This window comes from Parapedobacter deserti, from assembly GCF_042646065.1.
Lineage (GTDB): Bacteria > Bacteroidota > Bacteroidia > Sphingobacteriales > Sphingobacteriaceae > Parapedobacter > Parapedobacter deserti.
In genome coordinates this window covers 1-57,671 of the sequence record NZ_JBHRTA010000035.1, presented here as the reverse complement: position 1 = coordinate 57,671, position 57,671 = coordinate 1, and the positions used below count along the sequence as shown (strand labels likewise).

Sequence of the window (57,671 nt, the reverse complement as noted above, 5' to 3'; positions counted from 1 at the left end):
AATTTTCTTCATGTTTTATCGTAAGTTTTGTTGCATTCCGGTTATTCTGATTACCTCCTGGGGAATCAGGAAAACATACCTCGGGTCATTCGGAGGCAACGTATAGGTCGTTTGATTGCTCCCGTCATCGATGACCCTTATTAGGGTCTTTGCAAAACGCGGGTCTTTATTGAGCCGTCTCAGATCGGACCATCGTACACCGCGTGATAGCAGTTCTTTCCGCCGTTCTTCAAGAATCAGCCTAAGGCATTCCTCGCTGCCGGAAACCTGCAGCGGAGCGAAGTGCTCGGCCACCCAGCGGTGCCGGAGCAGGTGGTTCAGGTGCTCCATCGCTTCAGGCGTTCTGCCTGCCCTGGCCTGGCATTCCGCCCGGATCAGGAAGAGTTCGTCTACGGCCAGCCCTACAAAGAAACCGTTGCCGGTATTGCCCATATAGCTTCCTTTGAAGCTATACGTATCATTGCCATTGTCGGTGAAAAACGCCTTTTTGCGCAGGTCAAGTTCGTCATAGCTTTCATACAGTTCCGTATCGACACAGGCGTACCTTGGATTGAGGACGGTGTACCCATTACTGGCCGCGTAGAAAATCGTTTCTCGATGGAAAGGCGCAAAAGTAAGCGCTGCGCCGAGGTCTAATTCATTGAAATCAATCAGTTCGTCATACAGATTCAGTGCTTTCGCAGCGTATTCATCGGCTTGGTCGTATACCTCCATGGCCAGGTAGGCCCGGGCCAGTGCGGCATAAGCCGCAGCCTTATTGGGCCTTGTTGGAAACTCGACAGTAACGGGCAGTAAGTCGGCAGCCGAATTCAAATCGCTGATGATCTGATCATAGGTGCCCTGTACGGAGGACCTGACCGAAGGCTCGTTGAAGTCCGGCGTGAGCCGGAGCGGGAGGCCCAATCCGGAATTGTTTCCCTGTGTGTTATACGGCGCACAATAAACCTGGGCAAGCAGAAAATAACTGAAACCCCTGAAAAACAATGCGGTTCCCTTGATATGTTGCCCCCGAGTGCTCGTGTTGCCATCAATCATGGGCAACCTGTCCAGCACGGTATTGGCGATGGAAACATTCCGGAATGGGTTTGTCCACTCTCCGTTCACATCCTGTTGGAGATACAGTGGTTCGGGTTTCCAGATGTAGCTTTCCTGCTCGAATGCCGTTACCAGGTTATAGATATTGTGGGGCACGAAGTAGTCGTCCGTCGCGATTTCGAGCAAAGCCGGATAGAAACCAAGGTTGATATGCGGCGTTGCATCCAGTAGTGCTTGCAGGTCATCGAGGGAACTGGGGATGACCGTCGATTTTGATGACCGGATATCCAAATATTTCTCGCAGCCGCAGAAACACATAGCGGCTACGATTAGCGATAGAAAAGATAATGCTTTTTTCATAATTGGTGATTGGGTGTTAGAAATTGACATTCAGCCCGAAACTGTAGCCGGTCTGCGGTGGCATGCCGTTGTAGTCGGGGTCGATACCCGAATCCGTGGCAGACCACAATAAACCAACGTTATTGGCGGACAGGTAGCAGCTCAGGCCGATAGGACGCTTTCGGGATGTTCCCACACCAAACGCGTATGCGAGCCGCAGATCTTGCAGCCTGATCAGGTCAGCGCGCTCAATGTTTGCTTCCGAGCGCGCATAAAAGTTCTCCCGGTTGGAGCTGACCGGATATACCATGGACGGAACGGTGGTGTGCTGTTCGTCGCCGGGGTTCTGCCAGCGGAGCGCGTAATCGGCGTGCCCGTTCCACGAGTTGAACAGCGAATAGTAATTGATGGTCTCTTTCTGAAAGTAATGACCGAACTTATAGCTGATGCTGAACGAGAACTCGAAACCCTTCCATGACACATTACCCCGCCAGAATCCATAGTAGGGTGGCAGCGCCGTACCATGATAAACCAAGTTTTGCAACGAGTCGTTAAGCAATCTCGAATAGTCGGTTGACTGTTCTCCTCCATATATCCCCAGCGGATCGCCATTGGCCGGGTCGAGACCGGCAAACCGGTACGAAAACACCGGATACAGCGACCTGTCCAGCACTGGGTTCAAGGCATTCCCGGCGTTGCTCACATACTGACTGTTGGCAGCCGGATTGCCATAAAACTTGGCGACCGTGTTTTTAACAGCCGACAAGGCTACGGTGGTGCGCCATTCCACAGCCCCCGTCTTGAACCGCCCGTCGAGCTGCACATCAAGCCCCTTGTTCCGGATTTCCCCCACATTCCGCTCCGCCGTATTGAACCCCGTCGTCGGATCCAGCGGATCGGCGGTGATAAGATCCGACGCTTTTTTATCAAAACACTCCACACTACCGCTCAAGGCATATCCAAACAGCGAAAAGTCCAAGCCGTAATTGATCGTCCGGATATCCTCCCACCGCAGGTTGGGATTGGGCGGGAAGGTGATCAGCGCATACGGCAGATTAGTCAGCCGCGCACCGGAGCTGGCATACGCTATAATCGGGTGGATATTTGCGCCTGTGCCCACATTTCCACTGTGCCCATACGTGGTGCGCAATTTCAGCAGGTTTATCCAATCCACCTCCTTTATAAACTGTTCTTCGGATATATTCCATGATAGCCCCGTTGACCAGAGCGGCTTCCATTTCTGGTTGGTTTTTACGCCGAATACATTGGAGCCATCGCGGCGTGCCGATACCGACACGATATACCTTCGGTCATACGTGTAGGCCCCGTTTGCATACAGCGAAACAAAGCGCCTCACACCGCCCGAAAAATCGCCGGATTTTGGTATAAACGCATTGCCGGCAAGGCCATCATAGATGGGATAAGCATTTACATAATCCACGTGGGAGAACGTCAGAATATCCCTTTTATACCCATACACCTGAAAACCGTATGCATCCGTTTCCCTATGCGAAAGTTCACCCCCCAGAAAAGCTACCGCGCGGTGCTTGCTGCCGAATGTCCTGTCGAAATTGAGCTGGCCCCTCGCCCGGTGGGTAAACATCGAACCATTCGTGGTGTTTAGGATGTCACCCAACGGGATGATGCGTTTGACGTTTTCCCCGTCAACCTGCGAAAAGCGGTTTATGAGATCACGCGCATAGAAGGATTCTTCCATATAATTGATCTGCTGGAGATCGCTTTGCCGCTCGTGGTTGTAATAGGCTTCCACCTCCAGCCCATCCGCCAGGCGGTAATTGACCGTTAGCCCGGCATTGAAATGCTGCAGCCCTGCATCGATGCGCGTATACCGGAAATCCTCGTAGGGCCGGTACGTCCAATCCAGCAGCTGGCCGTGACCCGCCGTATCTACATATCCGCTATTGTAATTCCTGGGTATGACGAGGGCATTGCCGTCGTCATCCACCAACCGTGCATAGGGATACAGCTGGGTTTTGCCACCACCGGGGTTAATCGGAAAAGTTGCCAAGCCGGGGCTGCTTTCCGACCCTGAGCGCGTATATACGAGCGTGGTTTGCAGGGTGAGCCTATCTGTAGGCCGGATGGTATTTGCGGACCGCAGTGTAAAGCGGTTGAGGCCGCTCCCTTTCCTATTCGCTATGTTGTTGTCGTATCCCAAGGATAGCATGTACGATACGACTCGGTTGCCTCCCGAAGCATTCAGGCTGTATTGCTGGTTTATAGCCGTGCGATAAAAATAGTTGCTTAGGTCATTGCGGTAGTCGATCGTACGTAGATCGTCTATCTGCGCCAAGGCCTCCATTTCAGAAATCGTGCCCTGCTGCGCCCCGTGGAGCAACTCCACCACCGGGGAAAACACAAAACTACGGGCGTTGGCACTGTTCAGGTTTTGGTCATAATGGCCTTTTTCAAAAAGCATCATCTCCACGTCGATGAAATCCGAGGTAGCCATCCGCGGATGGTAGAAAAAATCCGGCTTTGCCGAGACAGTGGTATTGGCTGCGGCTGAAAGGCTGAAAGCCCCCTCACGGGCGGCCTTCTTCATCGTGATGACGATTACCCCATTTCCGGCACGGGAACCCCAGATGGATGCGGCGGCAGCGTCTTTCAATAAGGTTACCGATTCCACATCGTTCGGATTGATGTTGTTGATATCGCCCTCATAAGGAAAATTGTCAACGACGATCAACGGACTCCCCCCGGTACCTGAGAAGGAACTCAGCCCCCTGATGTTTAGCCGCTGGTTTCCTGTTCGGTTGTCTGACTGCAATCCCGGTGCAATAGCATCTAGCCGCTCGATAATGGTTGTCGAGATCCGCCTATTGAGCAGCTTGCTATCAATCTGTACGAAGCTTCCCGTTGCCCGCTCCTTGGGTATTCGCTGGTATCCGGTACTTACCTGAACTTCTTCGATTGCTATGGTATCGCGGTTATTGGAAACCGTGTCAATACCCAGCGGCGCAGGCCCCGAGGGTTCGGGGCGCTGCGCGTGGGCATACAAACACATGATCGTTGCTACAGCCAATAGGCTGAAATATTGTATATAAGTGCGTTTGAGTTTATGTTTGGAAAAGGAATACCCCTCCCTTATGCGTAAAATTCGCTCCATTTAATTTGCTTGATTTTAGGTGTAAGAAAATTCTCTAAAGGTTGTCTTAACCCAATTCAAGCTGGTTTAGCAATAACTGCTTTATAAAGATTGGCAGTAGAAATCTTCCACGCTTTGGAAAAAGCGGCTCTCCCCTTCCCTATTTGAGGTCGGAGGCCATTGCGTAGACGTAAAAATAAAAAACTCGTTTTCATATGGTTAGTTGAAAACGAGCCTCGTAATATATCAGGACGGTGCTACTATAGCGAGCCCTAAGATACCGTCGTGCAGGCTTCCGAGGGCCTTCGGAACAGTACAATAGGGCCCATAATGCTATAGCGCGTACCAAAGGTACGCAAAATATCACTATGGGCATTGATCCTATTGCCTCGTCCGTTAAGCAAACTCGGAATTCGCACGCGAGACTCTATGTCAATACCAATGCTTAAACAATATCGAAATAAGCATCGTAACAAAGATACAAATAAATATGACAATAAAAGTAAATTAATGATAATTTTTAGCGTAAATTGATTTATCCCTTTGCGGGATGAACACCAATAACCAAGAGTATTCTAAAGCGATAGCCTATAGAATACAAACTATTATGAAAATCACAGGTTTAGATGTTGCTGGTTTTGCCGAATTTTTCAAAAAATCCACTTCTCACATCTATGGAATACTAAATAATACGAGAGCACTTAGTGAAGTCTTTGCAAGGGAGATTGGAGACAAACTGGAGTTTGACGGCGCTAAGATTTTTAATCTGAATTCTAAGATACCTCTTTCTATCTCAAAAGCTGAAGCTCTGATAAAATTTAAGATCGATCACAAAGACAACCCAGAATATTTTCTAAGCACGAAGGCAAAAAGGAGTCCAAATTCATTCGTAACGGATGTGCTCCTTAAATCAGATTGTTTTAAGGAAGGTTATAAGTATTTAAACGAAGTTGCGGAGTATTGTAAGATTGAACTAAACAAAGAATTTGTCGATGACCAGTTATCAAAAGCACTCCAGTACGCTGTGAAAACAAGAGTCCTCAAGTCAACTAAAAAGCCGATAATGTTAAAGGGTGGAGGTTTTGGCAAACGCCTGGTTGATGTTTACTATATGAGACAAAAATAAGAATTATCGCACGATATACGAAGGCACAAGACAGAGATGCACAAGACTTGAAACGAATTGTCTTATCTATTGTTTTCGAAATTTTGTACGAAAATAATAACGACCACATACCAGCCGACGAACTCTATAAATTAGCAAATGACAAATTTAACACTTCTATAGAAAAAGATTTTTTTGACAACCTCTTACTCAAATCAAATGGATTTATTTTGGGAAAAACCAACATCTTGTATGCAAAAAGGAAATAGTGGACATAACGATAAATGTGTCTTTTGATCCCCACCCCGAATATCTGTCAGATTCGCTTGAAATAGACGAGATCTCAATACCGGGAGATTTTTATTATATCGATGAAGACGAATGCGATATTGAACTAACGAAACATTGGAACGAAAACTGATTTCGAGGGGCAATGCAAGTTGGATATCTATAGTTTAAGTTTAGTGAATGTTAAGAGTATGTACGATAATCATAATGAACAATGCCAAAAGTTAAACAATATCTTGATGAGATCAATTCCTATGTAACGACTTGGATTACTCAAATAGCAGTAAATAATGCTCTGACTTATTATGATATTAATAAAATTTCAGAGGGAACCTCACTTCACCTGCTGAATTTGCTTTACGGCTATCAGTTGGTTGATCTGAATAATGATAGACAAAATTTTCCGGGGATTGATCTCGGTGATAAATCAGTCGGTAAACTTGCCGTTCAGGTTTCATCAAGAACAGATGCAAGCAAGATTAAAAGCACCTTACAAACTTTCCACGACAACGGTTATTTAAAGGAATATCCAAATGGTATTCGATTTCTATTACTTTCAGATAACAGGCGTCCAATATTGTCTAGTAAAGTTTTAAGTCCTTTCGGAGATTTTTTTGACTCCAAAACAAACATAATTCTTATTCGCGATTTGTTACAGCAAATTAAACAGCTATACTATGACGATCAATTACGATTTGAAAATATAAGGCAATTTCTCGAGCAAGAATTCGGAGAGCATGGATTACTGCGGAAAAATAGTTTGATTGGCTTTCAACACCGAGCGGAAAAAGTAGCTTTCTACAAAGAACTTTTTATAGCAAATCAGCAAAGTGTAGTCAAAAATTTTGTTCCCATTCAATATATTGTAGGTGATCAGTTTTTCTCAACTGATGAACTTTCTCAACAACTCTTAGATCCTAAAGGTCTTATTATTTATGGACCTTCTGGTTGCGGAAAATCCGTGCTGGCAAAGCAACTCGCTGTTGAATTAATCAACAATATTTTTCCTGTAGTTTTAGATGCCAAATACTACGATAATAATTTTGTTAAACTGTTTAATAAGGAGATTAATGCATATGGATTTAATTCAGACACAGATTTTTTAACCCATGTGGTCCGATCAGAGCAGCAAATTTTACTTATCGTAGACGGCCTCAATGAATGTCCGGCAGAGTTACGTTTAAAACTTCTGCTAGAGATAAAAAAGGTGGTTAGTGATTGGAATATCAAACTAATAGTTACCACCCAAGAGTCGGACCCGGCGTTGGAAGAGTTAGCGTTGCCGTCAATTTATATTCAGTATCCATCTGCCGAAATTAAGATGGCAATAGCACTCGCTCATGGTCAACAAACAGCAAGAAAAAAACTTATTCCAATTTTAAATATTGTGTCCACCGGTTTGGAGGCGAAAATGGCAGGTGAAATTGGAACAGCGTTGACTCACACAGATAATCGCTTTTCCCTTTTTGAATCATTTATAAAGAAAAAGCTTGGCGACAACCATTTGGATGGATTCTTTCTATTGTCATCAATCACTAAATTGATGTCAGAAAAGATTACGTTTAGTTTAGCAAATAGGACGGTTGAAACCTTATTGCTAAAGCATGGGCTTTCTTTGGAACTTTATCGACACTGTTTAAAAAGCGGTGTTTTGGAAGAACAATCGGATAAGATAAGTTTCGGACACGAAATGTTCTTTAATTTTTTTGTTGCAGACAGTGTGGCTCGATTTGCTTCTAATGCCCTTGAGATACTCGAGGCATTGAACGCGCCTAAAAATACCGACAAGAAGTTGCTAATTATCGGATCAATTGATGACCAAAAGTTGTTGGACGAGGTATTGACCGGTTTAACTGACTCAAATTTGTTCGATTCATTACTTGAAGGTGAAGGCGGTGAGTATTGTAAGCTCTGGGCGGAGAAGAAGATACAACAGCTGTTGCCCAGAATTGCTGTCGAGATCAGCAATTGCAGATTTGAATTTGCAAAAACACCACATAATTTTCAGTGTGTTGAAGATGGATTTCAAAACTGGTCAGATCAAGAATTGGCTTTATTGTTAGCCATTCCCGGAAGACTGGTTAAGGGTGAGCTTCTCCGTGAAATATTTGATCTGATCGAAGCCATGGACAATGTATGTACAAAAAGTGTCGAGGAATTTTGGGAAGAAGGGAAGGCTCGTGGTATCAGTACACGATCTAGTATATTTTTGGCAGCTTACAGTGGCATTTTTCAACGGCACATGGCAATCACGCGTATTCTCAATTCACTGCAATCAGAATATTTTCATATGCGAGACAAGATTGCTATACATCAAAAACAGCTTGAACAGTTAATTGATGGTAGAGAATTAACGCCAGGACAAATTTATTTGCTGTTGTTATTGCTCCGTTTTGACAATCGCCTGAGAGTACTTTATCCAACTACTTTACGTATTTTGAACAGATGGCGTTATACACCCAGCAATTTGTTAATGGAAATTCTTCAACAAATCGGATTCATTTACGAGAATGAAGAGCAACGAGGCGAACTAATCAAGGTCATCAATACCATACATTCTGAGACTCAGAATATTTGGTTGTCAACAACAATATTTGATGCGCTTTCAGCTCTCGGAGAATTAGAAGAAGATGCGAATAATTATATTTATGTTGTTAACGACGAGATTGCTGGTGTACTTAATAACCCCAACGATCAAAGTGCTTGTGAGTATGCGGCGGGAATTTTTTTCCGCCAATATGACCATCCGTATAGCTCCGCGTATTATACAGCTATTGACAATCTACCAAGCAATGAGAAAGCTCTGTTTTTTAGAATGGCATTGCAAGGAGAACATAGTTCTATGTTCACTATTTCGTTGATTCTGAAAGTGTGTCAAACAATTGGTGCATCAGCAATGAAATATCTTGTTCGATGGACGGATACTCCGTTTATTCAACCTTCATTTCCGGTTGATTCGTTAGCACTTTTCTTCATAGTCCATCTCTTGTTGGGAAGAAATGACTATCCATTGTCTCAGCGTGATAATAATGGACATGATAAAAAAGAGCGATCCGTTAGGGCTTTGGCGGAAATCTTTTATTGGGGGTGCCGAACAGATATTGAGAGTGAATGCAGAAACCAACACTATCAAAAGCTTGGCGAAGTGTTGTTTAAAGCTGAAAACAATTATGTGGTTGAAACGATTTGGCAAGCTAAACGTGCGTTGTATCAACAAAACTACTATGGAGAACTTAATCTGGATATAATTCAGTCGTTTGAGTTACATTTTCGCAACCAGATTACAGAGTCATGTAGGCATACATTAAAGGATCTTGATTGGCAGGAGAGTATCTGGCAACACGGAAGTCAGAAGACAGAAATTAACCTAAACGCTATTTCACTACTGGAAGAACATGGAACTTTGATTGATATTGATGTACTAAGACCATTAGCTGACGATAAAATCTATGGTCGTTATGCTGTTGGGGCAATTAGGAAATTGGGTGGATAGCTGGACATAATTATAGTATAAAATACATAACGTAAGGTATAAAAACTACGTTAATAATCGTAGTTGTTTCTAGGGAGCATTACAGGATGTAATCTCCCCGATAATCAGCTAGAATCAAAAACCGAAAAGCCCCTATCTCTTTATTTTGTTTGTTTCGAATATTTCGTTTAAATTTGCATTTATAAGGAATTAATTCATGGAGCACTTAGCAGACATAGAAAGACCTAACAAGGCAGAACAACTGGCGGCAATGCAATCTTACGGCACGCTTGCTGCTACTTTGGGAAAGCTCCGTACGGAAAATCCCGAGATCGAGATCGAAGAAACTGCCGAAAAAATAAAAGTGCCATTGAAGGCGCTTAAATTGCTGGCCGAGATTCTCAAAGCCACCAGCCAGGGAAAACCGGTCTCCCTAGTACCCATCGCTACCGAAATGACTACACAGGCAGCAGCCGAGTTGCTGGGATGCTCCCGGCCCCACTTGGTCAAATTGCTCGAAGAAGGCAAAATACCCTTCACAATGGTAGGTAGGCACAGGAGAGTGCGGTTTGAAGATGTGATGGAATACAAAAAGGAATCGCAAAGGAAGAGGGAAGATCTGCTGACGGGAATGATGAAGTCTGACGAAGAACTCGGCCTCTATGGTGCATAGTGTACGGTTTACATGCGTGCTGGATACCAATGTGATCTGTAAGCTCCCCTGAAAAAAGACTGTTAGCGAATAGAAAATGATTGATAACTCTAACAGTGTACGATGAAAGGTAAACGATTCAAACCGGAGCAGATCAGTAAGATCCTTAAAGTGTTCGAGGCTGGAATAAGCGTTCAGGAAATCACACGTGAACATGGGGTCACTGCAGCCTCTTTTTACAAATGGCGGCAGCGGTATGGCGCTCTTCTCCCTGTTGACCTTCAGGAACAGTTTATCCGTTATGAAAGGGATGATGTTCACAATTTTTCAAGCGTAGAAGCCATGCCTTCCATCATTCCCATGTTAATAACGGTTTCAAGGTCGTTCATTGTAAATTGTTCATTTTTTCTGTTTTGGAAGCGTAGTATCAGAGCCTACAATTTTTGAGCATTGATAAAATACATAACAAAAAACTGAAAGCAGAAGCAACAGTCCTAATCACATTATATCTGTTCCACGGCGGCTCAAAGAACTTCCTGAATTTATGTATTTCCTCGGTTGACGCACCGTTTATATTGAATCTTTCCAAAGCGTTGTTCAAAGGGACATTGCAAAATATGGTCACGCCAAACACGCCAACAACATAAACAATAGCAGCCGTGAGCAATAAATAAAAACCTGATTGCGTTCCCGAGCTATTGGAAAGCCAGACTGCCACCGGCAATACTAACATACAGCCCATAAAACTTGAGAAGAACCACGGATTTAAAATTACCCTGTTGATGTGCTGAAATGCTGTTAGATAGGCTTTGTCGTCAAGTTTTCCCAATCCGCCGATGACAGAACATTGATAGGCGTAGAAAAGACCTGCAACCAAGCCCGTGAGAAAGGTTGCGAGTATCTGGGTTATCTGGTAAAAAGTCATACGCTTGTATTTTTGTTGTCCCAGACCCCGGTCATTTTAGCTTTGGCCACATATTCGTCAAAGGAGCCAGGCTCACGGCCCAAAGCCTTTTTAATGCCGTCGGCAACGGATTCGTTCCTGCCTTCCAATGCCTTTGACCAACCATCGGGTTTCTCCCAGTCAAAAGGTGGGTTTGCCGTTCTTGAACCCGAACGGACGCGGATTCCCATTTTTTGAAGTCTTTCCGCTACGCGGCTGCCGGTTTTGCCGGTTGCCCACAATACCAAAATTTGATTTTCCATGTTTTTATTTTTTTAAAATAACTATGGGTCAAAAATAGATTGGGTATCAGCTCATAAATAGAATAAATGCGACAAAACGGTGTACCCCTTATTAGCGAAATTTGACGGTGTTTCCCCTGCGAACGTTTTGCTGTGCCCATTTGCCATTTGGGGTATTGTGGAAAAGAAGTCCGGGGAAACCGTCGGCAACAAGGTGTAAAATCGTTTTTTTGCCGGTCTCGCCACCTTCAACAGCTAAAATATCCTTCACAAATAGCGCAGCTGCCTTCCCAGCTGTATATTTTCTAATTTCCATCGCAACATACCGTTCGGCTAAGGGTATTTATTTCAATCACAAATTTACAAATGTCTCAACGTTTTTGTTGTTGCATTCACGTATTTCCGTTGAACTGATTCTCGAATTGCTGTCATCGGGTTGGTCTGAACGGCAGCTGCTTGAGAGCTATATTTGAGGGATTGCATGAAAAACGAGCTGTTTTTTGATATTCGACAGCGATTACGGTGAAATCATTTACCGCTATGGTCTGGATAATCCTCCATCGGTCATTTATTTTCGAGATAAAGGCTGTTGTCGAAGCAAATAACGTCCGGCAAAGACAGTATAAAAATTCGAATGGTTATGCAACCTGAGACTGACCTCCTCCCAAATTCCGAGTCATGCTAAAAGAAATATTGCTCAACGGCTCGGGGCCGGGTCACACAGCTCGTTCTTAAGTTGCGTAAAGAACTTTAGTGAATACTGGAAAATGGGGCTCATGATAAACGTATAGAGAAAGGTAACAAGGAACACCGGGCCTCCCAGCAGGTATCCCACGAACAACACGCGCCGGAAAACATTGCATGAACCTATCTTGTTGTAAACCTGTCAAAGGTTTCAAAATACAAAATAGAAGAGGGCTATGAACAAATTATTCAGGGCATTGATTGCAGGATGGGGAGCAAGAAAACTTGGGTTTGGGTGCATCGGAACCATCATTGTGTTCATTATACTTTACTACCTGTTGGGTTACGTATTCTAAGGGTTTATTTTTCCGCTTCCTCCTGCGGACATAAACGGCACGATTGACCGGTGAATTTTTCAATGAGCCGAAGTCGTTGACGGATGTAGCGAAGCATTTGTATATAGACGGAAAAGACGAGGAGAAGGTTTTAGAAGAGGTACCGGGGGAACTGGTAAGGGAGCTGGACATTAGCGTTTAATGAAAGTGCTTACTTGAAAAACAACTGCCCCCCTTATTTGTCGCATATGCCCCTCAAACGCAAAACATATACGTGATATCTTTGGTATCAGATTAGGACCCTATGAAATCAATATACCTCCATCCGGCGCCCTGTATTGAAGAATACGTGCATGAACTGCTTGTTATTGAAAACTTCCAAGTAACGCCCCCTTTTGCATTGCCTCTTTTTGCAAATGGTATGCCTACCCTTCTTTTCCAAACAGCCAAAGGACGGATAGGGAATTCAACGAACTACCTGACCTTGTTTGGGCAAACGGTATTCCCTGACACGTTAACCATCGATGAGGATTTCACGCTGATTGCTTATTTCTTTAAACCGTATGCCCTGAATTCACTGTTTGGGGTTTCTGCCCAGGAATTGACAGACAACCCCATTGAGATGAACGTATTGCCGGCATCCATCCGGGCCGGCCTGCAGGAACAGTTACTGAACGCATCCTCAAGCACGGAGATTGTCGCCATCCTGGATAAGTATATATACAGCCTTGTTACTAAAATCAAAACGGATACGCGTATCGTGAAATATGCCGTTGAAAAAATTGCCGCCGAACCCTCCAAAAAAAACCTGGCGGCGGTGCAGTCGGAACTTTGTATGACGGGGCGCACCTTCCAACGGTTGTTTGAGAAAACCATCGGCATCATTCCCACCCGCTACCGCAGAATCAGCCAATTCAATGCCGCTTTCCGACAGCTCAACAGCCTACAGTTTACAAGCCTGACCGCACTTTCGTATCGCAACGGCTATTCAGATCAGAGCCATTTCATCCGCGCATTCAAAGAGTTTACTTCCCTAACGCCCGGTGAGTACCTTGCCTATAGCAAAGCAGGGGGAAACTGATTTTGTCAGTTTTGTTCTATTCCGCGGCTTAGGCCTTCTATACTTTTGAACTGTAAACAAAACAATTCAAAAAATGGAAAACAACATTTATCCTTGTCTTTGGTTTGATGGTCAGGCCCAGGCAGCAGCAAAATTCTACTGTTCGATTTTCAAGAATGCCAAGATTCGGGCAGACAACCAGATGGTGGTCGAATTTGAGCTCGATGGCAAGAAATTTATTGGCCTGAATGGCGGGCCAGCGTTCACATTTAACGAGGCGGTCTCATTTGTCATAGACTGCGAAACGCAGGAAGACATCGACTACTATTGGGAAAGACTGACGGCCGATGGCGGCAGTGAAGGCAACTGCGGTTGGCTAAAGGACAAATTTGGCATGTCCTGGCAGGTGGTACCCACCATTTTACCGAAACTGCTCAGTGACCCGGATAAAGCGCAGCGGGTGATGGCGGTTTATATGAAAATGAAAAAGTTCGATATCAAAGCCCTTGAAAGTGCCTAGCAGGATGGGTTTGAGGCTGCTTCCGAAGTTCCCCAAATACGGAAGCGGCCTCTGACGAAGAGTTTCGATGACAGATGGCACCAACGACTCTGGGGGAGGCTCAGCCGTTTCCGATCGCTTCACCCATTGCCTTCAAAACCCGGATGGATGCATCGATCATGATGATCTGCCGATCTGTCAAGTTAATGCCGTAATCGTCTCCCGCTTTTCGTAGCGCACTCTTCATGCTGTCGGCAAATGCAACTTTTGAATTATGCACTTTATAAATAGTAAAAACTCCTTTTATTTTATAAATTTACAAAAACCTAAGGTTACAAACGTGAATATTTCCACGCAAATAAGAAATTTATATAATCCTATTCAGCCAACTGTAAAAGCTTCGGCTGAAAATGTTACTTATATTGAATTTTTACCTGATTTAAGGTTGCAACCCTATATTTATTGCTATTGGCAACTTAAAACTGCCGAACTGCTTGCTGAACCATTTCATTATCGTGTTGTAACCGACAGTTGTATAGATATTATTTTTGACCTTAACAATCCAGAGGAAAATTATGTGATGGGCTTTTTTAAGAATTGACCCAAGTAATCTTCTGAAACTGCTAAGAACTCCTCCGGCAGGCTTTTGCGGTCTGTAAGTCGAACAGCAGGTATGTAGACGGATATAATTCGAACAACAATAAAAGCTCAATTTCTTCTTGCTTTTTAACATAGTTCGTGTCAGGCCTACCTTTACGTTCTCCCGCCCCGGGGCGGGAGAACGTAAAGGTAGAAAAATTTTCACGCCAAATCCAATACCATCCTCCCCGGAAACCAGATCGCAAGTCGCTGGGCCGTCACTCCCCAATTGGCCAACGGCATCGTCCATTTTTTGTTGATGTTCCGCTGGGCCAGATAGATGAGTTTCAACAGGGCCATATCCGAAGTGAAAGCACCTTTCGTCTTAATCACTTTCCGTACCTGACGGTGGAAGCCCCTGATCGTATTGGTGGTATAAATCAGTTTGCGGATTGACTTATCGTAACGGAAGTAGGTCGTCAGGCGCTCCCTGTTCCGACGCCACGACTCGATCACCGCCCGGTATTTGCCTCCCCAAAACCTCGAAGGAAAAGACACACCTGAAGGTGGACGACTGTTGTGGTACTATGCCGATGCAACCAACCTGCGGGGTTTTTATGTGTACCGCACGCTATCCACCACGTCGCCATTGGAACAGGTGAGCGGGCTGTTGCCGCCTGCGGCAGGTCTCCATACGTATGTTGACAGTGCACAACTGGCGGCAGGTAGCCATGCCTACTATATGGTTGCCGTCGTCTCGACCACCCAATCGTTGAGCCCCCCTTCTGCCGTCATTGAAGTGTTACGGACGGGGACTGGCGAAACCGTACGGCTAACCGCGCCCAGTCAGCTGAGGCCGTTATGGCTTACCGATACGACCGTTTCGCTCACATGATTGGATTTGCACCGCATTTCCGAGCAGGTGGCTACCTACCGGATATACCGCAAGGATACCGAAGCAGGCGAATTTGATGAAAAAGCATGGCTGGAAACCGATATGAACGAATTTGTGGATACGCTGTCTTATGAAGAACAGCGGTGGTATGCCATCCGGTCCGTAGGTGTAAGCGGTACACTGAGCGCGCTGAGCCCGGTAGTTGAGGTGGCTTCCCGATACCATAAGCCGCTGCCACCGGGCAGTGTGCGGCTGATGGTGGATGAAGGCGGCGTGACAGTTAACTGGGATACCGATGGCGAATCGGGTAAAATCCGTTCGTATCGGATTTACCGGGCGCTAGCCAGCGGTGGTATGGAAGCGATCGCCGAGGTTGAATCCGTAGGGGAGCAGCTAAGCTACGTGGACAAGGCGGCGAAAGCCGGTAATCGCTATTACTATTATGTGTCAAGTATCGACCGGCGCGGTGTGGAAAGCGAAGCCAGTGAAGAAGTGTCGATTACGATGCCTTAATTTGTCTTGTTTGCCCTTTTCGGTTGTCGCGTTTGTCACCACGCCGTCCGCGGACGTTTTGCTTATTTTGTGTAGTGAACAAAAAATAGGATTAATACTAAAAATCAAAAGTTATGGACACGCCGCAATCCCTACAGTTAGCCGTGATCATCCCTGCTTACCGGATGCATACGCAAACTTTCATCAATGCACTGGACAGCTTATCCGAAGAAGATGCACTAAAACGAGTTGAAGGCAGAACCAATCACGTTGTTTGGATGGCCGGCAACTTCGTCAACATGCGCTACGGTCTGGCGGGTGTCTTGGGTATTGATGAAAACGACCCTTTCGAAGAATTATTCCATGAGGGCAAGGCATTGGATTCTGCGAAAACGTATCCCACGTTAAAGGAGTTGACAGCGAATTTCCATCACATATCTCCTGTGGTATACAATGCACTGCTGAAGCTAACCGATGACCGCTTATCGGAAGAAGTTCCCATGGGCATGAATATCTCCTTTGTGCCGGAAACCCTGCTAAACTTTATCGGAATGTGTATCGGTAGGGCAGATTACCTCTGCGGCCAGATCGGGCTGATGCGCAGGATTCTCAACTACCCGGGCATGAAGTATGATGTAAACAAGCAAGCCAAGTACTGAGCTATTTAGCTTGAAATGAAAGCAGCTTGCTGTTAACCAGTTTGAAGAATTCCTGTTTGTAGGCGTTGCCGATAGGGATAGACCGGTCGTCGTTCCGTACGCGAACCACGTTCCCTTCGACTGCCGTGAGGTAGGTCAACGAAACGATGAACGATTTGTGAACCCGGATAAAGCCCTTATCGGCCAAATGTTCGTATACATATTTGAGGGTAAGGAAAGTGCTGATGGGCGGCTGCCCGTCGCTATGAATGATCACATAGTTGCCCAGCCCTTCAATAAAGGTGATACGCTGTATATCCACTTTGAGCAATTTGCCCTTCTGTTCCGACTTTACAAAAAGAAAAGCGTCGTTCCCGTTCGTTCCCGTTTGCAGGGTGCCAACGGTTGTGGTCAGCCGGCTCACGGCTTTAAGGAACCGCGGGAACCCAATGGGTTTCAGCAGATAGTCCACCACCGCATGCTCGAACCCATCCAGCGCATATTCCTTATAGGCGGTGGTCATGATGACGCGGGTATCCCGTTTGATCAGCTTGAGGAGTTCAACCCCGGTGAGGTTCGGCATCTGCACATCCAGGAATACCACGCCATGCACCAGGTCATCCAGCCGTGCGAGCCCGGTAACGGGATCGGTGGTTGCGGCAATTAAATTGAGGTAAGGAACCTGTTCCACGTAGTGTTCCAATACGTCAACCGCATGCTGCTCGTCGTCGATGATGATACAGTCGATCATGAATTCAGTGGTATTTTCAGTTGCACTGTAAATGCCGATGGCTCGTCTTCCAATACAAAGTTATAATGGCTACCATAGATAAGATCCAGTTGCCGCCTGATGTTTTGCAGACCGATGCCGTTAGAAAGTTCTTTGATGCCGTTGCCTTTCTTGTTTTTTATATAAAACGACAATTCACGGTCGTTGGTATGCAGCTTTATCAAAATAGGGTGACTTTGGTCATGTAAATTGCCATGTTTAAACGCATTTTCGACCAGGGTGATCAGCACTAACGGAACGATGGTTGCGGACGGATTGGTTAGGTCTTCATCGAAACAAATATTCAGTCGGTGATCGTGGCGCCGCTGATTGATTTCGATCACGTTTTTCAAATGCTCCACCTCCTCCATGATGTTTACCCGACCATGCACATCCTCTCTTTTTGCCAGCGCGTACCGCATGATGTCGGCCAGTATCAGCACGGACTCCGCTGTTTTTTCATCGCTCTTCATAATTTTGCTATAAATGAAGCTCAATGAATTGAACAGAAAATGGGGGTTGATCTGGTGTTTCAGTGCACTGAGCTCGGCCTCTGCCTTTTGTTTCTCTAAAATGATCTGCTGCTTGCTTTTGCGTATCCACTCCGCCATCAATGCCACCGAAAAACAGGCGACCAAATCACATAAACTGAACATGGCGTGCCACAGCAAAAACCAGGAAACACTATTGTCGGGAATGGCGGTGGTGGACAATCGTTCCTGCATGTTTTGGGGGTCTTGTGGTGCCGAAAAAAGCCACCAGTAACTAAGGGCTAACTTTAACGCAAACATCACAAAAAAGACAGCCAGCGCACGCCAGATTCGTACCTTGTGCATCAGGGGCAAAATCACATGAAAGATCAACAGGTAATACGTGACGACTGCCTCCACGATAAACAAAAAGGTATTGATGCCAAGCCCGAATCGCTTGCTGAAATCGTATACGGTTTTTTCAGGATTGGCCATGTATGCCATAAAAAATAAGGTGCCATGAAGCACCAGGCTCATCAACGTCAAGAGAATAAGTCTTTTGCGGTTGCGTTTCAGAAACGCTATGATCGACTTGAATGGATTCTTGGGCATAATTAGAACGTTAACCCTATTCCGCCGAAGATACCGACATTTCCTTTGGTCGTCACCGAAAGGTCTATCCGCGATTGCAGTTTGAGTTTAGGGATAACCTGTTGCCGGAACCCCACACCAAATACGCCGGTGATGCCGGGTTTGTAATCCTCAAAAAAACTGGGTGCTACATCCCCCGCTCCCGCGAACACCACATAGCCGTACCGGGGGTCGACATTGCTGAAATTCGATCTCAGCTCGCCCTGCAATGCAATTGCCTGCCTATCGATGTAGAGGTTGCGCCATATGCCGCGCAATAGCCGGTCGGCCGAAAGATAGGGTAATTGGTAAAAAGGCGCGTCTCCGTTGAATACGCCGTGGTACAGTGCCTGCACCGCCAGGGTCGTACCTTCCGTTAATATCGGCAACGCATGGAAACCACGGTAATCGAGCTTGACATCGCTGTACACGAAGTCGCTGCCAAGCCATCCGCCATAGCGCCTGAAGGACAGGTCTGCGTAGTAGCCTCCCGTCGGGAAAAACAGGTCGTTCCGCGTATCAAAACGTAGGACCGGACCCGCGCCCGCTAAAAATCCACCATCCCCGTTGGGCACCGCGGTTGAGGCAGATTCATCGAAATCCAATCGGCTGTCGTTACGGACCTGATAGGTAATGCCCGCAAAGAAGCGTTCGCCGATGGCTTTGGTCACTTCCCCTTCCCAGGAAAACACGTTGTTGTGGTATACGGTGCTGTGCTCTTTTTGGGCATCGTTGCCCAATCCGAAGAAATACGACCGATTGTTGTGGAGAAAACTCGCATGGTTGACGTAGTGCCATCCGCGTTTGCTGAAATAATCTATCGTCAGGCTCGTCTGCAATTGGCCGTTGAAGCCATAGGCCACCGAAGGCGTGATCGAAGACGGACGGAAGAAGCGTGGTGGAACGGAAGACCCATTGACTTTTGGAGGGAGTATGAAACTCATGCCAAGTCCAAGTAAAAAGCTGGTTTCCGGGCTGTAGGAAATGATCGGTATCGGAACAATACCCACTTTGCTGGTGGGCCCATTCAGAAAGGCCGAATCGGGCAGTGCGGAAGTGGCGCTAATGCGTGCCTCCGCCAGATCGGTTCGGACGGATTGCCATCCCGCTTGGTTAAGTACGGTCAACTTACCCTCATCAAACCCGTCGGCGGCAAGGGTGTTGTCCAGAGCCATCACGCACGAACGCTCCCGCAGATCCCATACAGCAAGGTAGCCCGCGTCGTTTAGGCTCATCAGGTGCCTGCCATCGGGCGCAAAAGCCAATTGTGTAAGCCGCCCTTGGCCGGCACGGATGGTTTGCATCACGCGATCTTCCCTAAGGTCCCTCACCTCGATCCGGTTCTTGTGGTTGATGCTCGCGTACCGGTGCATGTCTGTGGGGCTGTATACCAACCCATGCAACCGGGAAGTCTCCCAATGTACTTTTTCGGTTTTCAGCGTTTCCGCATCGATTTGCCGCACCACCGACCTTGCTGCCGCCAGCAACTGCGAACCCTCGGCGTTCACAGCGATGCTGGTGGTCAAGTCGGTAATCGAACGCATGGTCAGCAATTGCCAGTGTTGCGTATCGTAAGCCGCCAGCTTTGCCCCCCAGAATGTCTTGGAATGCACGAAAAAAACCCTGTTACCGTCGCGGGTGAAAGCAGCAGACTCGATGGCGAACGGATATTGCTGTTTCATTTCGCCGTTTCGGGTCAAATCGTGTACATAGGTGATTTTCTCCGTCTTCATTTTGATGGAATAGAGCAACCAGCGACCGTCATCGCTGATGGTGCAGAAATAAGGCGCTACTTGATTGGAAGTGGTTATTACGGTCGCCTCCTCGTCCGCCAAAATGGTAGAGACCATAAGCTGGCCATCGACAAACTGCACCATCCGGCCGCCATTGGCCGCCAAAGGCGCTGTGGCATGACGATTCGTTGGGTCTTGGGCATGGACAGTTATCGAAAAGGACAGGCAAACAAGTAAGAACAGCAAATGGGTATTTCTGAAATCGGCAAGCAGTGTAGGCATCAATTCATCGATTTTTACGTTCAACATATCGTTACGAAGGGCTTAAAGGTATCGTACCGGTATGTATTTACCAACAAAATTATGCAAACGGCCGGATTCGCTATGTAAACGTCGAATAAGTCCCGGAGATTTTTTCGGTCAATCATGGAATACGATCTGGCAGGGAAAAGGTAAATGATTTCTAAAAATGGGGTCAGCCGCTATGGTGCTGGGTCGGGATAGTTATTTTCAGACAAATAAGATTGAAAATCTCTCAAACTGGCAGGCTGGCTACGATAGGCCACATGCATGTCGGGCCGGATGAGCATGATGCTGTTTTGCCTGATATTCCATTTTTGAATTATTTGTGCGTATCCCGGACAAGGTTCCACATCAATCATAGTTAACCAATCTAACTCTGTACGGTTCTTCCATGATTTTATAGCGTCCAATTCGGTGTCCGAAGAATCCACGTTGAACATTAGCAAATTGAAGCCTGTATTTTTCAACAAATCCAAGCTGGTCTGGCGATCTGAAAGTGGGAAGAACGGAAATCGATCTCCCGGTGAGGGTGCATCGGCAGAAAAGGAGCCGCGCGCTCCCGAGCCGTTCATGCCACTGTCAGGATACTTTATATTCAACTGAGAAAGCCGGAGAAAGCCGGTTTTCCGTACAAAGGAAGACGAAAGCAGTATCTTCAGGGCAAGAGGAAATATCCGCAATCTTATGAAACGAAAGAATGGATTTTTACTAACAGTAAATTGAAAAGCTAAATCCGTATTTTTTAACAGGTTTCGGGCGATAGGTTTCCGCTCCTCGTCATACGACTCCAGAAGCCTGTTTGGAAAACCAGATTTTAGAACCATCGCCAGTTTCCATGCCAGGTTATAAGCATCCTGGATTCCGGTATTCATCCCCTGTGCTCCGGCAGGGCTGTGAACATGAGCCGAATCACCTGCAAGAAAACAATTGTTTTTTCTAAATGCCGTCACGCTTCTGCTATGAAGCTTAAACACGGAAAACCAAATAGACTTTTTGATCTTGATATTTAGTCCCAGTAGGTTTTCAGTATTGTTTTTGATGTCGTTTTCAGAAAATTCATCGATGTCCTTTTCCGAATCATCGAGAAAGCTGAATATCCGGTATTTGTTTTTCTCCTTAAACGGAAAAAATCCCATAACCTGATTTTTTTCCATTGCGGTTACGATATGATGTTGAGGGCTGTCCCAATCTAGATAGACATCAGCCAGCATAAAGTTTTGAGGGAATGTTTTGCCATGGAAGGCAATTTTCAGCTTCTCTCTTACGGTACTTGAGGCCCCGTCTGCACCAATGAGGTAGGTGCTCGAAACCTCGTAAGTTCTGCCGTCCTGACAAATTACCGATTCTACAGCATCCGCGGTTTCCTTGATATCGGTAAGCCGGGTATTCCAATTGACTTTTTTTCCATGCTGTGCTAAAAAATCCAGGAGCAATTTTTCAGTTTCAAATTGTTCGAGCAAGTAAATGTTGGGAAATTTGGTTTTTCCCGCTCCGGGTTTAGCAAAGTGAAATTGTCGGGCTATCTTTCCGGAAACATAAAAGGTAACATTTTCCGCTCTTTGCGCCAATTCCAGAAATTCATCGGCCACCCCCATCTGATCCAGTATTTCTACAGTCCGGGCTTGGACTCCAAACGCATTCGAGGTTTGTACCGGTCCCGGTTTCTGATCGATAATCAAAAAATCGATTTGAAATCGGCAAAGTTGGCAGGCCATCATTAATCCGGTGGGACCAGCCCCAACAATCAATATGCGGGTCTTACCAGGTATATCCATATTATGATCGTTTCGGTGCTATCAAAATTTGTTATTCCAACAACTGTTTATTGTCCCTTCACGAAAGTCAGTTTTCATTTTTTGTTCGCTTTGCATCATTGTGTACCACCTTTCTAATTTGACTTATCTGTATAATCGGTTGGATATTTGTGTAATTATTAAAATCATTAATAATGGTGTCCCTATTTTGGGCAATTGCTTTATTATATTCGTTGATATCGTCAATATAGAAATAACCTATAGCCAGAAAGGATGGCTTCTCCCCCGATGTTCTACCCAAAACGCCCTTCTCAACTTCGTAAAGCGTTAGATTCTCTCCCAGAAACGAAGCAACCATAGGCATATGCTTTTTCTCATAGTATTCAAAATCAAAAGTTTTGCCTTCTCCGTTAGGATAAAGTACAGACACCCTAAACATTCCGATACGCGGCGCATCGGCAAATTTTGGCCTACCGGTTTCGCAGCCAACCAAGGCTAGAAATAACAGAATCGATCCCTGTATAGCAATCAATATCCGGTGCTTTTAGGAGCGATTATTCCAACAGCTGCTTTATTGTATTTCCGTTTTCATCCAGCACTGAAAACGACACTTCATTCCGGTCGGTTACCTCCAACTTGACACGCGGCTTCCCGTCGGTTCCGTTGATTACCAGCGCCGTGGTACCGTTACTGGTGCCGAGCTGCAAACGGTTAGTACCCTGCCCGATTCCTTTTCCTTTGTCATTAACCGTAAGAAAGGCTTGATAGCCAGTTGAATCCTCGCGGGAGAACATCCCGATGGCATCCACCGTGCTATAATCCAGTACCATTGCATTGAATGCTGCGGTCTCATTTTCCATTACGGCCATGCCGCCATGCTCATTACCCTGCGGATCGTACAGTACGATGCCACCCGCCTTAATGGCTCTTTTGTAAGACTGACCTTCCAGAACCGGATCGGGAACACGTTCCTGATTGGCCAAAATGATAGCGGGCGTACCATCTTCGTTTACGATATTGATCCGTTTTACCGTAATTTCGTCTTCGTTCGGACGGTTGAACCCTGTTAAAACCAGAAAACCGCATAGAAGCGTAATGCCAATGTTATAAATCACTAGCAGTTTGTTTGTTTGTCGCATAATTTATGGTTTATTTGTTATTCAGCTTTTTGGACGAAACTAGGTATAGCCGTGTATAAGAACCCCAATCGCGTTAGTCATATCCATGGCTAGGAAATCTCGACATGGCCGCCTTGTTGCATCGTGTAAATATAGACTTTATCAACCTGAAAATCAAAGCTTTTTCTGTCAACGGTCATCAGCAGATTCGTTATTTCTGAGGTAAAGTTTTATGTTGCGAAAGTTTGGGTTAAAAGAACTCCCCACGCTAGAATGTCATAAACAATACCCCAAACAACACTAAATGAAGTATTATGGATATATCACCGTTAATTGCAAGTGTGCTTGCATTTGTATATTTAAAATTAGGTATACTTTTGCAACTGTTACGTTGTGAATTGCCTTAAGTCGTTCTACTATTCTTTTCAAGTATTTTTTTCAACGTTTTTAGATCGTTCATCACAGCCGTTGCATCCTGTTCAAATGCTTCTTCCGTCATATAGGGCATCCTAAACAAGGTAAAAACAAATTCGCTCCCTTGATTATTTTCGATCACTCTCATCGGATTGTATACAATTGTGCCATCTGTAAGAGTAACCCAATGGTCTATAATTCCGAAATTATTGTCGGGAACGAATTCCACTTTAATTCTTCCTAAGTCGGATACAGCAAACCAAGTGCTGTTTTCTTTAACCACAGATTGAATAAAATTTGTCCACGCAGGCCAGTTTTCAGGGTTTGAGGCATAACTATATACCTCATCGGCAGGCTTATTTATAGAAATACTTATATGTTTTACAGCGTAAGTACTAATATTATTTTTGTCCATATCGCTATTTATTCTGTCCAAACAGCGAGTTCGTAGCCGTCTAAATCTGTGAACTGAAAACGTTTTCCTCCCGGGAAACTGAAAATGTCTTTAACAATAGCGCCTCCTGCACTTATTATTTTACTTTTAGTCGTTTCAATATCTTCTGAATAGAGAACGACTAAAATAGTTCCGTTGGTTGGTTCTCCATAAGTAAATCCACCCTCTACATAGTCACCAGCAAATGCAGTGTATGCTGTTCCATAATCTGTAAACTTCCAACCAAAACATTTGGTGTAAAAATTTTTAGCTTGAACAATATCCTTTGATAGAAATTCAATGTATTGTATCTGCTCGTGTTTTAGTTTTTGCGAATAAATTTCAGCCATAATATCTTAATCTGTCTTTACAAAAATAAATGATTATCATAATTGGAACTTTGGAAAAAAACGACAAAATCAAAATTTTGAGGGAACAACGCCTGCATATCTTTTTATCTCATTGGTTAAATGGGCGTGATCATAATACCCGCATTCGTGAGCGATACCCAATAAACTTAGCTGATTTCGATTGTGCTTTATTTTAAAAAGGGCGGTTCTAAACCTAACGATATTAGCAAACACTTTTGGGCTAATTCCGACGTACTTTCTAAAGTCCCGTTCTAATTGCCTTATTGTCGTGCTATTTTGTTTTGCCAATATGTCCATACTAATTAGCCCATTGGTTATTTCAATGTCTCTTACTACCTTAAATAGATTGTGCTTTTCCTTTGTCAGCCCTTTTAAGAAAAATTTATCGAGATAGGCGAAAGAGTGCTTTTCTATCTGGTGAATGTCGGGTGACAAAGACTGCTCAAATTCAATAGTTTTATCTCTAATTTCATTTGAAGGTGCAAAGTTGTAAAACGAGGAAAAGGCTGAAGGCTTAAAACGCACTCCAATAAGTTTATTCGATGCATACATAACGCTTTCCTTAAATGTGGTCATTGTTCCAACGAGATAGGTTTTCTCTGGATACATTGTTAAAGCCCCGTTGTATGTTTCGTACTTTTCTCCTAAATTAAAAATCAAGTCAACACAGTTATCCGGTAATATTATATCTTTAACACATTGTTTCTCCACCCCCTCAGTGATCCAATAGGCATCGATGTAATCTGCTAGACTTGGATGTGGTTTAATCTCTTTGTAAATCATAATTACATTTTATTAGGCCATGTTATTATTGACATTCGCTCCTAAAATCATTAGTTTGTCAATCGTCTTCCTTTGCCAACCTTTTTCACCAAATTTAGCCAAATTAATTGCTATATTACAGCTATTGTTGTGCCGATATGTTGTGGAGAGGTCGGGATGTGCTTATTCGCCGGACCTGCTGCGTAAGAAGCTGTATAAGGTTCGCTACCACATTGTAGATCTTTTGCTCGGCACCTTTTTCAATGCCTTAAAACAAGCCTCGGCCCCTATGACCGGGGATGTGAGCGGGGTTAATCAAGCATGCGATTCGTACCACCATCAAGATCTTTGATTATGGGTACGAAGAATCGGTTAAAGTCTTTCAGGTCAAAGATCTCATATTTTTCAAGGACATAATCGATTCGGCGGGGGGTACGATCCAGTACAGAGTCCGCAGAAAAGACGGTGGATATGATGACCACCTTCGAACTGACGTCGTAATGGTCGAGAAAATAAATCAGACTGTCGGCACTGTCCCCGCCGCTTGAAAGGATAAGGATATCAGCTTCTTGCGCGGCGGCGCGTTCTTGGTCCGAGTACGTCAAACTATAACAACTGTACGTGCAACATAGGCGCTCGGAACCTTCTATCCAGCGTTTAATACATGATAATCCGGGTTCGAGTTGCCAGATAAAGCAACTGTAAACCGATTTCATTGGTGTGGGCTGTCGTTTGGGATAGTCGTTGTCCAGCTCATCGATGACTGGGGCCATGAGCGATTGGAAATCGTCGTCGGTTTCAATGAATTCATTTGGCATAAAGTAGTCGACCCGATTCTTTATTTTTTTACGGGACTTGTGGCTGTTGGTCATCATCACAATCATTTTAGTGCCCACTTCAGGAAGTTCAAGCAGGGCCTCGACTACATGGAAATTGTCGTCTAGCGAGAGCAAAAGGATGTCCGCTTCACAAGCAAAGGCACTTATGTAGTCGATGTCGTGCGTAACCAACGTGCCATAAATTGGGTTTGTGAGGCGTGGGTGTGAATCGATCCTGTTGGAAATGACATCGATAGTTTCCCAGTTTGATTGACATACTAAACATCTGTATTTGTCCCGTTTGTGCACGGTTTGACGATTATGTTGTGTCAAGTGGGTTTGCGGATCAATTGCGGGTGCTTCTTTAAAATAGTTTTTTAAAAATCTGAAAAGGGGGAAGTTCTTCATGGTGTCGAAATCTGCATTGATAGACGTTGGCTTATCTTGGAATAACTATACAAATTTAAAATTTTGTTCGGCTATTACCAAATAAAGGGCATCGGGCTTTAAGGAGCCAATTTGGCGCCTTAAAACAGGGCCAGTATTTGAAAGATCCGCCGAACTCGGAAGACCTTAAATCAGGCCGGGACAAAGGCGTGTCCTTTACCGAAGCACGACAACGTATATTGCCTAAATAACTAAATAGCTATCAATCGTCAGTACGTGGTCTCCATATTCCCTTTTGTGATCGTATACGAGTATATATCGGACGAGCAATTGGTTTAAATTCTACATATATTCCATACCAGCCAAAACCCGAAAAAAAAGTTGAGAAAGCGTTAACCATCAAAGGTATCCCTCTGGAGGAGCAAAATCTTGCTATGAAAAACAGCTACAGGCATGTGCTGATGAAATTGAGGGGTGAGGTTGATCGACAGATCCAGCACTATGAAAAAGCGCGATTGGCACCCGATGAACCCAGACACGATGACGGAGATAAACAGAGCCCTATTCGTAATTGACATCGTGTCAATATCACCGCACGTCTTCGCCTGCTTCATGATACCATCGAGCGTGTCGTCGTAATGGCGTTAAAAGTTCGCCCTGAGAAAGTACGTTAATGCATACGTATAGTCATCTTCCTTTGCATGCCCGATGCCGTAATCGGCGAACACCAGAAGTCTGCTGCCCGGTTCCAGGGCTTGGAAGGCCGTGCCGTAACCTACCGGCACGTGGATGACGCGCTGATCGGCACTCCGGATGATGGTCTCGTCTACCGGCAAATCCCTAGACGCTTCGTCCCAATCATCGATTTTAACCGTTTTCAGCGAAAACGCACCCTCCAACACGTAAAACCAGCGTTGCTCAATGCGGTGCGCCCGCCAGCCGCGGATCGTTTCGGTATCCTTATTCTCGATGATATAAAACCGTTTCACGGCGGTCATGTCAAAATCATTGACAAACCGGATGCTGCCGCGATGATCTTCGGCGATGCCGCCTTGTATAGTGGCTATTTCTTCCATTCGTTTGCTGCTTATCAAAATTAAGTGCGCGCAATTTATACAATTCTGTTAAAAATAGACCAGCCTTTCGGGCGTACGGTAGCCTAAGGGCCATCAACGTATGTCAAACCGGCACTCGGGTGAAGGGTGCCGGTTTTTTTTATTACATTCGTTTCCGAACCAATTGTAGTTATAAATGCTTCGGATTCATGGAAACAATAGAAAGGAGTGGCTGGCGGCCTTAAAACTTGGCGATCATCAGGCATTCGAAAGCCTTTATCTGCAGTATAAACGCCAGATATACCACAACCTTTACCGGTTGATGCACCACCATGAAGTGGCCGAAGAGCTCACCCACGATACCTTCCTCAAGGTATGGCAGCTCCGGGAAACCCTTGATTCCGACCGGTCTATCAGCGCATTCCTGCAGAAGATAGCCGGCAACCTGGCGATGGATTATTACCGCCGCGCCGCACGGGATAAACGCATGCAGGAGGAATTGATCCGTACCGCGGCGCTCCACGATCCGGCGCCGGGAGAACAGCTGGAACGGGCCGAGAGCCAGGCGCTCGTACGGGCGGTTCTGGAAAGGCTCCCCCCGAAACGCCGGGCAGTTTTCGCGTTGTGCCGGCTGGAGGGTAAAAGCTACGCCGAAGCGGCGGAAATACTGGGTATCGGCGTAGGTACGGTAAACGACCACATCGTCAAGGCCACGCGGTTCCTCCGTGCCGAACTCGCCAAACATCCCGACCTGCATATCCTAGTTGTATTCCAAACGGCATTTTATTTCTAATTTTTCCTGCTGAATCACAGCTGGTTGTGTATGATTTTTGTTGCCCTGCCGAAAAGGAGCATATGGATTCGTGCGCCCGTACGTATTCATTCGTAAACCAATGATTAACCGTTATGCAGGATTGGGACGCGCTTTATACGCGGTTTTTGAATAGACAGTGCTCCGCCGACGAAATCCGGCAGCTGCTGGAACATTTCGAACGGGAAGGCGATCGGTCGGAACTGGCAGAGCGAATCCGCTCGGAACTGGCCAACAGCGAGCTATCGGTCACCGATTCGCCGGAAGTGGAAGCGGCGTACAACCGTATTTTTCAGCAGCTGAAAGTGGAGATCGGTGCGGTGCCCGCCCCAAGGCAGGGTCTTCATCGGAAATTGCGATGGCTGCCCTATGCGGCTGCCGTGCTCGTGGCCGCCTGCGGAATCTGGCTGCTTACCCGGCAGGAGGCACATCATGTGCCGCAGCCGCTGGATGCGACAACCATCAAACCCGACGGAAACCGGGCTACCCTTACCCTGGCGGATGGTCGCGTTGTCGACCTGGATCCCGGACAAGCGGGAATAACAGTTGGCGATTACCTGCGCTACGACGATGGTTCGGAACTTGATGCGGTGCCTGCGGATCAACAGGGAGCGTCAGCCGAAGTCTACGCAACGTTGACGACGCCGAAAGGAGGAACGTATCGCATTACGTTTGCCGACAGTACGATCGTGTGGCTCAATGCGGCTTCAACGCTGACCTATCCGCTGGCGTTTGATGGTGCCGAACGTGTGGTGGAACTCACCGGCGAAGCGTATTTCGATGTACAAAGCCAACGGACTCCGTTTATCGTCAAATCAAAAAACCAATCCATAGCGGTGCTGGGCACCCAGTTTAACGTATCCGCTTACCCCGATGACAACCAGACACAGACAACGCTGGTGAGGGGGCGTGTACAAGTATCGACGGTTGGCAACGCCGCGTCATTACAGCTCCATTCAGGCGAGCAAAGCTCCCTGACAGGAACCACGTTGACCAAAGCAACGGTCGATGTATTGCCTTTCGTTGCCTGGAAGGAAGGGCTATTCAGCTTCAACGGAACCGAACTTAAGGTGGTGATGAACCAGCTGAGCCGCTGGTATGACATCGAGGTGGTCTTCGAGGGTGACATCCCCACCACCCATTACTTTGGCGATATCAATCGCCAGGATCCCCTGAGTAATGTGCTTGACTTGCTGGAAACTAGTGGCTTACATTTTAGAGTCGAACGGACGGATAACGTAGATAGGCTTGTTGTGATGCCTTAATGAGCGTATAGGAATCCGCAATAACGAACAGAAAGGAGGATGGCCATAGGATAAACGGAAACAACGAAGCCCGATGACGCGCAAAAATCCGGATGGCGGGGGAAACGCCACCCGGTTAAAAGCTTGGGCTACCATCGAAATGTGTTGCAACAGCAACAACGAGTGAATACGATTAATAAACCAAACAGACAAATATATGATTTTTAACACACGTGTTAAAGGCCGCTATTGGCCTTACACTTACCGGTTGTTAATGATGAAACTGGCAATTATACTCACGTTTGTGGTTGTACTGCAAGCTACCGCCGGAAGCGTAGCCCAGACCATCACGTTAAACCTCCGCCATGTGCCACTCACCGATGCCATGCATGCCATCCGTCAGCAAAGCGGGCACCTGTATCTCCTGAAAGGGAAAGCACTTGCCCAAATGAAAGTTGGCGCCACAGTGCGGGGAGCGAGCCTGGAGCAAGCCATGAACGACCTGCTGGCCGGCACGGGCCTGGAGTGGGTGCTGAAGAATAACACCATCGTGATTTCCAAAGCGCCGGAATCGGCGGCGTTGCCCGGGGACAACCTGGGCGGAACCGCCATGCACCGGGCCCAACAGCGCACCATCGGCGGCAAAGTGACCGACGAGGCGGGCGCGCCTGTGGAAGGAGTAACCGTGGCCTTCGGCGCATCGACAGCGGTGACCACCACCGACGGCGGAGGCAATTTTCAACTGAACGTGGAGGGCACGGGGAACCTGGTGTTTTCCGCCGTGGGCTTCGAGACGCAACAGCTGTCGCTGACGGATCAGCGCACGGTAAATATTACGCTGGTTGCGGCGATAAGCGACCTAGACGAGGTGGTCGTGGTCGGTTACGGCACGGCACGGAAACGCGACCTCACCGGCTCGGTGGTGTCGATCCAGGAGCGCGACTTTGCGCAGGGTGTGAACAACAATGCATTGCAGCTGCTCAATGGCAAGGCTTCCGGAGTGCACATCAGCCAGTCGAGCTCGGCACCTGGAGCGGCAACCAGCATCCGCATCCGTGGTGCAGGTTCCATCAATAGTAGTAATGAGGTGCTCGTCGTGGTCGATGGTTTGCCAGGCGCCACCATGGATGCGCTGAACCCCGGCGACATCGAGTCTATCGAAGTCCTCAAGGACGCCTCCGCAGCAGCGATTTATGGAACGCGGGCAGCCAATGGCGTGGTGCTCGTAACCACCAAAAAGGGTAAGAGCGGAAAACCGCGAACCTCCTACAATGGCTATGTAGGCCTGCAGGATGTAGCCAAGCGTATCGACGTGCTGAGCGCCCGCCAATACATGGAAGTGCTCAACAGCATCCTTGCCGACCAAGGCGAAGCCCCGCTGTATACCGATCAGGAGATCAACGATGCTTCGTCCGGCACGGACTGGCAGGACGAGATTTTCCGGACGGCGGCTGCCCACGATCACAGGCTTGCGTTTTCGGGTGGTGGCAATCATTCCAATTACTACATTTCGCTGAATTATTTCAACCAGGCTGGGGTGGTGCTCGGTTCGAACCTGGACAAGTATAACGTGCGGCTCAACTATGAGCTGAAGCCCACGGACCGCCTGGATCTCAAATTCAATGTGAACACCAATCGGTGGAACAACAAGCGGATTTATGAAAGCAACTCGGCCAACGAATTTGCGGGGCCCATCAACACGGCCCTGCAGTTTGACCCCACACTGCCTGCCGGGCTGGATGAAAGCGGCCGTTATCAGATTAACCCCGTCATCGCGCTGGAAAATCCCCTGGCATTGATTCACGGCTTCGATGAGCGGGATATGCTGTTCCGCAGTTTCGGCACGTTTACCGCCGACTACCGCATATTCGAGGGATTTACCGCTACCGCCCGCCTGGGTGCGGATTTTGCAAACAACCGCACAGATAGTTACAACAGCCGGCTCACCACACGGGGTCTCGCCTCAGGTGGTATCGGAAGCATCCGATCGGGCGAGAACTTCCGTTGGCTTGCGGAGTTTCTCGGGCAGTATGACAAGGAATTCGGTCGGGCACATCACCTATCTGCAGTAGCGGGGATAACGTTTGAAGAGTTCAATAACCGATCGGCCACCGCAGCGGCGGCCAATTTTCTCTCCGACGTAACCGGTGTAGACCAGCTGCAGAGCGGCGACCGGGGGCAGTTTACGGTCAACAGTAGCCGCTCGCGGAACCGGCTGAATTCATTCCTGGGCCGGGTAAACTACCGCTTCAACGACAAATACCTGGTTACCGCATCGCTACGCGCCGATGGGACTTCGCGGTTTGCCGCAGACAACAAATATGCATTTTTTCCCTCGATGGCCGTGGCCTGGCGGATTTCGGAAGAGGCCTTCCTCCAGCAGCAGTCCCTCCTTAGCGACCTGAAACTGCGCGCCGGATTCGGGCGACTGGGCAACCAGGGCATCAACAACTTTGAGACGTTCCAGACGTTTGTCGTGTCGGGCGCAGCGGTACTGGGCGACCAAGTTGTACAAGGGGCCGCTCCGGCCCGGATACCCAATCCGGGGCTGCGTTGGGAAACCTCCGAAGAGATCAACGTGGGCCTCGACTTCGGCTTGTGGCGCAACCGGCTGTCGGGGGCCCTCGAATACTTTGTGAAGAGCACGAAAGATCAGTTGTTCAGCAAGCCGGTGCCGGGAACGACCGGCTTCACCAATACACGGGTCAACTTCGGCAACGTGCAGAACTCGGGCATTGAAGTTACCCTGAATTCGTTGAATACCACCGGTGCATTCGAATGGCGCACGTCGCTCAACCTGTCGGTACTCCGGAATAAGGTCACCGAGCTGCCCGATTTCATTCCGGAACTGATCGGCGGTAGCGTAGGGACCTTCATTTCCAATTACACCATCGTGCGCAGGGGCGTACCTATGCGGTCTTTTTATGGATACGAAATCACGGGATTCTTCCAGGAAGGCGACAACATCGGCGAGTCGGCACAGCCGGATGCGCACCCCGGCCATCCGATTTTCAGGGATGTGGACGGCAATGGGGTCATTAACGCGGACGACCGGGTTATCCTCGGCGACCCGTTCCCCGATTACACCATCGGACTCAGCAATTCATTTATGTATAAAGGCGTAGGACTGGATTTTCAGCTGGTTGCCGTACAGGGCATCGAAACGCTGGATGCCAACATCCTCGAATCGCTCTATCCGATCAATTTTAACCGCAACCGGATTGCGGCCCATTACCTCGATCGGTGGACGCCCCAGAATCCCGGCGCGGCGTATCCTTCGGGCATCAATCCAAGCTCGTATGGTGGGGCGCGGGCCATCAATTCGCTGACCGTGACCGATGCCTCATTTATCCGGCTACGTTCAGTGACGCTGTCGTACGCATTTCCCGAACGGTTTGGCAAATGGCTCTCGGGAAGCTCGGTTTTCCTGGCGGGCGATAACCTGTTTACGATAACCAACTTCGAAGGCTTCGACCCCGATGCCAATGCCTCGGCCAACTCCGGGGTGAACGCCTCGGCCAGCAACATCGACCGGACATCGTACAACAGCTACCCGCTTAGCCGGACCATCAGGCTGGGCATAAACCTGACGCTCTAATGAAAATCTATCCCATGCTAACTCAATAGACATATGATTACTATCAAAAAATATCGACTAATAGCTGTGGCGGTGATGGCATGCGGCTACCTGTTATCCGGGTGCGAAAGTTTCCTGGAAGAAGCCGTATACACCGAGTATGACCCGGCTAAATTGCTGCAGACCGAAGAAGGCATCAACAGCGTATTGGTGAGCGCCTATGGCGAGTTACAGTTTAAAGGCAATAACCGGGAGTTCAACCATACCTTTGCGGAATTTCCCACCGATATCGCGCTGGAATCGGGCGGCGGTTTCGAGCGGGAAGCGGTGCTGTTCATGAACTTCCAATGGGATGAATCGCATGCATTTTTCTCCAACTCCTGGTCGAAAATGTACCGCGCCATCCGTAACGCCAATTCGTTGCTGGACAATATCGGCCTGGCTACTTCGCTTCCCGAACAGCGGCTGGCTGAACTGACCGCCGAGGCCCGTTTTATACGTGCAGCGGCCTATTTCCACCTGTACGACCTGTTCGGGCCGGTGCCGTTGATTACCACGTCCGAAACCCTGGATATGGAACCCGTAAGGCCTTCGGAAGCCGACTTTTCGGCATTCCTTACTGCCGAGCTGCGCGCGGCCGCAGATGCACTTCCGGCCGTTCAGGATATGATCGGCAAAGCTACCAAGGGTGCAGCCCTCGCCGTGCTGTGTAAATTCTACCTGAATACCAAGCAGTGGCAGCTCAGTGCGGATGCGGCGGATGAGCTCATCGGCCTGGGGCAGTATGGACTGTTTGGTGCGATCGAGGAACTGTTTACCGTGGACAACGAAACCAATGCGGAGTTCATTTACACCCATCCGTACCTGCCGCTTAGTGGCTTTGGAAATACCTACATGGCGCACGCATTTCCACCAAACTACCCCGTGCTGCCTAACTGGGAGAATTACGGCGCGCAGTACCGTACGTATACCAGCTTCGTGAAATCGTTCGAACCGGGCGACCGACGGCTAAGGATGTTTCTCACGGAATACACCACCATACAGGGCCAGCAAGTGCAGTTGGTGGAAGATGAGCAAGGGAGGCCCCTGGACAATGCGCGGAGCTTTAAGTATGTGCCCGATCCGTCAGCCATCAACGCATTTCATGGCAACGACTGCCCCATCATCCGGTATGCAGACATCCTCTTAAGCAAGGCCGAAGCGCTCAATGAATTGAATGGGCCCACCGATGACGCGCTGGCGCTGCTCAACGATATCCGGGAGCGCGCGGGCGTATCCCTGTTGACCCTGGATAATGTACCCACGCCGGCAGACTTCCGGGACGCTGTTTTGCGGGAACGGGGATGGGAGTTTTTTTCGGAGGGACTGCGCCGCCAGGACCTCGTCCGCCATGGTCAATTCATCGGGTCGGCCATTGCCCGGGGCAAAGCTGCCAAGCCACACCATGTACGGTACCCGATACCCCGCCGGGAGTTAGAAGCAAATCAGCAATTAACACAAAACGAAGGCTATGACTAATCGTACAAATCGTTGGGTTCTGGGTATCGTTGCCCTCGGACTGGTAGGCTGCGGAGGCAGCCAGAATGCGGGCGATAGCCGACCCAACATCATCCTGATTACCATTGACGACCTGGGATGGGCCGATGTGGGCTGCTACGGCAGCACCTATTACGAAACGCCAAACATCGACCGGCTGGCGGCGGAAGGCATGCGTTTCACCACTGCCTACGCCGCTGCCGCCATCTGTTCGCCCACACGGGCGGCGTTGATGACCGGCAAGGCACCCGCACGGACCGGCATCACCGACTGGATCCGCGCACGCTTCCAGGGCGGTGATATCCCTGCCGATCATACCTACCGGCGGACTTACGAAGGCGGCCCTGGCGATTCACTCCTTACCCCATCGAATCCACTGTGGCTGGAACGGGAAGAAACGACGATTGCAGAAGCGCTGAAAGGCGTGGGGTACGCCACGGCGCATATCGGAAAATGGCACCTTGGCCCGGACGACTGGTACCCCGAGAAGCAGGGATTCGATATCAACATCGGCGGAAGCGACTACGGCCAGCCGCCTTCCTATTTCGACCCGTACAGCAACGAAAAGCTGAGCGGGATATACAACATTCCGCCGCGCAAGACGGGCGAATACCTCGTTGACCGGCTGGCCGATGAGGCCGTTACCTTCATTGCCAACCACCGCGACAGCCCGTTCTTCCTGAACATGGCCGATTACGCCGTGCATACCCCCATACAGGGCAAGCCGGAGCTGGTGGAGAAATACAAAAATAAGCCCTCAACCAGCGGCCAGCAGAACCCTGAGTATGCCGCCATGGTGGAAAGCATGGATATGCTGGTCGGCCGGATTATGCACACCGTGGATAGCCTGGGCATCGCTGAAAACACGTTGATCGTCTTCACATCGGATAACGGTGGGTTGCTACGGGTGACGGATAATACGCCGCTTCGCTCGGGAAAAGGATTTCCGTATGAAGGCGGCATCCGGGTGCCCTTCATTGTCCGGCACGTCGGTACGGTCACGCCCGGCCAGATCGTTGACGAGCCAGTAATCAGCCACGACCTGTTCCCCACCTTCTGCACATTGGCCGGCGCCGATGCCGGAGACCTCTCCCAGCTTGACGGGGTAAGCCTGGCCGAGTTGCTCACCAATGGCGGGGAACTGGATCCGCGGCCCCTCTTTTGGCATTTCCCACACTACCGTTATCACGATGAAGTGCCCTACAGCATCATCCGGCAGGGCGATTGGAAATTGATAAAACGCTATCAGGGTAACCGGTACGAGCTGTTCAACCTGGCAAACGACCCCCGGGAAACCGAGGATGTCGCGGCGCGCTTCCCTGATCGGGTGAGCCAGCTGGATGGCCAGTTGGCCGGCTGGCTGGAAGGCGTCGACGCGGCGCTGCCCAAGGTGAATCCAGATTACTCCCCATCTAAGTAACCCGCCGGAACCGGCACTCCGATGAGGGGTGCCGGTTTTTTATTATGCCTTTCTTACCACGACGAGTTGCAGATGATTAACATCCCAATAGCGATTCTTAAATGATCACGTCTTCGAAAGAAATGCGATGATGTGGGAAGAACGCTATTTAGGGCACATAATGTGCACCAATAATTAAATTATTTGTCCCCGAGCAGTTTAGCTTTAGCTTCCATCAGACCATCAATGAAGTCTTGATAAGAGACTTTAAATCTATCTTTAAAGTATATTCAATCTCCAGCTCGTTGCTTTCTTGATTTATCTCTGCAACCATTTTCCCATCTAGCCAAAGTTCGGCTACCAAATCATCTCGATCCGGAGGGCTGGCTATTTCGACTGTCAGTTTTTCCATTTTATACTGCTATTATTCTAGGAAACCGTAAAGACATTTCCGTCTGCACAATTTTATCCAGCGGCTGAGGTTCTGTAGCGGGGGTTTTCCGCAAGACATTCGCTTACTTGCCGACTGTCCGGGTTTTCCAGGGTGTAGTTTGTATTGATTGAATCAATTATGATAATAGGTACAAATAGGAGCCGTAATACTATACGGTGAGCAAATAGTTAGTGCTCCTTCCCCCAGCTTCGTCCTTGACCAGTATCCCCTTTACGACTAAGTCTTGTATATCACGGGTTGCTGTATCCTGCGAGCACTTAGCAATCTTTGCCCATTTAGATGACGTCAGCTTACCCTCGAACCCATCCATTAATTTATTCAATAGCAATCGTTGCCGGTCATTGAACGTCTGTGCTACCGGCATCATCCATAGTTTAGCTTTTCGCATCACCGAAGCCAACACCACATCCGAGGCATCAATTGCCCCCTCCAAACATTCCAAAAACCACTTTAACCATTCGGTAATATCCAAATCACCCGATTGGGTTTTCTCCAATACCGAATAATAGTGCTTCCGCTCCTGCCTGATTTGAGCTGACATGCTGTAAAAACGTTGGGGGCTACCGTCCGCCCTTGCCAATTGCATGTCCGCTATCGCCCTTGATATCCGTCCGTTGCCATCCTCGAAAGGGTGTATGGTAACAAACCAAAGATGGGCAACCGCGGCCTTTAACATGGGATCGATGGCTATATCGCTATTGAACCATGCTAAAAAACGTTCCATCTCTACCGGCAATTGCACGCTATCGGGTGCCTGAAAATGTACCTTCTCCCTGCCCATCGCCCCTGACACCACTTGCATGGGATCGTCCTTGGTATTCCTGCGCCAATCGCCTACTACAATACGATGCATACTGCTGCGACCGGTAGGAAACAATGCGGCATGCCAGCCAAATAATCGTTCTTCATCCAGCGGGTGATCATACCGTTGTGTGGCATCGAGCATCATCTCCACCACACCATCGACATGCCGATCCGAAGGCACCAAGCCAACAATATCCAGCCCAAGGCGACGGGCTATGGAAGACCGTACCTGGTCAACATCCAGCAACTCCCCTTCGATCTCACTGGACTTAACCACGTCCTGGGTCAAGGTCTGCAATACCGCTTCAGCTTTTAAGTCGAAACCCAAGTGCTCCATATAGCCCAAAAGCTTTCCCTGTTTAAAGCGTACCGCTGCCAAGAGCGGGGCTATTTCATCCGCATTCCATGTGAAATCAGGCCAATGATGTAATTGATGGATATACATTCTCCGCAAATTGTACGGCAAATATAGGCAATATTCTCCGCATTCAAAAGTTATACTCCGCAATGTATGCGGACATAAAAACATTTATTCTCCGCATCGAATAGCGTACGTGATGCGTTCGCAATCTGGAATACACTTCCAACCAAAGGTTCCAATTGCTCCTTCCCGATTATCCGAAAAAACAACCTTACGCGTCATTTCTAATTTCGGTCAACAATTTATGCACGTCAGCATTCTCCGGTAGCGGATTGTAATCTCCCCTGAAACAGCTACACGGTTCCTCCCGTATGGGAATGGCAGTTAGTGCCGTTTTGTTCTTGGTTCAAGCGATTTTTAGATGATCACGTCTTCGAAAGAAATGCGATGATGTGGGAAGAACGCTATTTAGGGCACATAATGTGCACCAATTGCATTCACCATTTGCCTGAGCATTTCCTCTTCTTCCACCACCCCGTGATTCCGCCAGACCACTTCACCTTGTGGATTCACCAGGACCGTGTAGGGAACGCCTCCTTGCCATTGGTCATCCAACGTCTTCATCAACTCATCCGCATTGCCTCCAGTAAACAAGTAGCTATTGGTTGTTCTGCCGTCTTCAAGCACTCGCCCACGGCCTGGGTCTGACAAGCCTGCGCCTTGGCCCTCCAAAAACGCTTTGACCGCCTCTTTTTGGTCTTTATGATCCACACTGATGGTGATGAAATCAAAATTTCGCCAATCGAATCGTCTTGCCGCGGAAACCAACAACGGGAATTCCTCCACGCAAGGGACACACCAGGTAGCCCAGACATTGATCAAACGGAAATTATTGCTGCCATTTGCGCGCACCGCGGCAACTTGATCGATATCGATCGGCGCTACATCAACGGGAGTTTTATCCCATTGCGCCATCCGCTCGAGGATGCCGGCTTGTTTACTGCGCCATTTCGTGGAGCAGCCCATGGGTTGCGTCACCGCGACAGGTACCTCTCTTCCAGTCAACAATGCCTGAACCGCATTTCGGGCATCTGGCGACTTTACCGTCGAGGCATCGGCATACATCGAATCATCAAAACGACCTTTGTAACGCAATTTGCGCTGTTCATCGAATATAAATACATGCGGTGTGGCCAAGCAGCCGTAAGCCCTGGCAACGTCTTGCGTTTCGCCGTCATATAAGTACGGGAAGGTGAATCCGCGATCTGCCGCATAACGGATCATATCTTCGTACCCATCGTTATAAATGCTAAAGCTAAGTTCGTCAATACTTAACCCATCCGGATGATTGGGATTGATGGCCACGAAAGAAAGATCCTTTTTATCCGTCTCATCCAAAAAAGCCAATAAGCGTTCTTCCACTCCATGCGATGTCGGGCAATGATTTGAGGTAAAGAAAACCATCAGCAACTTCCCATCCGCGAAATCTGCCAAGGAATACGTCTTGCCGTCAATACCGAGCAGTTCAAAATCAGGTGCAGCATCACCGATTTGTAAATCCGTGATTTTTTCCTGAGCGCGCACCGCCAGCAAACCAACCACCATCAATAGCCCCGAGGTAAACAAGACCTTCCCCGTAAGATTTCGTAAGGTTTTCATAGTAAACACACTTAAATTTGTCATCGATCAATAATTCAGGTAAATAGGATAGCCTCAACCCTTGGTGTGCCTAATGACGCACATAAATCATACCAAAAGCGGGCATCAACATTGTAGACAACGGCGTTGATGTCCATCCCGGCACCTACCGAGACCATCAATCCGGCCTTCGCAAAGATAATAAACGGAATATCGCTCAACGGCTCGGAAGCGGGTCACACAGCTCGTTCTTAAGTTGCGTAAAGAACTTTAGTGAATACTGGAAAATGGGGCTCATGATAAACGTATAGAGAAAGGTAACAAGGAACACCGGGCCTCCCAGCAGGTATCCCACGAACAACACAACACATTCAACGATAATTCGCGCTTTGCTGACGGAAAGCCTAGTACGCTCCGCCATGGAAAGCATGAAACCATCACGGGGGCCGGCACCTATTCCGCCGGATACGTACAAACCTCCTCCAGTGCCTACTATTACGATTCCTACTAACAACCACAGGTAATCCGTCCAGGTAAAAGTGGGAGCGGGTAGTATATCCAACCAAAGAAAGAAATCCATAATAGGACCGATAAGCAAAGCGTTCAGAAAAGTTCCGAGGTTGACATATTTTCGACTGACCACCAGCGAGATCGTTATTAACAAAAAGCCAATAATAACCGTCCAAGTGCCAATTGAAAGCCCAAAACGCTCAAAGAGAGCGATATTCAGCACGTCCCAAGGATGTAGGCCCAAATGCTGCATTTTGACGGAAATGGCAACGCCCAATCCGAAACACACCAACCCTAAAAAGAAAAAACTATAGCGTATCAGCCAATTTCGCAGGCTATCCTTGCTGTGAAGGGTTCCCATATCTGCGCAAAAGTAGTAATTCGGCCTTCATCATCACAATGGATATGGCCGCATACGTATTCGGATAACCACACACGGTTATTTAACTTCTCCACAAAGCCTGTAAAACCATTACTGCTTATGCACTGATGCATTGCTGGTAATATAGGTCGTTTAGGTGCAATCGAAATTTTTGTATTTGTATTAGTTGAGGGAAACGGAGATGGCTATGTGTAATCTTCCCGGAGTTCCGCTACGCCCAAAATCGAAAAATCGGCAGCCCTGCGCTAACCATAATTAACCGTGGCGTAATCTTAAGTTCGCATTGCGCTGTTAGTTTTGTGGCCTAAAAACACGACAAGTACAAAGGGGATTGAGCACCCAATTACCATGCTGCCCAGTCTGCAATTTTATTGAATATAGACGACATAAATGCCGCAGTACGCATTATATACTGATGAAGAGTTGGTTTGCTTTATCTCCGCAGACGACGATGCCGCGTTTACTGAACTTTATAATCGTTATGCGGGCGCACTATACCTCCACGCCTGCAAACGCCTGGCCGACAGGGATTCCGCCAAAGACCTCATCCACAATGTATTCGCTTCGCTTTGGAGTAGCCGCCACACAATTGAATTGGAAGGTAAGTGCTCGGCTTACCTTTACACGGCGCTTCGCTATCAGGTGATCAACTTTGAGGTGCGCAGCAAGCGTCTCTCCCTATGGCAGGAAATGGTGGACGAATTGGATACCCGTCCCGAACAGCCCACCCCAGACCAGATGACGATAGCCAATGATCTGGAACAACTGATCAAGGCGGAGGCCGAAAGGCTACCAAAAAAAATGCGCGAAATATTCCTGATGAGCAGGCAACAGCAGCTTAGCCACCAGGAAATTGCCGAAGCGTTCGAACTGTCGCCCGCCACGGTAAAGACGCAGATCAATAACGCGCTTAAGGTTTTGAGGCTCAAATTTAACCATTTTCTGGCTATTTTCATATTACTCGGGCTCTACTAATTGGCCTAAAACACTTTTTTCTTTTTTTTTCTACACCCTAAGCCCTGTTTGTTAAACTCTACTTATGAATGGGGCAATTAATCCCCTACCCGATGGAACGAAAAGACATCCATATTATCTTGCGCCGTTATGTTGACGGCACCTGCACGGACGAAGAACGCGCATGGGTTGAACACGGGTATAATCAACTTGACGCAGGCAAGGAATCGCCCTTATCGGCAGACGATCTCAACAATGATATTGAAGCGATACGCCAGCGGCTACACCACCGAACAATAAGAAAACAGCAGCCGTGGGTCCATATCGCGGCAGCGGTGTTGCTGCTCACCGTGGGTGGGGGGCTGATCGCCTATATGAGCCACAGTGCGGGAAAGAAACCAGCAGCTGCCAGCGTGGAAACATTAATTGACGACGTGTTGCCCGGCGGAAACCGGGCGGTGCTGCGATTAGCCGACGGGCGACTCATCGAGTTAAGCAGTGAGCAAAACGAATTGGTTATTGGAGCCAACCAGGTTGCCTACGGAGATGGAAACATCATAACGGCACACCAGAACCGGCGGGATCAGTTGTCAGCGAAACCGCAAATGCTGCTTCTCACCACCCCAAATGGCGGCCAATACCAGGTGACACTCCCGGATGGAACGAAAGTATGGTTGAATGCCGCCTCGTCGCTAAGATACCCCACGGCATTCGTTGGCCCATCCCGCGAAGTGGAACTGGAAGGCGAGGCCTATTTTGACGTCGCGCACGATACCGAGCGTGCTTTTAAGGTGCTGAGCCGTGGACAGGAAATCGAAGTATTGGGCACGGAATTTAACGTTTCGGCCTATCCGGATGAAAACAGCACCTATACGACACTCGTGACAGGCCGTGTCCGACTGACGGCTTCATCCGCCCGAAAAAGCGTGATGCTATCTCCCCAGGAGCAAAGCATCATGACCGACGGTGATGTTTTTAAGCAACACGTGGATGTCGCACCGTTTATCGCGTGGAAAGAAGGGTATTTCCACTTCGACAACACTTCACTGGCCGACATGATGAAGATGATGGTCAGGTGGTACGATATCGATGTGGTTTATGAGAAACACATTCCGAACGATAGGTTTAACGGCACCATGCCGCGCGACGTGACGCTTCAAACTGTCCTGGAGTTTCTTCGAGTTTCGGAGATAAAGCACACACTGCGGGGCAACCAATTAGTCATCAAATAGCGAAAAGATAAATCATTAACCTTCAACAACCCACGATATGACCAATAAGGACACCAGTTAGTATCAGTAAAAAAATACAGGGAAAGTGTACCACCACTTCCCCTGTCAACTAAGATAACGTATTGAGTAATTGAGGAACAACTAATACTTATTATCCATCACTGCAAACTTAGCAATAATCTAGGTTGGTAGTATTAAAAATTAACCATGTATATGATTTTCAATAGCCTACGGCGACGGTTAGCGCGTAGGCCACTTATCAGGCCACTGCTTGTAATGAAGTTATCAGCCATTTTTACGGTAATCGGGAGCCTTCATCTGAGCGCCGCTTCTTATTCGCAGACCATCACCCTGGAGGCAAAAGAACAGACGCTGAAACAGGTGTTTAATACCATACAAAAGCAGACGGGACACCACGTAATCTATAACACCCGTTTCTTTGACGATCAGACTAAAGTCAGTGTATCGGCAAAGCAGATGCCGCTTGACACATTTCTCGACAATGTACTATCTCCCCTTGCGCTGACTTACGACATCCGGGAAAATACAATCTTGATTGGACGCGCGACTTCACCAGCACAACCCGCTACACGCGGTGTACAGCCCGTGAAAGCCCTGCAGCGCTCCGTTAACGGTATCGTCAACGATGCCGACGCTAATCCACTTGAAGGGGTGACGGTCAGATTAAAAGGCTCAAACACGGTTACCATCACCGGATCAGACGGTCGTTACTCGATTAATATACCGGGCTCGGAAGGTACATTGGTGTTTTCTATTATCGGCTACAACACAATAGAGCATGGGGTCGGCAACGTTTCCACCCTGAACGTTATGATGGAACAAAGCGTCGGCGGGCTGGATGAAGTAGTGGTAGTAGGGTACGGAACACAAACGAAGGAAAACATAACAAGCTCGGTTTCCACTATTTCAGGCGCTGAATTGGGCAAAACAAACTCAAGTACATTTACCGAGGGGATGATTGGAAAAATGCCAGGGGTTCAGGTAAGCCAAATTACGGGCGTGCCAGGCTCGGCGCCCTCCATCCGCGTGCGGGGAACCGGATCCATTACAGCTGGCAACGAGCCACTTTATGTCATCGATGGTTTTCCGATAGATGCCGCTTCGTTGAGTAGCTTCAACATGTCGGATATTGAGTCAATCAGTGTGTTGAAAGACGCTTCATCTACGTCGATCTATGGGTCGAGGGGCGCTAACGGCGTGATAATCGTAACGACGAAAAAGGGCGTTTCGGGTCAGACGCGCATCGCTTATAATCCTTCTTATGGGCTCCAGCAGGTGAGCGTCAAGCTCGACCTGATGAGCCCCGAAGAGTATGTGGAGTTTGCCCTGGACGCGCGGAATAACGCATGGGAATATTTGGGAGGAAACCGGAACGACCCCAATTCCGCCCGTCCAGCACTTTACCAGATTTCCCCTTATCTGTTTACGCCCGAACAATGGATACGAACGGATTGGCAGGACGCAATTTTCCAAACGGCGCCAGCTCAGGAACACCAGCTGTCGGTACAGGGGGGAAGTGAGAAAAACCTTTTTTCCATCTCAGCAGGCTACTTTGGGCAAGAAGGGGTAATTAAAAGTTCCAAGTTTGAGCGGTATTCCGTTAGGGCCAATTTGATGAATGCCGTGAGCGACCGCGTTAAGATTGAAACGAACGTAAACACAAGTTTTGTTAACAATAAATTGGTTGAAGATCAGGGACAGTTTAACCAGGGCATCATTGGTACGATGATCAATAGTGTCGGATTTTTGGGCCTTCAGAACGAGGATGGGAGCTACCCCTCGTTCCAGGGATTTGGTTACGGCGTTTCCGAAACTCGCTCGCCGATGGCGTTTATCAATGAGTACGATAGAAAAAACAACACCTTCAGATCTGTTATCAACTCGAGCGTAAACTATGAGATAATTCCGAACCTTTACCTTAAAGCATTGCTGGGCTTTGATTACAATAAGACCGAGCAAAATTTCTTCATGAATAGCTTTGATAGTTTCGTGGCCGATAACCCGGGGCACTCCAGGTTTACCAACCCGGCGACGGGGTCATTCGATTATAACACATCGTTTAACTGGCTTTCGGAAAACACGCTTAATTATACGTTTGAATTGGGGTCTAACCACAAATTTGATGTGTTGGCTGGGTTTACCGCGCAAAATGCCAAATACAATTATGCATACATATCAGCGACAAACTTCCCGAACAACCTGGTGCCTACACTCAATGCCGGGCAGGTATCCAGTGCTAATACGACACGCGCGGAATGGTCACTACTCTCGTATCTGGGACGGGTAAACTATAGTTATAGCAATCGGTACTTTGCCACGTCTACAATCCGGACCGATGGCTCTTCGCGCTTCGGGTCGGGTAATCGATGGGGAGTGTTCCCCTCGGTATCGGCCGGATGGATGATCTCTAATGAACGCTTTTTCAATGTGCGTCCGATTAGCTCTTTGAAATTAAGGGCTAGTTATGGCTTATCCGGGAATAACAACATTTCAAATTACGGCTTCGCCGGCTTGTTGAATTATACCAATTATATCATCGGCAATAAACAGGTGTCTGGTATCGCCCCTTCAACCATGAGCAACAGTCTTTTGGGATGGGAAAAGTCGCGGCAGTTCGATGTCGCAATTGAAGCGGGTTTGTTTAATAACAGGATAAACCTGATTGCCGACGTGTATAACAAAGTGAATACGGATCTTTTGTTACAGGTCGCCGTGCCCAGTATTGTAGGGTTAACCAGCACGCTGCAAAACATCGGTAAAGTGAGAAACAGGGGAGTGGAATTAGGTTTGAACACCCGCAATCTCGTTGGGGCCCTTAAATGGTCGACAGACGTTAACATATCATTCAACAGAAACAAAGTGTTAGAGCTTGGCCCCAGCGGTGACCCCATTTTCTCAACTGCTTACTCCAACGCTGGCGACACCCACTACACCGAAATCGGCAAACCGCTGGGTAACTTCTACGGATATGTTTTCGACGGTGTTTTCCAATCCCAGGAACAGATAAACAGTATGCCGCACTTGCCTACCGATAGGCCGGGCGACCCGATAGTAAAAGATGTGAACGGAGACGGGGTGATATCGGCTGATGACCGCACCATTTTGGGCAATTATCAACCTGATTTTACGTACGGGATGACAAACAGCTTCGATTACAGAAATTTTGATTTCAGCTTTATGGTGCAAGGCGTACAGGGATCGGAGATCATGTTGTTAAATATGTACCAGACCATGTCCATGACTGGGCGGACAAATAACTTGGGGATAGCTAGAAACCGTTGGCGATCCCCTGAGGAACCAGGCGACGGAAAAGTTTACAAGGCAAGCATCGACGTGTATGGCTTAAGGCGCACCTCATCTTCGTTCTACATTCAGGACGGTTCCTATTTGCGTATCCGAAACATCTCGCTGGGATATACGCTGCCCCAACGTGTCAGCGAGCACCTGCGCATATCCAGACTGAGGCTGTATGCGACGGCACAGAACCCCTTCACGTTTACGAATAAATATCTGGGGTACAACCCTGAAGTCAGCACCTCGCACAACTCACTGACCCCAGGGGTAGACTATTTTAACTACCCCCTTTCAAAATCCTGGACCTTCGGTTTGAATATTCATTTCTAAAAGTTGACCCATGAAACGAAATATAATATTATTACTCACAGCTATTTGCATCGCGTTTTGCGGGTGTGAAGATTTTTTGGATAAAGCGCCCATTTCAAATGCCAGTGTGCAAAATTTTTATAACACAGAAGCGGATTTTCAAAATGCGATCTATGGCGCATACCGGGCTTTACGTAATGTAGGAACCTATAATGATTACGTCCAGCTGATTGGAGACCTGGCCTCCGATAACACTGAAATGGGCTCTACGGCATCCGATAGATCGGTCCTGAATGAGATGTCCCTTTTTCGCATACAATCCCATAGCACAGTGGTGCGGGATGTTTGGAATCACCATTATCAGGCTATTTGGTATACCAACGTGTTATTAGATCGGGTCGACGGAGCTAACATTTCAGTGCAGACGAAGACACGCGTAGGTGCCGAAGCAAAGTTTCTGCGGGGCCTGTTTTATTTCAATTTAGTGCGGATATTTGGAGATGTACCATTAGTGACCAAAGACCTCACCTCTGTTGAAGAAGCGTATAGCAAAGGCAGGTCTCCGGTAGCGGAAGTGTATGCTCATATAATACAGGATTTGCGTGAAGCTGCCCAAAGTTTGCCGCTGACCGTCCCCAATGAACAAGGGCGTGCCACCTCCGGTGCTGCGTGGGCTTTGTTGGGCAAGGTGTATCTGACACAGGGAAATATTGCTGACGCGAAAACCGCCTTGAAAACGGTCATTGATTCCCGCGTTTACGAGCTACTCCCAGACTATAATGACCTGTGGGAGGTTACCAACAAACACCATAATGAAGCGATCTTTGAAGTACAATACCAAGCCAGTGTTTCCGGAGGCACCGGGTCGTCCTATACCGAACGTTATACACCATATATGTATACCGGACTACCTTATTCGTCAACGGCCGGAGGCTACAATATTCCGACCGAGGATTTGGTAAATGCTTACGAGCCGGGCGACTTGCGAAAGGATGCCTCCTTGCATACCAGCTGGGTAAATACATCAGGTGAAGTGGTGACCGGATTGCCTGGCCGATTTACCAATAAATTCAGGCATATGCCGATACGCGGTGGCGGATCAAGCGACAACTGGCCAATACTGCGTTATGCCGATGTGTTGCTGCTGTATGCTGAGGCATTAAACGCGGAGGCCTTCGTTGCAAACGGTGAGGCATTCAACTATTTAAATATGATACGTAACCGGGCGGGATTACCCAGCAAAATGGCTGATCATTCAGACCCCAGCCTGCGTTTAGATAGCCAAAATGACTTTGCACTGGCCATCGAACAGGAGAGACGTGTGGAGCTCGCATTTGAAGGGCACCGCTGGTATGATCTAGTTCGTACGGGACGGGCGATTGAGGTATTGTCGCCTAAGATGCCTAATGGGGTGCAGCAGCATCAGTTGGTATTCCCCCTGCCGTTGACGCAAATCGACTTGAACCCAACTAAGCTAAAACAAAACCCCGGATATTAAGATGGCTCGTGTCCAAAAACTAAAATCCATATGGCTCTTGTGTCTCCTCGTTGGTCTTCTTAGCCAAGGGTATGCGCAGACAAACTCGAAAACTGTTATCCGCGTGGATACGGAGTTTCCCACGCAGGACAAGCCGCAGTCTAAACTTTGGTATATGCACGAAACGTGGTGGGCGATGTTGCCCACCACTTCGGGCCCGTCCATATGGAAACGGTTAGGAGAAGAAAAATGGGCGTTGCAAGACGATATAACGAAGCAACTGAAAGGTATGCCCAGCCGGGCGGATGTGCAAGTGGAGGGGACTTCGATTTATGCGGTAGTTGTAGATGACGCGCGGCTGAGTGTGCTGGAGATTGATGCCAAAGAGCAAGAAAATTGGGCGTTGCGATCGGCGGTAAATTTGGAAACGTCGTCTGATGCAACGATAGAAACGGCCACCATTGCCCATAGCTCAAACGGGGCGCTCTGGGTGGTAGCAGACAACGGTGACCGTGTCGTGTTGTGGCATCGATCGGAGGATAAGTTCTGGTCTGAACCGTATGTACTGGCCAGCGGCATCAGTGCCGATGACATCGCCACAGTGACCGCTACCTCCCAAGAGGTACACGCGATATGGTCTAACCAGAATTTAGGGTTCTTTGAAACGCGCACCCACGTGATTGGTGACCATGTTAAGCAATGGTCCGCACCGAAGGTTCTGGGCAAAGAGAAGCAGATAGCCGATGACCACATTAATATCAAAACAAACCAGCGTGACGACGTGTGGATGGTAACGAAGAACAGCCACGATGGTCATGGGACGAATGTGTTTGAGCTGTGGCGAAAGAAAGAAGGAGAGCACGAGTGGCAGTATCGTTCGTTTGCGCCCCTAACACCCGAAATCCATCCCAGTAGACCAGCCGTTATACTAACGGACTATCCAGACATTGCTTTCGTAGGCTATACCGTCTATAGTCAGGACAGGAACAAAGGCATCGTTCAGTTTTCGACGGTTGATGTGGAAAACCTGTCGGTAGGGGCACCCAAAATAGGCATCTACTCGAATGAGTATATGATCAATGATCTGACAACTGCAAAACAGCAATATTTGGCATCGGCACAAGCGTGGATTGCGCTGGCTTCGGATAAGGAAGGGAACGTGTATGAAGTCGATTTGAGAGCGCTGTTATTGCAGAACTCCAAATGGTTTTCGAAACACTGATTATGCCCCACCGGCGAAGTGAAGATTATGCTCCGGAATTCTTATTGCCCTGTATAAACATCAGCCACAATCGACTGCATCTAGGGGACGAATAAGACGCCGACTCGATGACAGATGGCACCAATGATTCTGGGGAAAGCTCAGCCGTTTACTATTGCATCACCCATTGCCTTCAAAACCCGAATGGACGCATCGATCATAATGATCTGCTGGTCCGATAGGTTGATACCGTATTCGTTTTCCGCTTGACGCAGCGCACTCTTCATGCTATCGGCAAATGCAGCCGCTAACGAGTCATAGCCCTGTACTTCGATTACCTTCTCGCCGCCCTGAAGGACATGAATCATCTTCCCTTCGGCATTGTAAGCAAACACGCCGCTTGCGGGCATCGTGTAATCTGAAATATTTTTTACCGAAAAAATATCGATGCATCCGGCCACAGCGAACAGCTTACCATGTGGATCAAAGATAGCCTGCATCACCAAGTGGTCATCTATGCGGTTATCTGTGATCGCATCGACCTTGACGGTGGACAATGCCCCGCCCCTGGCGTAGAAGAACGTGTTATCGGGGTAATATGCCCGGTAGGAATATACGCTTTCGTCGAATTCTACAAACGGATTGTGTTTCGTATGCTGCCATGCCCCTGTTCCCAATGTGTTTAAAAAGCGTTGTTCGCTAAAACCCAGGGTGTCATGCGGGTCGGGCCCGTATAATTCTTGATAATAGGCGAGTATAAGCCTGGCAATACCGTGCGACACAATGGCCGGGAAGTTGGCGGTCCCGCCGTCGCTCTGAAATTTGAAAACTGCGCCGAGCACAATATTTAGATGATCGACGCAGAACGTCAGTGCTTGTGCAGTGTATTTAATGAGTCGATTAATTTCTACCGTGGCAACTACGCCGACCCCATCAGTAAGGACGATCACAGCGCCATCGGCAATGGCCATCGCTCCGTATTTGGCGGCTTCAATTGTGCCATCGATCAACTTAATGGCCCATTCGGGAACTTGTGTCGCTTCGGCAATATCATAGGTCACTTTGATCTGATCGACAAAACCGCCGTTTAGATCCATACGGAAGGTTATGACAGCATGATCGTCTTGTTCGAGCTGGATATGGTCAAGGTCCATGCTGAAACTCAGCGTGTTGCCGCTTAGTTCGATGGAAGGATCGTAGATACGGTATTGGGAGTCTTGCGCGTACCATTCCGTTTCATACCGATTATTTTTCCGGGACCGCACCGACCCGGGATAAAGCGCCAACAGGTTGTTGATGATAGTGCTGGTATTGACATCGGGCTTGTGATCATAAAGCTGAAAGCTCTCGATGGTGTCATCCATGTCGTCCTCGTCGTTTTCGTCCCGCAGCGTTTGCATACTGATATGCTGATCGGGCCCGATGAGCGCTGTTCTTCCCTGAAAGTTGGCTTTGGAATAGACCCGTACCCATGCCTGGGAACCGGTGTCTACCCAACTGATATCGTCTTTCATATCGTTATCAAAGGTGGTTCCTTCCCATAAAACCTGGCTTAGGTCTGCAACAGACTGCGGGCCATCATAGTTTTTGTAACCGTCGGTTCCCTTTTCGCCGTCGGTTTTCTTGTAAAACGTTACATTGCAGTTTGACATAATGAGATGTTTTTCAAATAAATTGTAGTAGATGCGTTATTGTTTGAAAACGAAGGTAGGCGATTCAACGCTGCCAGGCCATCCCTCTTTTGGGGGAGAGGTCGCTGTTTCGACTGAAAGCAGTTTCTTTTATCTTTTTCCAAGAAAACCAGAACTACACAATAGATGGAGACCGGATTACCTTGAATAGAAACATTTGGTCAGGCAAGATCGTATTCGACGTACTATTCGGATACTGTAGACCCGAAGATAATTCAATGTTTCCAGCCGACGAGCGAACGAATCTATCGTAACTCTACAAACAGTCCCAAAAAGAAATTCGCCGCGGTTTAGAATTGCATAGGACTACTTTACATTTCCTTTCGGAGAGTTTCTGACCCCCCAGAAAATCGGAGCATTCAGAACATCTTTTAGGGCAATAGACTACGGAAAGTCCGACAGGTTGCCAAACCGATAACTGAACGTGAGCCTTGCCGTGCGGATAGCCCAACGCTGATAGGCATCCTGGTAATAGGTGGGTGTATCATAAATGGCCGTCCATCGGCGGTGGTTGAACAGGTCGTTTACCGCGAGTGCGACGGAAGCCCGGTTTTCTCGCATGAAGCTTTTCCTGATTACGAAATCAATGTTGTACACCGGAAGCACGTATCCCTGGGCGATGGCCCGCTTGGATTCGTAGTTTGCATTTAACTGCAAGCTGATGTTTCCCAAAAGACCATTTCTATCCCCCGTGCTGTACGAGGCCGATAGTTGCGCCTGCCAGTTTACGCCACTTGTGTTCAATTGCTCGCCGACACCGATTATGGGAATAGTATTGTATTGCGCATTGATGGATGGCATGATGCCGATGGTTGGGGTCGGTTTGAGGTTCACCGCCAACTCCGCCCCCAATACATTGGCCGTCCCGGCATTGATGTAGTAGTCCACGATGGCTTCGCGCGACACACTGGCCGAGCCCATCTGCTCATAGATTTCAGCAGACAGCGTGTCGGCATACTGCATGATGCTCTGTGGGATGTGGCGCCAATATACCGTCGTGATGAGCTGGGATGCCCGCATGGTCTTATGGTGGTTTAGTTCGAAGGAGTGGATGAACTCTGGCTCCAGTAGTGGGTTGCCTTGGTTCAGGCTGTAGGAATCCCGGATCTGCACAAAAGGTGAGATTTCATGCCAGACCGCCCGCCGAAGCCGGCGTGTGTAACTGGCCTGCAATTGGTTTGCCTTATTAATTTCATACGTGGTGGAAAGGCTCGGGAAGAGCATGTTCTGCCAGTCACCACTACCCGACGGGTACTGGTATCCGAAACGCTCCCCGCGGTCCAGCAAGGTGCCGGTGTACCGTGAATATTCTAGCCTCAATCCCGCCTGGTAAGAAAACCGACGTATCTTTTGGCTGAACAGCCCGTATGCTGCACTGATCTGTTCTTCGATGCGGTAATGGTTGCTAATGGGGAGTACCGTCCCTACTCCATCCACAACGTTGGTAAATGTAAAGCGACTGGTGTTCTCGCCCAACAGGCTCCGTACGCCAACTTCCCACGTCCGGTTTTCGTCAAGGCGGTTTACGTAGTCTGCCTGGAACGTCCATTGATTGCTCCCGGTTTCGTTGGCTTCTCGGAGATCGGCAGGGGTATGGTCAACGCCATCACCATCGATGATGAAGTCTGACCGGAACCTGTTGCGGGCGTCACTGGTGCTGGTGTTATACTGCGCAAAAGCGGTCAGCTCCTTCCCAGCGTTGGCAAACCGGTAATCCAGCCGGGTGCTGCTTCGGAGGGAACGGTTGTCACGGTCGCCTAACCGTGTCCCCTGGTGCCCGGCGTCGTCGGGGGGGAAGAAAAAGGACTGTTGTTGCTGCTCGTCTTCAATACCGCGCCCCGATCCGAACAGTTGGGAAATTGATAGCGTGTGGTTGCTGTCGATGGCGTAGTCGACCCCGAAATTGATGTCTGAATCCCGGTTTCGCCTGTCGTTCTCGGTGTATTGGCCGTAATGGTTTACAACCCGGCCATCGCGGATATTCTCATGGTAGGTACGCGAATCGGCTATCCCACCCGAGCGATTGTGGCCAGCGGCCAATGTAAAGCCGAACGGCCCTTGTTGCCGGTTTACGTTGAACGTGGCCCCGCCGATGCCGGGAAATCCGGCGGATGCCGTGGCAATGCCGCTCCAATACCGTTCGTAATTCTTTTTTAGCACGATGTTGATAATGCCCGCCCCGGAGGCGGCGTCGTACCGCGCGGAGGGGTTGGTGATGACCTCGATCCGGTCTATTCGATCCGAGGGAATCTGTTGCATCGTCAGCAGCGTCGGCTTCCCATCAACAAAGATGATGGGGGCGCGGTTGCGCAACTGGATGTTGCCCGTCACACCGATGGAGATGCTGGGGATGTCTTTGAGGATATCGATTGCCGACGCACCCACGGCATTGAGATTTCCGGCAATGTTGTATATCCTGCGATCCACGCCCATTTGCATATCGGGCCGCTGGCCGATGACGGTGACTTCCTCCAGCTCCACGTTATCCGGAACCAGTAGGATCTCACTGGATGCACCTATCGAATCAACGAGGGAGCGGTAGGGTATATAACCCAATGCAGACACTTCCAAAAGCTGCTCCCTTCCTGGCTGAGCACCGGATAGTGTAAACAACCCCGAATCGTCAGTAATCGTGCTGGCCACGACAGCGTTTCCATCCCCAGAGCGGATACGAACCGTGGCCGCAGCGATGGGTGTACGATCCCGATGGTTGAGAACCTTGCCGGATATATCGTTATGCGGCGGCCGTTGTGCCTTCGATAATCCGGTGGTAATAAAACCTATACATAGTATGCAGCTTATTAGGAAATTTTTATCCATACCGCAAGTATACTGCGGCATTTGACGAAATTTTGCGACTTCATCGGCAACACGAAATATTGAAAGGTTATGACGAAATTACCCGGCAACCCATTGACGGAATTCGGAAGCGCGGTTTTTGCTGACAAAGAGGCTTTCAGGCACCCTGGTGTTCAGTGATACCATCAGCCTGTTGTCGAACCAGATGGTAATCCCTTCAATAGCCCGCTTAGCAATGATGAATTGCTTGTTTGCCCTAAAAAAACGATCGGGATCGAGCGACAGCATGATGCTGTCCAACCGCTTGTTGTAAGAGAGGCTTTTGCCGTCTTTCGTAACAATTGATGTCTCGCCATTGGTACTGTAGCAATAAGAGATTTCCTCAACAGCGACAGGGACCAGCTTGTCATGGACAGGCACCAATATCTTTTCCGGGAAACGCCCGAACGGCGCCATGACAGCCAACCTCGACAGGTAACGCGCTACTTCAGCCGTACCCTGCTTCCTGAATTTATGCATGGCTTGTTCCAGATGGGTTTTGTCGATCGGCTTCAGCAAATAGTCAATGCTGTTTACCTTGAATGCCTGGAGGGCATATTGGTCATACGCCGTCGTAAAGATTACGGGTACATCGATTTCGGTAGCTTGGAAAATGGAAAACGCCGATCCATCAGAAAGATGGATATCCATGAAGATGAGGTTAACTTCCCGCCCGTGAAGTGGGAACCAGGTTGCGGTTTGTGCTACACTTTCGGTCCGGCTGATTTGCCGGATATCCGGTGCCACTTCACCCAGTATCTTCTCGAGGTTTGCGGCCGCAAGCGGCTCGTCTTCTACAATCAGCACATGCATGGTTATCCTTTTCTTTGTTTTAAAGGGAGACGTACCGCGAAATGCGTTCCGTCATCCGAAATGACGATATCACTGCCCATCAACAGCCGGAAACGGCTCTCCAGGTTGGCAATACCGATTCGATTGCTGCGAGCAGGCGGGTCAATTTTCCGCTGTATTGGGTTGGTCACTACTAACTCTTGTTGCGGATTGATGTCTATCGACACTTCCATCGGCTGTTCACTGTCAATGACGTTATGCTTCGGGATATTTTCGAGTATAGGCAACAACGATAATACAGGCAGCTCCAGATCGTTATTGTCTTCGTGAATCGATATACTATAACGAAAATAGTCGCCATACCGCGTACGCTGGAGGAAGTAGAAGCTATCGAGGAAGTCCAGTTCGTCTTCCAGCGGAACCAGGCCCTTTCCCTCGCTTCCCAGGATATAGCGAAAGACTTTGGAAAGGTTCTGGATATACGCAAGCGTTTGCTCCTCGTCACCATTTCGAACCAATGCTGAGAGCGAATTAAGTGAATTGAAGAAAAAATGCGGATTTACCTGGTTCGTGAGCGCCTGATATTGGCTTTGCAGGTTATCCACTTTCAACTGCTCGATTTCGTATTCCCTGGCTTGTTTCTGCGTGTGCAGCGTGTAAGCATATCCCAAAAGCGTGCAGACGGCAAAGGTCGTCATAAACTGAAATAACAGGATAACACTGAACCAATCCAGTATTTTGTTGGATATATAAGCGATAAGCAGGTAAAGAAAGAACGCGATGCAAGCGATGATGAACGTTTGACTTGCCACGCGGAAATATCGATCGGGTACGGCACCGCCAATGCTCTTCCGTAGCAAAATATAACACAGCGAGCTGAAGTAAATGTACCTAAACAGGAAAAAAATAATATATTCAACTATACCGCCATCCCTAAGATATTCATCATGTCCCCCCTGTAACACCTTGGCAATATTGGGATAAATGAGGAAGAGCCCCAAAAGCACCGAAGTGGATAGGAGCATTCGATTTGAAACAGCAGATTGTTTAATCCTCATATCATTCATTCAAATGGAAGCCTGTTTGCATCGCCGTGCGGTTGAGACGTTTATATTCCAGCAAAATTAACGTTATTTTAAACCAACTGAAATCCGTAGATACGTCAAGACGAATAAATCATGCTTAATCACGAAAACAAGCGGAGGGGGATGCAACGGTGATGAATGACCGGAATTGGAAAGCGACTTCTTAAAAAAAGAAACCCGCTACCTTATAAAGGTAACGGGTCCGCCCCAATGGGGTTAGGGGCTATCAACCTAAACCTGTCTTTTAAACGAAAAAAAGAGATGTTTGTTTTGTCAAAGGTGAAATAATTAAATAACATGCTGCTTTTAAGCTGTTCAACCAGATTGATTTCCTGCCAAGAGCTGCATCCAAATAGCTTTGCAGTATTGCGAAATAACAATTCTCTTATTAAGTTTGCTACTTTGTTGGAAAAAACTAACTCGATGTCATTTCAAACCTACCTTAAAAACATTCAGGAAAAAACAGGAAAATCCCCTTCCGATTTTGAAGCGCTTGCCGCTGAAAAAGGGTTTACCGAAAATGGTGAAATTAAAAAAAGCGTGAAAGCTACTGAAATAACCAATTGGTTAAAAGAAGACTTTGAATTAGGCCACGGGCACGCTACTGCTATTTACGCCTATCTCAAGGGGAAACGGGAATAGTGATGATTTTCTTCCTTAGTGAATGGATTCAATCGTCAGGCGCTTTAAATAGTTGGCATCAGTGCTTTATGCGTTCGGTTGCCGGAATTGAGGCAACCGCGTTGAAAATCTCCGGGTCTTGTATGAGGAGATAGACCTGCCGTAATCAACGGCTAGTCCTTTGGATCTTCGGACGCAACGGTTGCTGGAGATACACTCTATTTTATAACTACGGCCGAAGTGGGCCGGTCAGACGCTAACGTACCATTGGCCATATGTCTCAGCTTTTCCGTAAATTTGGTAGCAAATAACGATCTATCAATAGAAACAGCATGAAGAAAAAAACATATTCGCGCAAAGAGTTCGTGAAAAGCGCCGCGGTGGCGGCCGCCGGATTTATGATCATTCCGCGGCATGTGCTGGGCGGAAAGGGATTTTTAGCGCCGAGTGATAAAATAACGGTGGGTATCGTTGGAGCGGGTGGAAAAGGCAGACAAAACGCAGAAGCACTTTTGAAATTGAAGGATGTGCAGATCACAGCCATTGCGGATCCGGTAAAGTATTGGGATTTAAAAGATTTTTATTATAAGTCCATAGCGGGCAGGGAGCCGGTAAAGGAAATGATAGAAAGTCATTACAGGCCGGCCAGCCGGAACTTCAAGATCAGCGAATACATCGATTTCAGGGAAATGCTTGAGAAAGAATCTTCGCTCGACGCTATTATGTGCTCCACGCCTGACAATACGCATGCGTATGTCACGATAAAGGCGTTGCGGGCCGGCAAACATGTGTATTGTGAAAAACCGCTGACACATAACATCTGGGAAGCGCGCAAAGTAAGGGAGGTTGCACTCGAAACCGGCCTCGCGACTCAAATGGGAAATGCGCTTCATAGCGGGGATGGAATACGGCAGACCGTGGAGTATCTCCGTGACGGTGCGATCGGCAGAGTTAAGGAAGCGCACACCTGGGTGCCTGCTTCCCGGTGGAACCCGGGTTTAAAGGGATTGCCCACAGGGCCTACGTTCGATGAACAGGCAGTGGTGTGGGATCTGTGGCTGGGACCCACTCCGTATATGCCATGCCGCAAGGAGTATATTCCCGTAAGGTGGAGGGATTTTTGGTCGCTCGGCTGCGGTGCGTTGGGCGACTTTGGCTGCCACGATCTGGATGCTTCCACATGGGCATTTAACCTGCAGGCACCGGAAAGCGTTGAGGTACACCCCGCGGGATATAGCGATGCCGATATCGCGCCCTATGGAGAGGTAGGATATTACCATTTTGCCAAAAAAGGGGATCAGCCGGAGTTCAAGCAGGTTTGGTATTCCGGCGGTTTACGGCCCGCCCGCCCCGAGATAGTGCCCGACAACGTGGATTTACCCGCCCGAGGTTCCATGTTCATCGGAAAAAAGGGTGTTCTCATAACTGGGGCAGGTGGCTCAAACCCGCAGCTCTTTCCTGAAAAGCTACGCGAAAGGTATAATCCGCCAAAGCTCAGCATTCCCCGGTCAAATGGACATTTTAGGGACTGGGTCGACGCCATCAAGGGTGGCCCGGCCGCGAGTTCGAATTTTGAGTACGGGGCCCGCCTCACCGAGATCACGCTTCTTGGTGTACTTTCGCTCCGCCTGGGCGGAAAGAAAATTCGCTGGGATAGTGAAAACATGAAAGTGAAGGGCTTACCGGAGGCAGACCGATATCTCCGCGAGCCGGTTCGACCGGGTTGGGAAATGGTTTGATTCACGTACTCATTAACACAGAAGCGGGCTAGTAAAGATTAGTTAATCAGCCTTTTCAATCGGCTCGAAACAGCAGGCTAACTATGGGGCGCCCATGCGCAGATGGGACCCCAAATTGGTTGCAGACAGGGTGTACTGAGTGAACAGCAATCGAAGCTCAAATAGTTGGTCTATCCAATAGATGGTGCTGCTTCGGCCACTATCAATACTCGAGCACGGTCACTTCAGTCCGCCTGTTGGCCTGGTGCTGCTCGCGCGAGCAGGGAACACCGTTGCTGCATCCGTTCACCAACCGTGTCTCCCCGTAGCCCTGGGCA

At 48.2% G+C, this 57,671-nt stretch carries 50 protein-coding genes and 1 pseudogene (1 of these 51 running past the window's edge); 25 read left to right on the top strand and 26 right to left on the bottom strand.

The window, feature by feature from the left end; genetic code table 11:
- The 3 genes in view from ACFOET_RS11400 to ACFOET_RS11390 are tightly spaced (at most 16 nt apart) and all read right to left on the bottom strand, a layout consistent with a single transcriptional unit that may run on beyond the window.
- A protein-coding gene (locus tag ACFOET_RS11400) for a TlpA family protein disulfide reductase (RefSeq protein WP_379022684.1) crosses the window boundary here: on the bottom strand, positions 1 to 12 show its 5' end (the start). The gene continues 1,245 nt to the left of window position 1, outside the view; only the first 12 of its 1,257 coding nucleotides appear in the window; the start codon lies at positions 10 to 12; its stop codon lies beyond the left edge, outside the window.
- A gap of 3 nt (positions 13 to 15) precedes the next feature.
- Positions 16 to 1,395 carry a RagB/SusD family nutrient uptake outer membrane protein gene (locus ACFOET_RS11395; RefSeq protein WP_379022682.1) on the bottom strand — a complete coding sequence of 460 codons (1,380 nt, stop codon included), beginning with the start codon at positions 1,393 to 1,395 and terminating at the stop codon, positions 16 to 18.
- A 16-nt stretch (positions 1,396 to 1,411) separates the two neighbouring features.
- On the bottom strand, positions 1,412 to 4,504 hold the full coding sequence (locus ACFOET_RS11390) for a SusC/RagA family TonB-linked outer membrane protein (protein ID WP_379022680.1): 3,093 nt from the start codon (positions 4,502 to 4,504) through the stop codon (positions 1,412 to 1,414).
- A 529-nt stretch (positions 4,505 to 5,033) separates the two neighbouring features.
- Here ACFOET_RS11390 and ACFOET_RS11385 point away from each other — a divergent pair.
- The 5 genes from ACFOET_RS11385 to ACFOET_RS11365 all read left to right on the top strand — a co-directional run bounded on the left by ACFOET_RS11385 (position 5,034) and on the right by ACFOET_RS11365 (position 10,447).
- Positions 5,034 to 5,609 (top strand): hypothetical protein, encoded by a 576-nt coding sequence (locus ACFOET_RS11385; RefSeq protein WP_379022678.1) that lies wholly within the window; start codon positions 5,034 to 5,036, stop codon positions 5,607 to 5,609.
- A 247-nt stretch (positions 5,610 to 5,856) separates the two neighbouring features.
- Complete coding sequence (locus tag ACFOET_RS11380) at positions 5,857 to 6,009, top strand: hypothetical protein (RefSeq protein ID WP_379022676.1); 153 nt, start codon at positions 5,857 to 5,859, stop codon at positions 6,007 to 6,009.
- Between the two features lie 81 nt (positions 6,010 to 6,090).
- Positions 6,091 to 9,369, top strand: coding sequence for an SMEK domain-containing protein (locus ACFOET_RS11375; protein ID WP_379022674.1), 3,279 nt, complete (start codon positions 6,091 to 6,093; stop codon positions 9,367 to 9,369).
- 196 nt (positions 9,370 to 9,565) lie between these two features.
- Positions 9,566 to 10,021, top strand: coding sequence for a helix-turn-helix domain-containing protein (locus ACFOET_RS11370; RefSeq protein ID WP_379022672.1), 456 nt, complete (start codon positions 9,566 to 9,568; stop codon positions 10,019 to 10,021).
- A 102-nt stretch (positions 10,022 to 10,123) separates the two neighbouring features.
- Positions 10,124 to 10,447, top strand: a complete 324-nt coding sequence (locus tag ACFOET_RS11365; RefSeq protein ID WP_379022670.1) for a transposase — start codon at positions 10,124 to 10,126, stop codon at positions 10,445 to 10,447.
- Here the strand turns inward: ACFOET_RS11365 and ACFOET_RS11360 are convergent.
- Together ACFOET_RS11360 and ACFOET_RS11355 are read right to left on the bottom strand one after the other, a co-directional pair.
- Positions 10,428 to 10,925 (bottom strand): anthrone oxygenase family protein, encoded by a 498-nt coding sequence (locus ACFOET_RS11360; protein WP_379022668.1) that lies wholly within the window; start codon positions 10,923 to 10,925, stop codon positions 10,428 to 10,430. The two genes, ACFOET_RS11365 and ACFOET_RS11360, sit on opposite strands and share 20 nt — an antisense overlap.
- Entirely contained in the window at positions 10,922 to 11,206 is a 285-nt protein-coding gene (locus ACFOET_RS11355; protein ID WP_379022666.1) for a hypothetical protein, read from the bottom strand. The genes ACFOET_RS11360 and ACFOET_RS11355 overlap by 4 nt, the downstream gene beginning before the upstream one ends.
- 1,062 nt (positions 11,207 to 12,268) lie before the next feature.
- On the opposite strand from ACFOET_RS11355, the gene ACFOET_RS11350 reads away from it, so the two are divergent.
- The 3 genes from ACFOET_RS11350 (at position 12,269) to ACFOET_RS11340 (ending at position 13,784) form a co-directional block, all read left to right on the top strand.
- A complete protein-coding gene (locus ACFOET_RS11350) occupies positions 12,269 to 12,406 on the top strand; it encodes a hypothetical protein (RefSeq protein WP_379022664.1) in 138 nt (45 codons plus the stop codon).
- A gap of 102 nt (positions 12,407 to 12,508) precedes the next feature.
- Positions 12,509 to 13,285 carry a helix-turn-helix domain-containing protein gene (locus tag ACFOET_RS11345; protein ID WP_379022662.1) on the top strand — a complete coding sequence of 259 codons (777 nt, stop codon included), beginning with the start codon at positions 12,509 to 12,511 and terminating at the stop codon, positions 13,283 to 13,285.
- A 73-nt stretch (positions 13,286 to 13,358) separates the two neighbouring features.
- A complete protein-coding gene (locus tag ACFOET_RS11340; RefSeq protein WP_379022660.1) occupies positions 13,359 to 13,784 on the top strand; it encodes a VOC family protein in 426 nt (141 codons plus the stop codon).
- Between the two features lie 100 nt (positions 13,785 to 13,884).
- On the opposite strand, the gene ACFOET_RS11335 is transcribed toward ACFOET_RS11340, so the two are convergent.
- Positions 13,885 to 14,010, bottom strand: coding sequence for a hypothetical protein (locus ACFOET_RS11335; RefSeq protein ID WP_379022658.1), 126 nt, complete (start codon positions 14,008 to 14,010; stop codon positions 13,885 to 13,887).
- A gap of 93 nt (positions 14,011 to 14,103) precedes the next feature.
- On the opposite strand from ACFOET_RS11335, the gene ACFOET_RS11330 reads away from it, so the two are divergent.
- Entirely contained in the window at positions 14,104 to 14,364 is a 261-nt protein-coding gene (locus ACFOET_RS11330; RefSeq protein WP_379022656.1) for a DUF6597 domain-containing transcriptional factor, read from the top strand.
- 200 nt (positions 14,365 to 14,564) lie between these two features.
- Here the strand turns inward: ACFOET_RS11330 and ACFOET_RS11325 are convergent.
- A pseudogene (locus ACFOET_RS11325) lies at positions 14,565 to 14,879 on the bottom strand (transposase); the annotation flags it as partial.
- Between ACFOET_RS11325 and ACFOET_RS11320 the strand changes: the two are divergent.
- The 3 genes from ACFOET_RS11320 to ACFOET_RS11310 all read left to right on the top strand — a co-directional run bounded on the left by ACFOET_RS11320 (position 14,869) and on the right by ACFOET_RS11310 (position 16,388).
- A complete protein-coding gene (locus ACFOET_RS11320) occupies positions 14,869 to 15,237 on the top strand; it encodes a hypothetical protein (RefSeq protein ID WP_379022652.1) in 369 nt (122 codons plus the stop codon). The pseudogene ACFOET_RS11325 and the gene ACFOET_RS11320 overlap by 11 nt on opposite strands.
- Positions 15,238 to 15,750, top strand: coding sequence for a fibronectin type III domain-containing protein (locus tag ACFOET_RS11315; protein WP_379022650.1), 513 nt, complete (start codon positions 15,238 to 15,240; stop codon positions 15,748 to 15,750).
- Between the two features lie 113 nt (positions 15,751 to 15,863).
- Positions 15,864 to 16,388, top strand: a complete 525-nt coding sequence (locus tag ACFOET_RS11310) for a DinB family protein (protein ID WP_379022648.1) — start codon at positions 15,864 to 15,866, stop codon at positions 16,386 to 16,388.
- 1 nt (position 16,389) lies between these two features.
- On the opposite strand, the gene ACFOET_RS11305 is transcribed toward ACFOET_RS11310, so the two are convergent.
- The 10 genes from ACFOET_RS11305 to ACFOET_RS11260 form a co-directional block, all read right to left on the bottom strand.
- Positions 16,390 to 17,118, bottom strand: coding sequence for a LytR/AlgR family response regulator transcription factor (locus tag ACFOET_RS11305; RefSeq protein ID WP_379022646.1), 729 nt, complete (start codon positions 17,116 to 17,118; stop codon positions 16,390 to 16,392).
- The gene (locus tag ACFOET_RS11300; protein WP_379022644.1) at positions 17,115 to 18,218 is read right to left on the bottom strand and encodes a sensor histidine kinase; all 1,104 of its coding nucleotides are present in this window, start codon (positions 18,216 to 18,218) and stop codon (positions 17,115 to 17,117) included. The genes ACFOET_RS11305 and ACFOET_RS11300 overlap by 4 nt, the downstream gene beginning before the upstream one ends.
- A 2-nt stretch (positions 18,219 to 18,220) precedes the next feature.
- Positions 18,221 to 20,278 carry a BamA/TamA family outer membrane protein gene (locus tag ACFOET_RS11295; protein WP_379022642.1) on the bottom strand — a complete coding sequence of 686 codons (2,058 nt, stop codon included), beginning with the start codon at positions 20,276 to 20,278 and terminating at the stop codon, positions 18,221 to 18,223.
- 173 nt (positions 20,279 to 20,451) lie between these two features.
- A complete protein-coding gene (locus tag ACFOET_RS11290; protein WP_379022640.1) occupies positions 20,452 to 22,047 on the bottom strand; it encodes an FAD-dependent monooxygenase in 1,596 nt (531 codons plus the stop codon).
- A 67-nt stretch (positions 22,048 to 22,114) separates the two neighbouring features.
- Positions 22,115 to 22,558 (bottom strand): EthD family reductase, encoded by a 444-nt coding sequence (locus ACFOET_RS11285; protein WP_379022638.1) that lies wholly within the window; start codon positions 22,556 to 22,558, stop codon positions 22,115 to 22,117.
- Between the two features lie 22 nt (positions 22,559 to 22,580).
- Positions 22,581 to 23,165: a hypothetical protein gene (locus ACFOET_RS11280; RefSeq protein ID WP_379022636.1), complete on the bottom strand. Its 585-nt coding sequence runs from the start codon at positions 23,163 to 23,165 to the stop codon at positions 22,581 to 22,583.
- A 382-nt stretch (positions 23,166 to 23,547) separates the two neighbouring features.
- Entirely contained in the window at positions 23,548 to 23,973 is a 426-nt protein-coding gene (locus ACFOET_RS11275) for a hypothetical protein (protein WP_379022634.1), read from the bottom strand.
- A gap of 8 nt (positions 23,974 to 23,981) precedes the next feature.
- Complete coding sequence (locus ACFOET_RS11270) at positions 23,982 to 24,341, bottom strand: VOC family protein (protein ID WP_379022632.1); 360 nt, start codon at positions 24,339 to 24,341, stop codon at positions 23,982 to 23,984.
- Between the two features lie 69 nt (positions 24,342 to 24,410).
- Entirely contained in the window at positions 24,411 to 25,145 is a 735-nt protein-coding gene (locus ACFOET_RS11265; RefSeq protein WP_379022630.1) for a DUF6597 domain-containing transcriptional factor, read from the bottom strand.
- Positions 25,146 to 25,435: 290 nt separating this feature from the next.
- Complete coding sequence (locus ACFOET_RS11260; RefSeq protein ID WP_379022628.1) at positions 25,436 to 26,134, bottom strand: hypothetical protein; 699 nt, start codon at positions 26,132 to 26,134, stop codon at positions 25,436 to 25,438.
- Positions 26,135 to 26,763: 629 nt separating this feature from the next.
- Between ACFOET_RS11260 and ACFOET_RS11255 the strand changes: the two genes are divergently transcribed.
- Entirely contained in the window at positions 26,764 to 26,904 is a 141-nt protein-coding gene (locus tag ACFOET_RS11255) for a hypothetical protein (protein ID WP_379022627.1), read from the top strand.
- A 69-nt stretch (positions 26,905 to 26,973) separates the two neighbouring features.
- On the opposite strand, the gene ACFOET_RS11250 is transcribed toward ACFOET_RS11255, so the two are convergent.
- Positions 26,974 to 27,405 carry a WxcM-like domain-containing protein gene (locus ACFOET_RS11250; RefSeq protein WP_379022625.1) on the bottom strand — a complete coding sequence of 144 codons (432 nt, stop codon included), beginning with the start codon at positions 27,403 to 27,405 and terminating at the stop codon, positions 26,974 to 26,976.
- Between the two features lie 175 nt (positions 27,406 to 27,580).
- Here ACFOET_RS11250 and ACFOET_RS11245 point away from each other — a divergent pair, with 175 nt between their 5' ends.
- The 5 genes from ACFOET_RS11245 (at position 27,581) to ACFOET_RS11225 (ending at position 35,972) form a co-directional block, all read left to right on the top strand.
- Positions 27,581 to 28,177: an RNA polymerase sigma factor gene (locus tag ACFOET_RS11245; RefSeq protein ID WP_379022623.1), complete on the top strand. Its 597-nt coding sequence runs from the start codon at positions 27,581 to 27,583 to the stop codon at positions 28,175 to 28,177.
- Between the two features lie 113 nt (positions 28,178 to 28,290).
- The gene (locus ACFOET_RS11240; protein ID WP_379022621.1) at positions 28,291 to 29,460 is read left to right on the top strand and encodes a FecR family protein; all 1,170 of its coding nucleotides are present in this window, start codon (positions 28,291 to 28,293) and stop codon (positions 29,458 to 29,460) included.
- Between the two features lie 253 nt (positions 29,461 to 29,713).
- Positions 29,714 to 33,037, top strand: a complete 3,324-nt coding sequence (locus tag ACFOET_RS11235) for a TonB-dependent receptor (protein ID WP_379022619.1) — start codon at positions 29,714 to 29,716, stop codon at positions 33,035 to 33,037.
- 33 nt (positions 33,038 to 33,070) lie between these two features.
- Positions 33,071 to 34,534, top strand: a complete 1,464-nt coding sequence (locus ACFOET_RS11230) for a RagB/SusD family nutrient uptake outer membrane protein (protein ID WP_379022617.1) — start codon at positions 33,071 to 33,073, stop codon at positions 34,532 to 34,534.
- A complete protein-coding gene (locus ACFOET_RS11225) occupies positions 34,527 to 35,972 on the top strand; it encodes a sulfatase (RefSeq protein WP_379022615.1) in 1,446 nt (481 codons plus the stop codon). Before ACFOET_RS11230 ends, ACFOET_RS11225 begins: the two co-directional genes overlap by 8 nt.
- Before the next feature lie 214 nt (positions 35,973 to 36,186).
- Here the strand turns inward: ACFOET_RS11225 and ACFOET_RS11220 are convergent, their stop codons facing one another.
- From ACFOET_RS11220 to ACFOET_RS11205, 4 genes are all read right to left on the bottom strand, one after another.
- Entirely contained in the window at positions 36,187 to 36,363 is a 177-nt protein-coding gene (locus ACFOET_RS11220) for a hypothetical protein (protein ID WP_379022613.1), read from the bottom strand.
- Between the two features lie 190 nt (positions 36,364 to 36,553).
- Positions 36,554 to 37,654, bottom strand: a complete 1,101-nt coding sequence (locus tag ACFOET_RS11215; protein WP_379022611.1) for a Fic family protein — start codon at positions 37,652 to 37,654, stop codon at positions 36,554 to 36,556.
- A gap of 384 nt (positions 37,655 to 38,038) precedes the next feature.
- Positions 38,039 to 39,229, bottom strand: coding sequence for a redoxin family protein (locus ACFOET_RS11210; protein WP_379022609.1), 1,191 nt, complete (start codon positions 39,227 to 39,229; stop codon positions 38,039 to 38,041).
- Between the two features lie 196 nt (positions 39,230 to 39,425).
- Positions 39,426 to 40,079 carry a YczE/YyaS/YitT family protein gene (locus tag ACFOET_RS11205; RefSeq protein ID WP_379022607.1) on the bottom strand — a complete coding sequence of 218 codons (654 nt, stop codon included), beginning with the start codon at positions 40,077 to 40,079 and terminating at the stop codon, positions 39,426 to 39,428.
- Positions 40,080 to 40,490: 411 nt separating this feature from the next.
- Between ACFOET_RS11205 and ACFOET_RS11200 the strand changes: the two genes are divergently transcribed.
- The 5 genes from ACFOET_RS11200 (at position 40,491) to ACFOET_RS11180 (ending at position 48,609) form a co-directional block, all read left to right on the top strand.
- Complete coding sequence (locus ACFOET_RS11200) at positions 40,491 to 41,075, top strand: RNA polymerase sigma factor (protein WP_379022605.1); 585 nt, start codon at positions 40,491 to 40,493, stop codon at positions 41,073 to 41,075.
- A gap of 68 nt (positions 41,076 to 41,143) precedes the next feature.
- Positions 41,144 to 42,286 (top strand): FecR family protein, encoded by a 1,143-nt coding sequence (locus ACFOET_RS11195; RefSeq protein ID WP_379022603.1) that lies wholly within the window; start codon positions 41,144 to 41,146, stop codon positions 42,284 to 42,286.
- 276 nt (positions 42,287 to 42,562) lie between these two features.
- Positions 42,563 to 45,931, top strand: a complete 3,369-nt coding sequence (locus ACFOET_RS11190) for a TonB-dependent receptor (RefSeq protein WP_379022601.1) — start codon at positions 42,563 to 42,565, stop codon at positions 45,929 to 45,931.
- 10 nt (positions 45,932 to 45,941) lie between these two features.
- On the top strand, positions 45,942 to 47,408 hold the full coding sequence (locus tag ACFOET_RS11185; protein ID WP_379022599.1) for a RagB/SusD family nutrient uptake outer membrane protein: 1,467 nt from the start codon (positions 45,942 to 45,944) through the stop codon (positions 47,406 to 47,408).
- A 1-nt stretch (position 47,409) separates the two neighbouring features.
- Positions 47,410 to 48,609: a hypothetical protein gene (locus ACFOET_RS11180; protein ID WP_379022597.1), complete on the top strand. Its 1,200-nt coding sequence runs from the start codon at positions 47,410 to 47,412 to the stop codon at positions 48,607 to 48,609.
- A gap of 140 nt (positions 48,610 to 48,749) precedes the next feature.
- On the opposite strand, the gene ACFOET_RS11175 is transcribed toward ACFOET_RS11180, so the two are convergent.
- From ACFOET_RS11175 to ACFOET_RS11160, 4 genes are all read right to left on the bottom strand, one after another.
- Positions 48,750 to 50,240, bottom strand: a complete 1,491-nt coding sequence (locus ACFOET_RS11175) for a hypothetical protein (RefSeq protein ID WP_379022595.1) — start codon at positions 50,238 to 50,240, stop codon at positions 48,750 to 48,752.
- 423 nt (positions 50,241 to 50,663) lie between these two features.
- The gene (locus ACFOET_RS11170; protein WP_379022593.1) at positions 50,664 to 53,099 is read right to left on the bottom strand and encodes an outer membrane beta-barrel protein; all 2,436 of its coding nucleotides are present in this window, start codon (positions 53,097 to 53,099) and stop codon (positions 50,664 to 50,666) included.
- A gap of 78 nt (positions 53,100 to 53,177) precedes the next feature.
- A complete protein-coding gene (locus ACFOET_RS11165; RefSeq protein WP_379022591.1) occupies positions 53,178 to 53,930 on the bottom strand; it encodes a LytR/AlgR family response regulator transcription factor in 753 nt (250 codons plus the stop codon).
- 2 nt (positions 53,931 to 53,932) lie between these two features.
- Complete coding sequence (locus ACFOET_RS11160) at positions 53,933 to 54,967, bottom strand: sensor histidine kinase (protein ID WP_379022589.1); 1,035 nt, start codon at positions 54,965 to 54,967, stop codon at positions 53,933 to 53,935.
- A 324-nt stretch (positions 54,968 to 55,291) separates the two neighbouring features.
- On the opposite strand from ACFOET_RS11160, the gene ACFOET_RS11155 reads away from it, so the two are divergent.
- Positions 55,292 to 55,636 carry a DUF4287 domain-containing protein gene (locus tag ACFOET_RS11155; RefSeq protein WP_379022587.1) on the top strand — a complete coding sequence of 115 codons (345 nt, stop codon included), beginning with the start codon at positions 55,292 to 55,294 and terminating at the stop codon, positions 55,634 to 55,636.
- Positions 55,637 to 55,947: 311 nt separating this feature from the next.
- Positions 55,948 to 57,354: a Gfo/Idh/MocA family protein gene (locus ACFOET_RS11150; RefSeq protein ID WP_379022585.1), complete on the top strand. Its 1,407-nt coding sequence runs from the start codon at positions 55,948 to 55,950 to the stop codon at positions 57,352 to 57,354.
- Positions 57,355 to 57,671: the final 317 nt, after the last annotated feature.

Bases quoted from the DNA above. Each gene is read 5' to 3' on its own strand.
- ACFOET_RS11395 (WP_379022682.1), bottom strand. From the start codon at position 1,395: ATGAAAAAAGCATTATCTTTTCTATCGCTAATCGTAGCCGCTATGTGT.
- ACFOET_RS11390 (WP_379022680.1), bottom strand. From the start codon at position 4,504: ATGGAGCGAATTTTACGCATAAGGGAGGGGTATTCCTTTTCCAAACAT.
- ACFOET_RS11385 (WP_379022678.1), top strand. From the start codon at position 5,034: ATGAACACCAATAACCAAGAGTATTCTAAAGCGATAGCCTATAGAATA.
- ACFOET_RS11375 (WP_379022674.1), top strand. From the start codon at position 6,091: ATGCCAAAAGTTAAACAATATCTTGATGAGATCAATTCCTATGTAACG.
- ACFOET_RS11370 (WP_379022672.1), top strand. From the start codon at position 9,566: ATGGAGCACTTAGCAGACATAGAAAGACCTAACAAGGCAGAACAACTG.
- ACFOET_RS11365 (WP_379022670.1), top strand. From the start codon at position 10,124: ATGAAAGGTAAACGATTCAAACCGGAGCAGATCAGTAAGATCCTTAAA.
- ACFOET_RS11360 (WP_379022668.1), bottom strand. From the start codon at position 10,925: ATGACTTTTTACCAGATAACCCAGATACTCGCAACCTTTCTCACGGGC.
- ACFOET_RS11355 (WP_379022666.1), bottom strand. From the start codon at position 11,206: ATGGAAAATCAAATTTTGGTATTGTGGGCAACCGGCAAAACCGGCAGC.
- ACFOET_RS11345 (WP_379022662.1), top strand. From the start codon at position 12,509: ATGAAATCAATATACCTCCATCCGGCGCCCTGTATTGAAGAATACGTG.
- ACFOET_RS11340 (WP_379022660.1), top strand. From the start codon at position 13,359: ATGGAAAACAACATTTATCCTTGTCTTTGGTTTGATGGTCAGGCCCAG.
- ACFOET_RS11335 (WP_379022658.1), bottom strand. From the start codon at position 14,010: ATGAAGAGTGCGCTACGAAAAGCGGGAGACGATTACGGCATTAACTTG.
- ACFOET_RS11310 (WP_379022648.1), top strand. From the start codon at position 15,864: ATGGACACGCCGCAATCCCTACAGTTAGCCGTGATCATCCCTGCTTAC.
- ACFOET_RS11305 (WP_379022646.1), bottom strand. From the start codon at position 17,118: ATGATCGACTGTATCATCATCGACGACGAGCAGCATGCGGTTGACGTA.
- ACFOET_RS11300 (WP_379022644.1), bottom strand. From the start codon at position 18,218: ATGCCCAAGAATCCATTCAAGTCGATCATAGCGTTTCTGAAACGCAAC.
- ACFOET_RS11295 (WP_379022642.1), bottom strand. From the start codon at position 20,278: ATGTTGAACGTAAAAATCGATGAATTGATGCCTACACTGCTTGCCGAT.
- ACFOET_RS11290 (WP_379022640.1), bottom strand. From the start codon at position 22,047: ATGGATATACCTGGTAAGACCCGCATATTGATTGTTGGGGCTGGTCCC.
- ACFOET_RS11280 (WP_379022636.1), bottom strand. From the start codon at position 23,165: ATGCGACAAACAAACAAACTGCTAGTGATTTATAACATTGGCATTACG.
- ACFOET_RS11275 (WP_379022634.1), bottom strand. From the start codon at position 23,973: ATGGACAAAAATAATATTAGTACTTACGCTGTAAAACATATAAGTATT.
- ACFOET_RS11270 (WP_379022632.1), bottom strand. From the start codon at position 24,341: ATGGCTGAAATTTATTCGCAAAAACTAAAACACGAGCAGATACAATAC.
- ACFOET_RS11265 (WP_379022630.1), bottom strand. From the start codon at position 25,145: ATGATTTACAAAGAGATTAAACCACATCCAAGTCTAGCAGATTACATC.
- ACFOET_RS11255 (WP_379022627.1), top strand. From the start codon at position 26,764: ATGAAAAACAGCTACAGGCATGTGCTGATGAAATTGAGGGGTGAGGTT.
- ACFOET_RS11250 (WP_379022625.1), bottom strand. From the start codon at position 27,405: ATGGAAGAAATAGCCACTATACAAGGCGGCATCGCCGAAGATCATCGC.
- ACFOET_RS11245 (WP_379022623.1), top strand. From the start codon at position 27,581: ATGCTTCGGATTCATGGAAACAATAGAAAGGAGTGGCTGGCGGCCTTA.
- ACFOET_RS11240 (WP_379022621.1), top strand. From the start codon at position 28,291: ATGCAGGATTGGGACGCGCTTTATACGCGGTTTTTGAATAGACAGTGC.
- ACFOET_RS11235 (WP_379022619.1), top strand. From the start codon at position 29,714: ATGATGAAACTGGCAATTATACTCACGTTTGTGGTTGTACTGCAAGCT.
- ACFOET_RS11230 (WP_379022617.1), top strand. From the start codon at position 33,071: ATGATTACTATCAAAAAATATCGACTAATAGCTGTGGCGGTGATGGCA.
- ACFOET_RS11225 (WP_379022615.1), top strand. From the start codon at position 34,527: ATGACTAATCGTACAAATCGTTGGGTTCTGGGTATCGTTGCCCTCGGA.
- ACFOET_RS11220 (WP_379022613.1), bottom strand. From the start codon at position 36,363: ATGGAAAAACTGACAGTCGAAATAGCCAGCCCTCCGGATCGAGATGAT.
- ACFOET_RS11215 (WP_379022611.1), bottom strand. From the start codon at position 37,654: ATGTATATCCATCAATTACATCATTGGCCTGATTTCACATGGAATGCG.
- ACFOET_RS11210 (WP_379022609.1), bottom strand. From the start codon at position 39,229: ATGAAAACCTTACGAAATCTTACGGGGAAGGTCTTGTTTACCTCGGGG.
- ACFOET_RS11205 (WP_379022607.1), bottom strand. From the start codon at position 40,079: ATGGGAACCCTTCACAGCAAGGATAGCCTGCGAAATTGGCTGATACGC.
- ACFOET_RS11200 (WP_379022605.1), top strand. From the start codon at position 40,491: ATGCCGCAGTACGCATTATATACTGATGAAGAGTTGGTTTGCTTTATC.
- ACFOET_RS11195 (WP_379022603.1), top strand. From the start codon at position 41,144: ATGGGGCAATTAATCCCCTACCCGATGGAACGAAAAGACATCCATATT.
- ACFOET_RS11190 (WP_379022601.1), top strand. From the start codon at position 42,563: ATGAAGTTATCAGCCATTTTTACGGTAATCGGGAGCCTTCATCTGAGC.
- ACFOET_RS11185 (WP_379022599.1), top strand. From the start codon at position 45,942: ATGAAACGAAATATAATATTATTACTCACAGCTATTTGCATCGCGTTT.
- ACFOET_RS11180 (WP_379022597.1), top strand. From the start codon at position 47,410: ATGGCTCGTGTCCAAAAACTAAAATCCATATGGCTCTTGTGTCTCCTC.
- ACFOET_RS11175 (WP_379022595.1), bottom strand. From the start codon at position 50,240: ATGTCAAACTGCAATGTAACGTTTTACAAGAAAACCGACGGCGAAAAG.
- ACFOET_RS11170 (WP_379022593.1), bottom strand. From the start codon at position 53,099: ATGGATAAAAATTTCCTAATAAGCTGCATACTATGTATAGGTTTTATT.
- ACFOET_RS11165 (WP_379022591.1), bottom strand. From the start codon at position 53,930: ATGCATGTGCTGATTGTAGAAGACGAGCCGCTTGCGGCCGCAAACCTC.
- ACFOET_RS11160 (WP_379022589.1), bottom strand. From the start codon at position 54,967: ATGAGGATTAAACAATCTGCTGTTTCAAATCGAATGCTCCTATCCACT.
- ACFOET_RS11155 (WP_379022587.1), top strand. From the start codon at position 55,292: ATGCTGCTTTTAAGCTGTTCAACCAGATTGATTTCCTGCCAAGAGCTG.
- ACFOET_RS11150 (WP_379022585.1), top strand. From the start codon at position 55,948: ATGAAGAAAAAAACATATTCGCGCAAAGAGTTCGTGAAAAGCGCCGCG.